Origin of the sequence: Streptococcus infantis, assembly GCF_047465185.1 — a bacterium.
GTDB classification, from domain to species: domain Bacteria; phylum Bacillota; class Bacilli; order Lactobacillales; family Streptococcaceae; genus Streptococcus; species Streptococcus infantis_O.
Map to the genome: position 1 here is coordinate 572,822 of NZ_JASHAJ010000001.1, position 57,671 is coordinate 630,492.

56 protein-coding genes, 1 tRNA gene, 1 riboswitch and 1 other annotated feature (2 of these 59 running past the window's edge) are annotated in these 57,671 nt (G+C 38.2%); of the genes, 11 read left to right on the forward strand and 46 right to left on the reverse strand.

Annotation, left to right across the window (positions count from 1 at the left end):
• From QM382_RS02890 to QM382_RS02915, 6 genes are all read right to left on the reverse strand, one after another.
• Positions 1-524, reverse strand: the 5' end (the start) of a protein-coding gene (locus tag QM382_RS02890) for a DUF2130 domain-containing protein (protein WP_414272375.1). The gene continues 748 nt to the left of window position 1, outside the view; the window shows 524 of its 1,272 coding nt (coding positions 1-524); it begins with the start codon at positions 522-524; its stop codon lies off the left edge, out of view.
• Positions 525-604: 80 nt separating this feature from the next.
• A complete protein-coding gene (locus QM382_RS02895) occupies positions 605-1,402 on the reverse strand; it encodes a formate/nitrite transporter family protein (RefSeq protein WP_414272376.1) in 798 nt (265 codons plus the stop codon).
• 255 nt (positions 1,403-1,657) lie between these two features.
• The gene (locus tag QM382_RS02900; protein ID WP_303405203.1) at positions 1,658-2,455 is read right to left on the reverse strand and encodes a formate/nitrite transporter family protein; all 798 of its coding nucleotides are present in this window, start codon (positions 2,453-2,455) and stop codon (positions 1,658-1,660) included.
• Positions 2,456-2,525: 70 nt separating this feature from the next.
• Positions 2,526-3,164 (reverse strand): hypothetical protein, encoded by a 639-nt coding sequence (locus tag QM382_RS02905; RefSeq protein WP_414272377.1) that lies wholly within the window; start codon positions 3,162-3,164, stop codon positions 2,526-2,528.
• A gap of 66 nt (positions 3,165-3,230) precedes the next feature.
• Positions 3,231-3,647, reverse strand: a complete 417-nt coding sequence (locus QM382_RS02910) for a hypothetical protein (protein ID WP_414272378.1) — start codon at positions 3,645-3,647, stop codon at positions 3,231-3,233.
• Positions 3,648-3,764: 117 nt separating this feature from the next.
• Positions 3,765-4,274, reverse strand: coding sequence for a QueT transporter family protein (locus QM382_RS02915; RefSeq protein ID WP_004252705.1), 510 nt, complete (start codon positions 4,272-4,274; stop codon positions 3,765-3,767).
• Positions 4,272-4,369, reverse strand: a riboswitch (PreQ1 riboswitch). (Overlaps the previous gene by 3 nt.)
• A 28-nt stretch (positions 4,370-4,397) precedes the next feature.
• Here QM382_RS02915 and QM382_RS02920 point away from each other — a divergent pair.
• The 3 genes from QM382_RS02920 to QM382_RS02930 all read left to right on the forward strand — a co-directional run bounded on the left by QM382_RS02920 (position 4,398) and on the right by QM382_RS02930 (position 5,456).
• A complete protein-coding gene (locus tag QM382_RS02920; RefSeq protein ID WP_178895089.1) occupies positions 4,398-4,832 on the forward strand; it encodes a GtrA family protein in 435 nt (144 codons plus the stop codon).
• Positions 4,833-4,902: 70 nt separating this feature from the next.
• On the forward strand, positions 4,903-5,280 hold the full coding sequence (gene mscL / locus QM382_RS02925) for a large conductance mechanosensitive channel protein MscL (protein WP_414272379.1): 378 nt from the start codon (positions 4,903-4,905) through the stop codon (positions 5,278-5,280).
• A gap of 104 nt (positions 5,281-5,384) precedes the next feature.
• Positions 5,385-5,456 (forward strand) — tRNA-Arg (locus tag QM382_RS02930).
• Positions 5,457-5,496: 40 nt separating this feature from the next.
• On the opposite strand, the gene QM382_RS02935 is transcribed toward QM382_RS02930, so the two are convergent.
• Positions 5,497-7,404 carry an ABC-F family ATP-binding cassette domain-containing protein gene (locus tag QM382_RS02935; RefSeq protein ID WP_414272380.1) on the reverse strand — a complete coding sequence of 636 codons (1,908 nt, stop codon included), beginning with the start codon at positions 7,402-7,404 and terminating at the stop codon, positions 5,497-5,499.
• A 79-nt stretch (positions 7,405-7,483) separates the two neighbouring features.
• Complete coding sequence (locus QM382_RS02940) at positions 7,484-8,710, reverse strand: DUF4352 domain-containing protein (RefSeq protein WP_414272381.1); 1,227 nt, start codon at positions 8,708-8,710, stop codon at positions 7,484-7,486.
• Positions 8,711-8,954: 244 nt separating this feature from the next.
• On the opposite strand from QM382_RS02940, the gene QM382_RS02945 reads away from it, so the two are divergent.
• Together QM382_RS02945 and QM382_RS02950 are read left to right on the forward strand one after the other, a co-directional pair.
• Positions 8,955-10,673 (forward strand): phospho-sugar mutase, encoded by a 1,719-nt coding sequence (locus tag QM382_RS02945; protein WP_414272382.1) that lies wholly within the window; start codon positions 8,955-8,957, stop codon positions 10,671-10,673.
• A gap of 110 nt (positions 10,674-10,783) precedes the next feature.
• The gene (locus QM382_RS02950; protein ID WP_414272383.1) at positions 10,784-11,131 is read left to right on the forward strand and encodes a thioredoxin; all 348 of its coding nucleotides are present in this window, start codon (positions 10,784-10,786) and stop codon (positions 11,129-11,131) included.
• A 32-nt stretch (positions 11,132-11,163) separates the two neighbouring features.
• Here QM382_RS02950 and QM382_RS02955 read toward each other — a convergent pair whose 3' ends face one another.
• From QM382_RS02955 to mutY, 4 genes are all read right to left on the reverse strand, one after another.
• Complete coding sequence (locus tag QM382_RS02955) at positions 11,164-11,973, reverse strand: MBL fold metallo-hydrolase (protein ID WP_414272384.1); 810 nt, start codon at positions 11,971-11,973, stop codon at positions 11,164-11,166.
• Complete coding sequence (vicK, locus tag QM382_RS02960) at positions 11,966-13,324, reverse strand: cell wall metabolism sensor histidine kinase VicK (protein ID WP_414272385.1); 1,359 nt, start codon at positions 13,322-13,324, stop codon at positions 11,966-11,968. Before vicK ends, QM382_RS02955 begins: the two co-directional genes overlap by 8 nt.
• Positions 13,317-14,021 carry a response regulator YycF gene (gene yycF, locus QM382_RS02965; RefSeq protein WP_235084093.1) on the reverse strand — a complete coding sequence of 235 codons (705 nt, stop codon included), beginning with the start codon at positions 14,019-14,021 and terminating at the stop codon, positions 13,317-13,319. The genes vicK and yycF overlap by 8 nt, the downstream gene beginning before the upstream one ends.
• A gap of 67 nt (positions 14,022-14,088) precedes the next feature.
• The gene (gene mutY, locus QM382_RS02970; RefSeq protein WP_414272386.1) at positions 14,089-15,246 is read right to left on the reverse strand and encodes an A/G-specific adenine glycosylase; all 1,158 of its coding nucleotides are present in this window, start codon (positions 15,244-15,246) and stop codon (positions 14,089-14,091) included.
• A 170-nt stretch (positions 15,247-15,416) separates the two neighbouring features.
• Here mutY and QM382_RS02975 point away from each other — a divergent pair, with 170 nt between their 5' ends.
• Positions 15,417-17,696 carry a Xaa-Pro dipeptidyl-peptidase gene (locus QM382_RS02975; protein ID WP_414272387.1) on the forward strand — a complete coding sequence of 760 codons (2,280 nt, stop codon included), beginning with the start codon at positions 15,417-15,419 and terminating at the stop codon, positions 17,694-17,696.
• 49 nt (positions 17,697-17,745) lie between these two features.
• On the opposite strand, the gene QM382_RS02980 is transcribed toward QM382_RS02975, so the two are convergent.
• The 30 genes from QM382_RS02980 to ybeY all read right to left on the reverse strand — a co-directional run bounded on the left by QM382_RS02980 (position 17,746) and on the right by ybeY (position 47,168).
• Complete coding sequence (locus QM382_RS02980; protein ID WP_006148428.1) at positions 17,746-17,907, reverse strand: hypothetical protein; 162 nt, start codon at positions 17,905-17,907, stop codon at positions 17,746-17,748.
• Between the two features lie 9 nt (positions 17,908-17,916).
• Positions 17,917-19,227, reverse strand: a complete 1,311-nt coding sequence (gene obgE / locus QM382_RS02985) for a GTPase ObgE (protein ID WP_414272388.1) — start codon at positions 19,225-19,227, stop codon at positions 17,917-17,919.
• Between the two features lie 77 nt (positions 19,228-19,304).
• Positions 19,305-19,439, reverse strand: coding sequence for a DUF4044 domain-containing protein (locus QM382_RS02990; protein ID WP_045615867.1), 135 nt, complete (start codon positions 19,437-19,439; stop codon positions 19,305-19,307).
• A gap of 29 nt (positions 19,440-19,468) precedes the next feature.
• Positions 19,469-19,660 carry a PspC domain-containing protein gene (locus tag QM382_RS02995; protein WP_052689745.1) on the reverse strand — a complete coding sequence of 64 codons (192 nt, stop codon included), beginning with the start codon at positions 19,658-19,660 and terminating at the stop codon, positions 19,469-19,471.
• Between the two features lie 26 nt (positions 19,661-19,686).
• Positions 19,687-21,003 (reverse strand): glycosyltransferase family 4 protein, encoded by a 1,317-nt coding sequence (locus QM382_RS03000; RefSeq protein ID WP_414272389.1) that lies wholly within the window; start codon positions 21,001-21,003, stop codon positions 19,687-19,689.
• Between the two features lie 8 nt (positions 21,004-21,011).
• Positions 21,012-22,055: a glycosyltransferase family 4 protein gene (locus QM382_RS03005; protein ID WP_414272390.1), complete on the reverse strand. Its 1,044-nt coding sequence runs from the start codon at positions 22,053-22,055 to the stop codon at positions 21,012-21,014.
• Positions 22,056-22,163: 108 nt separating this feature from the next.
• Entirely contained in the window at positions 22,164-22,493 is a 330-nt protein-coding gene (locus tag QM382_RS03010; protein ID WP_006145447.1) for a metal-sulfur cluster assembly factor, read from the reverse strand.
• A gap of 17 nt (positions 22,494-22,510) precedes the next feature.
• Complete coding sequence (gene rpoD / locus QM382_RS03015; protein ID WP_414272391.1) at positions 22,511-23,620, reverse strand: RNA polymerase sigma factor RpoD; 1,110 nt, start codon at positions 23,618-23,620, stop codon at positions 22,511-22,513.
• A 2-nt stretch (positions 23,621-23,622) separates the two neighbouring features.
• Positions 23,623-25,383 carry a DNA primase gene (gene dnaG, locus QM382_RS03020; protein ID WP_414272392.1) on the reverse strand — a complete coding sequence of 587 codons (1,761 nt, stop codon included), beginning with the start codon at positions 25,381-25,383 and terminating at the stop codon, positions 23,623-23,625.
• Between the two features lie 180 nt (positions 25,384-25,563).
• The gene (locus tag QM382_RS03025; protein ID WP_303405186.1) at positions 25,564-25,995 is read right to left on the reverse strand and encodes a hypothetical protein; all 432 of its coding nucleotides are present in this window, start codon (positions 25,993-25,995) and stop codon (positions 25,564-25,566) included.
• 161 nt (positions 25,996-26,156) lie between these two features.
• Positions 26,157-26,915 (reverse strand): ABC transporter ATP-binding protein, encoded by a 759-nt coding sequence (locus QM382_RS03030; protein ID WP_006148413.1) that lies wholly within the window; start codon positions 26,913-26,915, stop codon positions 26,157-26,159.
• Entirely contained in the window at positions 26,912-27,778 is an 867-nt protein-coding gene (locus tag QM382_RS03035) for an ABC transporter permease (protein ID WP_414272393.1), read from the reverse strand. The genes QM382_RS03030 and QM382_RS03035 overlap by 4 nt, the downstream gene beginning before the upstream one ends.
• 60 nt (positions 27,779-27,838) lie before the next feature.
• A complete protein-coding gene (gene trpX / locus QM382_RS03040; protein WP_414272394.1) occupies positions 27,839-28,837 on the reverse strand; it encodes a tryptophan ABC transporter substrate-binding protein in 999 nt (332 codons plus the stop codon).
• Between the two features lie 134 nt (positions 28,838-28,971).
• Positions 28,972-29,186: a binding site (T-box leader), on the reverse strand.
• Positions 29,187-29,280: 94 nt separating this feature from the next.
• A complete protein-coding gene (gene ppc, locus QM382_RS03045) occupies positions 29,281-32,106 on the reverse strand; it encodes a phosphoenolpyruvate carboxylase (protein ID WP_414272395.1) in 2,826 nt (941 codons plus the stop codon).
• 23 nt (positions 32,107-32,129) lie between these two features.
• Positions 32,130-33,341, reverse strand: coding sequence for a cell division peptidoglycan polymerase FtsW (ftsW, locus tag QM382_RS03050; protein ID WP_414272396.1), 1,212 nt, complete (start codon positions 33,339-33,341; stop codon positions 32,130-32,132).
• 212 nt (positions 33,342-33,553) lie between these two features.
• Positions 33,554-34,522, reverse strand: a complete 969-nt coding sequence (gene prsA / locus QM382_RS03055) for a peptidylprolyl isomerase PrsA (RefSeq protein WP_414272397.1) — start codon at positions 34,520-34,522, stop codon at positions 33,554-33,556.
• 73 nt (positions 34,523-34,595) lie between these two features.
• On the reverse strand, positions 34,596-35,309 hold the full coding sequence (locus QM382_RS03060) for an O-methyltransferase (protein WP_053092431.1): 714 nt from the start codon (positions 35,307-35,309) through the stop codon (positions 34,596-34,598).
• Between the two features lies 1 nt (position 35,310).
• Positions 35,311-37,113 carry an oligoendopeptidase F gene (gene pepF, locus QM382_RS03065; RefSeq protein WP_414272398.1) on the reverse strand — a complete coding sequence of 601 codons (1,803 nt, stop codon included), beginning with the start codon at positions 37,111-37,113 and terminating at the stop codon, positions 35,311-35,313.
• 18 nt (positions 37,114-37,131) lie between these two features.
• Positions 37,132-38,088: a competence protein CoiA gene (locus QM382_RS03070; protein ID WP_414272399.1), complete on the reverse strand. Its 957-nt coding sequence runs from the start codon at positions 38,086-38,088 to the stop codon at positions 37,132-37,134.
• A gap of 237 nt (positions 38,089-38,325) precedes the next feature.
• Positions 38,326-39,474 (reverse strand): hypothetical protein, encoded by a 1,149-nt coding sequence (locus QM382_RS03075; RefSeq protein ID WP_414272400.1) that lies wholly within the window; start codon positions 39,472-39,474, stop codon positions 38,326-38,328.
• A 189-nt stretch (positions 39,475-39,663) separates the two neighbouring features.
• Positions 39,664-40,524: an SAM-dependent methyltransferase TehB gene (tehB, locus tag QM382_RS03080; protein WP_414272401.1), complete on the reverse strand. Its 861-nt coding sequence runs from the start codon at positions 40,522-40,524 to the stop codon at positions 39,664-39,666.
• A 14-nt stretch (positions 40,525-40,538) separates the two neighbouring features.
• Entirely contained in the window at positions 40,539-41,006 is a 468-nt protein-coding gene (gene smpB, locus QM382_RS03085) for an SsrA-binding protein SmpB (RefSeq protein ID WP_001051741.1), read from the reverse strand.
• Positions 40,969-43,311, reverse strand: a complete 2,343-nt coding sequence (gene rnr, locus QM382_RS03090) for a ribonuclease R (RefSeq protein ID WP_414272402.1) — start codon at positions 43,309-43,311, stop codon at positions 40,969-40,971. Before rnr ends, smpB begins: the two co-directional genes overlap by 38 nt.
• 94 nt (positions 43,312-43,405) lie before the next feature.
• The gene (gene secG, locus QM382_RS03095; RefSeq protein ID WP_000282517.1) at positions 43,406-43,639 is read right to left on the reverse strand and encodes a preprotein translocase subunit SecG; all 234 of its coding nucleotides are present in this window, start codon (positions 43,637-43,639) and stop codon (positions 43,406-43,408) included.
• A 39-nt stretch (positions 43,640-43,678) separates the two neighbouring features.
• Positions 43,679-43,828 (reverse strand): 50S ribosomal protein L33, encoded by a 150-nt coding sequence (gene rpmG / locus QM382_RS03100; RefSeq protein WP_007519517.1) that lies wholly within the window; start codon positions 43,826-43,828, stop codon positions 43,679-43,681.
• Positions 43,829-43,911: 83 nt separating this feature from the next.
• Entirely contained in the window at positions 43,912-44,505 is a 594-nt protein-coding gene (coaE, locus tag QM382_RS03105; protein WP_414272403.1) for a dephospho-CoA kinase, read from the reverse strand.
• Positions 44,505-45,329, reverse strand: coding sequence for a DNA-formamidopyrimidine glycosylase (mutM, locus tag QM382_RS03110; protein ID WP_414272404.1), 825 nt, complete (start codon positions 45,327-45,329; stop codon positions 44,505-44,507). The genes coaE and mutM overlap by 1 nt, the downstream gene beginning before the upstream one ends.
• Before the next feature lie 48 nt (positions 45,330-45,377).
• A complete protein-coding gene (gene era, locus QM382_RS03115; protein ID WP_414272405.1) occupies positions 45,378-46,277 on the reverse strand; it encodes a GTPase Era in 900 nt (299 codons plus the stop codon).
• Between the two features lie 17 nt (positions 46,278-46,294).
• Entirely contained in the window at positions 46,295-46,690 is a 396-nt protein-coding gene (locus QM382_RS03120; RefSeq protein WP_178895118.1) for a diacylglycerol kinase family protein, read from the reverse strand.
• A complete protein-coding gene (gene ybeY, locus QM382_RS03125; protein ID WP_178895119.1) occupies positions 46,671-47,168 on the reverse strand; it encodes an rRNA maturation RNase YbeY in 498 nt (165 codons plus the stop codon). Before ybeY ends, QM382_RS03120 begins: the two co-directional genes overlap by 20 nt.
• 104 nt (positions 47,169-47,272) lie before the next feature.
• Here ybeY and QM382_RS03130 point away from each other — a divergent pair, with 104 nt between their 5' ends.
• Both QM382_RS03130 and QM382_RS03135 read left to right on the forward strand, forming a co-directional pair.
• Positions 47,273-48,925 carry an NFACT family protein gene (locus QM382_RS03130; protein WP_414272406.1) on the forward strand — a complete coding sequence of 551 codons (1,653 nt, stop codon included), beginning with the start codon at positions 47,273-47,275 and terminating at the stop codon, positions 48,923-48,925.
• Between the two features lie 62 nt (positions 48,926-48,987).
• Positions 48,988-49,848, forward strand: coding sequence for a YitT family protein (locus QM382_RS03135; protein WP_036754697.1), 861 nt, complete (start codon positions 48,988-48,990; stop codon positions 49,846-49,848).
• Positions 49,849-49,910: 62 nt separating this feature from the next.
• Here the strand turns inward: QM382_RS03135 and nox are convergent, their stop codons facing one another.
• On the reverse strand, positions 49,911-51,290 hold the full coding sequence (gene nox, locus QM382_RS03140) for a H2O-forming NADH oxidase (RefSeq protein WP_414272407.1): 1,380 nt from the start codon (positions 51,288-51,290) through the stop codon (positions 49,911-49,913).
• A 318-nt stretch (positions 51,291-51,608) separates the two neighbouring features.
• Here nox and QM382_RS03145 point away from each other — a divergent pair, with 318 nt between their 5' ends.
• Genes QM382_RS03145 through QM382_RS03155 form a run of 3 tightly spaced genes read left to right on the forward strand, consistent with a single transcriptional unit; the run spans position 51,609 to position 54,425 of the window.
• Positions 51,609-52,529 (forward strand): FAD:protein FMN transferase, encoded by a 921-nt coding sequence (locus tag QM382_RS03145; RefSeq protein ID WP_303405138.1) that lies wholly within the window; start codon positions 51,609-51,611, stop codon positions 52,527-52,529.
• A gap of 34 nt (positions 52,530-52,563) precedes the next feature.
• Positions 52,564-53,169, forward strand: coding sequence for an NADPH-dependent FMN reductase (locus QM382_RS03150; RefSeq protein WP_049495091.1), 606 nt, complete (start codon positions 52,564-52,566; stop codon positions 53,167-53,169).
• Positions 53,170-53,186: 17 nt separating this feature from the next.
• The gene (locus tag QM382_RS03155; RefSeq protein WP_303405136.1) at positions 53,187-54,425 is read left to right on the forward strand and encodes an NAD(P)H-dependent oxidoreductase; all 1,239 of its coding nucleotides are present in this window, start codon (positions 53,187-53,189) and stop codon (positions 54,423-54,425) included.
• Between the two features lie 82 nt (positions 54,426-54,507).
• Here QM382_RS03155 and QM382_RS03160 read toward each other — a convergent pair whose 3' ends face one another.
• From QM382_RS03160 to glyQ, 3 genes are all read right to left on the reverse strand, one after another.
• Complete coding sequence (locus QM382_RS03160) at positions 54,508-54,765, reverse strand: DUF896 family protein (RefSeq protein WP_000187071.1); 258 nt, start codon at positions 54,763-54,765, stop codon at positions 54,508-54,510.
• Between the two features lie 29 nt (positions 54,766-54,794).
• Positions 54,795-56,831, reverse strand: coding sequence for a glycine--tRNA ligase subunit beta (glyS, locus tag QM382_RS03165; RefSeq protein ID WP_414272408.1), 2,037 nt, complete (start codon positions 56,829-56,831; stop codon positions 54,795-54,797).
• Positions 56,832-57,039: 208 nt separating this feature from the next.
• Positions 57,040-57,671, reverse strand: the 3' portion of a protein-coding gene (gene glyQ / locus QM382_RS03170) for a glycine--tRNA ligase subunit alpha (protein WP_414272409.1). It continues 286 nt past the right edge of the window; only the last 632 of its 918 coding nucleotides appear in the window; its start codon lies off the right edge, out of view; the stop codon is at positions 57,040-57,042.

Below are 57,671 nucleotides of genomic sequence, written 5' to 3' on the forward strand. Positions count from 1 at the left end.
GCCTTGAAATTCTTGTAAAACTCAACTTGCTCATTTGCTGCCTTAAGTTGGGCTTCATAGTTTTGTTTAACCGAAGTCAGAGAAAGCTCGTTTTCTTTTTCTTGTAAAAGAAGCTGGTTTTTAACCTGATCTCTTTCTTTCTCTAGATCAGACAGTGTCTTTTGCAGTTGATTCTCATGCTCTAAACGTAAGGTAGCTAGTTGATTTTCAAGTGCTTGAACTTCTTTTTCTTTCTCTAGCAGACTTTGGCCAGCAGTTTGCTCCACTTCCTTTTTAGCCAATTCCTTTTCGGTATCAAAGTTCTGAATTTGACTTTGAAGCTGGGCAATTTTTTGGTCTTTTTGCGCTAGTTTTGTCTGCTGTTCATTCATGGCTTTTTGCTCAGCCAAGGCCAGCTCTTGCTTCATGCGTTCATGCAATTCCTTATCAAACTCTACAGTTCGAACTTGAGAAATCAGCTCTGCATATTGGCTTTCATTAACTGTAAAAACTTCCCCACAATTTGGACATTTAATTTCGTTCATGATTTTCCTCTGTATCAAACTATTCTCCATTCATTATAGCATGGAAAAACAAAAAGAAAAAGTTGGAATCAATCCAACTTTTAGTCTACGTATGTATCTTCGTTCTTGTTTAAGAAGGCATAAGGCAATCCAATCAGTAGACCACCTCCTATAAAGTTACCAATAAAGGTTACCCCCCAGTGACGAAGAATATTTCCAATACCGAAGTTTGCGATTGAATCAGCAGCAACACTGAACTTCACAATTGCAAATGAAGCAAAGTTTGCGGCGATGTGCTCATTTGTTAAGAATACAAACATGTAAATGGCTGATAGAACCAACCAAAGTTTTGCTCCACCATCCTTAACTAAAACAAATGAAAGAATGGCAATGTTTACAAAAATATTTGCTAAGATACCTTCAAGCAATACTAACTCATTTGAACGTGCTAATTTCATTTCAACAACTCCAGAAATAAAGCTATCATGTGTTAAATTAGCGTAAGCTGCTGAATGAGCAAATCCCCAACCAGCGATAAGCGCACCAATTAAGTTAAAGAAAGTACAATATAGAAGAATTTCAGCAGTTTTTCTCCAGCTAATTTTTTTCAAAAAGCTACCAGCTGTCAAGAACATCATGTTAGATGTTACCAATTCAGCATTCAAGAAGACAATATAAGCTAGTCCCCAAGCGAAAACAAACGGGAAAAGGAAGCGTCCACTACCTGGTGCAATCTTATTAATCAAATCTGCACCAACAGCTCCTGCTGCTGTACTGAAAGTTAAAAAAGCACCTGCAAACATTGAACGAATTGCATATTTAAATTTACTTTGACTGTAAAGACTTTCCTTTTTCTTACATGCAAATTCGATTTTTGAAATAAATTCTGATGAGACCATATAAACTCCTAAAACTTTTATTTGTGAATATTATAACATAAAATCGATATAATGGGAAGGCTTTCCTAAATCAATCACTAATAATTTTTAAAAATATCGGAATCGTTTACACTCTTTTAGTTTTAAGGTTTTACACTTCAAATATCTCTGAAAACAATTCCTGAACTTCTAGAGCTATTTATTATAATTAATATAATTTTTACTAAAATAAAAAGAGAGAAACCTAGCATTTCTCCCCACTTCAATTGATAATTTTTAGTCTACATAAGTCTCTTCATTTTTATTTAAAAAGGCATATGGTAATCCAATCAAGAAACCACCACCTATTAAGTTAGCAACTAAAGTGACACCCCAATGACGGAGAATATTTGCGATTTCGAAATGCTGAACTTCATTAGCAACAATGCTAAATTTAACAATACTAAATGATGCAAAATTTGCAGCAATATGCTCGTTTGATAAAAATACAAACATAGAAATTGCTGACAATATAATCCAAAGTTTTGCAGACGCATCCTTGACTAAGATTGAAGACAAAATAGCGATATTAACAAACACATTGGCAAGAATACCTTCAAGTAAAACCAATTCGCTCGGACGAGCCAACTTCTTAGCTACAAGTTTTGGTAAAAAACTATCATGAGTCAGATGTGAAAATGCTGAAGAATTCGCAAAGAACCATCCAGAAATCAAAGCTCCAATAAGATTAAATAGCGTACAGTAAAGCAGAATCAGCATCGTTTTTTTCCAGGAAATTTTCTTTAAAAAACTTCCGGCAGTTAAATACATCATATTAGATGTTACTAATTCGGCATTCAAAAAAACGATATAGACAAGACCCCAGGCAAATACGAATGGAAATAGAAAATATCCTGAACTTGGTACAATGGTGTTCATTAAATCTGCACCAATCGCACCTGCAGCGGTGCTAAAGGTTAAAAAGGCACCTGCAAACATTGAACGTATAGCATATTTAAACTTACTCTGATCAAAAAGACTTTCTTTCTTATGACAATAATAATCTATCTTCGAAATAAACTCTGAAGAACTCATAAAAACTCCTTAAAATATCTCTGTTAACATTATAACATAAAATACTTTAAGTGGAATAAATTCTTGTTCTTTACATTTGAATGTTAGCAAAAGCTTCAATTTCTTCTGCAGTCAATCCTACCAGCTCTGAAAGCCACAAGCCGACAATATCTGATAAAACAGAATCGCAGATATATTCATTCTCACCATGACCATATTTACAAGTGAATAGTGGAGTTCTTATCGCTGATTGATAAAAATTGAAGGCTAACTCTTGCAGTTTCTCTGGCTGAAATTCAAGTCCCAACTCTTGTGCGAGTCCGGCTCTCACTTTATCCCACAATTCACCTTTTGACTGGTAGTTTTCTCGTGCTTTGTAAATAAATCCCTGACAGAATTTTGACAACAAATCCTTGTTTTGATAGAGCAAACAACAGGAAAAGTCTGAGATAGAACCAGCATGAAGTAAGAAAGTAAGCAATTCATCAAGGCTTTCTGCTACCCGACCAACTTGGCCTTCACTCCCTATAAAACCTATACTCTGATCCTCAAGAATTACATATTCTCCCCCACTACCGTCTTTAGCAAAGGCTATGGGCGAAAGAGAATAAACTTCATTGTTCTGAGAAAATTCAACCTCTTTCAACTGGTCATAAAAGAGAATATCGCATTCTTGCATCAATAAAATTCTTAGTTGTTTATCTTCTCTTATTACTTGTAGTTGATTCATATTAGCTACTCTCCTGGCTTTGACAATTGTCACAAGTGACAACAATTCAATTTTAGCAATCGACTCTTAATAATAATAATAGATTTTAATATGGCACTTCTTGGCCACACTGGCAAGATTTTTCAATAACTCCTCGTTTCTTTTGCTTTTTCCAAAATGAAAAGTAAAAGATTTTCCATCTTTCCTTGTAAAGTACAGATGATACCTGTCCCCATTCATTCTTCTCCCTCGAACGTAATCAATATCAATCTGTCTAATTTCAGCTAGAGGAACAATCCTTTTTCTAAAAAGAATAATCGTGTGAATGTATAATCTTCCCTTTGCAATATGAAAAGGATCCAACATACTCCCACCACTTTTTAAAGATGTCTTAACTCTTTGGAAAAAAAGATAGAAATAAAATAGTGCTAAAAAAATTAACAAAAATCTAATGACCTGATTTTTCCAAAGGACTTCAAAAACTGAAATACGATAACCATACATATTAAAATAATCCCTTTTTTCTTTATTATACCACTTTTGTTGAGCTTCTAGGTTCATGGACAAAGAAAAAAACTGAACAAAGTTCAGCCCTTTTCAATAATATTTCATGTGATATCTTTATCTAGTCAAATCAATACGTTGACCAATTTTACCAATGATAATGGCACCGACAATTAGTGAAGCGAATTCTCCGATACCAGTAGTGAACCAGGTAAAGAAGAAAGGTGCTTCTGCTACGATGTTTAATTCAGCAGCAATGGTGATCATTGAAATTGAAAATAGAATTGAAAAGAAGAAATGATCTTTACGAATCAATCCATTAAAAAGATAGTCTTTACTATATTTACTGAACAACCAAACTCCTAAGCTAAGGAAGACAAGAGTTGAGCCTCCACCTACAGCGACATCAATGAGTCCAAAACTGAAGAAATTAGCAATCATACATCCAAGAGTAACCCCGATAATGTACTTAGGATTGTAAAAAGCTAAGAAGTTCATCATTTCAGATATACGGAACTGATAGGCGCCATAACTGATGGCATTCAGTGGTGGAGTGATTGTCAACACCACATAAATAGCTGCGACAATGGCAATATCTGCCAAATCACGGACAGTAAGTTTTTTCATATTTTCTCCTTTAGCGGATCTCCCGCGTCTAATATGCTTGGTGAAAGAAGCTAAGCACCAAGGGTTGAGCAAGTCAACTTTATTAGTATAGCACATTTAAATGCTTTATGCTATACTAATCTTATGAAAAGATACATTAAAAAATTTTTCGATAATGAAATTTTGTCTTATTTATTTTTCGGCGTTGCTACTACTATTGTTTCTGTAGGAACTCGCATGATTATTTTTTACTTGACACAGCAAGAATTAACCGCTACTGCTTTAGGAAATATAACAGGTATTCTATTTGCTTTCTTCACGAATGACACCATTGTTTTTAAACAAAAACGAGCAAATTGGTTTAGACGACTTATCAAATTCTCAGGAGCTAGACTTTTTACCTTCTTACTTGATATGGCATTAACCTTTATTTTTGTTACCAAGTTTCCTCATATAATTGGTCAATTTGTAGGTGATGATATTAATATAATTAATACGATTGAAATAGGGTTTGCTCAAGTTACAATTGTCGTTTTAAATTACCTATTTAGCAAGCTTTTTGTTTTTAAAAATAAATGAGCACTTTTCTTGCATTCAATATAAATTTACGATATAATCTAGACTGAAAAATTTCGAAAGGAAAAAGAAAATGTTAAAAGATCTTAAAGCATTTTTACTCCGTGGTAACGTCGTAGACCTTGCTGTCGGTGTGATCATCGCCACTGCATTTGGTGCTATCGTAACTTCATTCGTTAACGATATCATCACTCCACTACTATTGAACCCAGCTTTGAAAGCTGCGAAAGTTGACCGCATTGCTGAACTTTCATGGAACGGTGTTGCTTACGGTAACTTCTTGAGCGCTATCATCAACTTCGTAGTAGTTGGTACTGTTCTTTTCTTTGTAGTTAAAGGAATTGAGAAAGCTCAAAACCTTCGTAAGAAAGAAGAAGTTGAAGCAACTCCAGCTGGTCCAACTGAATTGGAAGTTCTTCAAGAAATCAAAGCACTTCTTGAAAAAAACTAAAAATATAAAAGGGTTTAGATATTGCTAAATCCTTTTTCTTATTCTTTTTATATTTATATTAGTCTTGAGTAAAAGTCCTATTTTTGATATAATGATGAAAGTTTCCACCCTTAGTGTAATGGATATCACGTAAGATTCCGGTTCTTGAGATGGGGGTTCGATTCCCTCAGGGTGGATATATGTAAACAAAAAAAGCAACAAACTTGTTGCTTTTTTCTATTTTAAAACTTTCTCCGACAACTCTTCCCACTCCAGCATAGCTTCCTCCTGTCGCTGGCTAATTTTATCCAGTTCTGCTTGTAATTGCATGAGTTCATCCGCATCATTGGTGGTATGCATTTGTTCAGAGATTGATTGGGCTTGAGTTTCCAGTTCTTCGATTTCTATCTCAAGACTTTCGATTTGTCTCATTAACTTACGAAGTTCTTTTTGACTCTCTTTTTGAGCTTGATAATCATTAACTGGAGAAGTTTCCTTCTCTTTATTTTCAGTTAAATCCTCTTCTGCTTGGCTAGCTTCTAGTTCTGCTTTCTTTTCGACATAATAGTCATAATCACCCAGATAAAGGGTCGATCCGCTTTCGGATAATTCCAAAACATGAGTGGCTACTCGGTTGATAAAATAACGGTCATGGCTGACAAAAAGTAAAGTCCCATCAAAGTCAATCAAAGCATTTTCCAAGACTTCCTTGCTATCGATGTCCAAGTGGTTTGTCGGCTCGTCGAGAATCAGGAAGTTATTGTTTTCCATAGAAAGTTTAGCTAAGAGCAAGCGAGCTTTCTCTCCACCTGAAAGCATACCAACTGATTTCTTAACATCGTCCCCTGAGAAAAGAAATGCACCTAAACGATTACGGATTTCAACTTCTGGCGTCAATCTAAAATCATTCCAAAGTTCATCTAAAACTGTATTGCTTGGTGTAAGCTTGCTTTGTGTTTGATCATAGTAGCCAACTTCAACATTTGCACCGAAACGCTTCTCACCCTTTATAAAAGGAATCTGATCAACAATAGACTTGATAAAGGTCGTCTTACCAATACCATTAGGACCTACAATCGCTACTGCATTCATCTTACGAAGGTCGAGGTTGATAGGCTCTGATAAGATTTCTCCATCATAGCCAATAGCAGCATTCTCAACTGTCAGAACAATATTTCCAGATGTTTTATCAGAATGAAAAGTCATATTAGCTGATTTAGTTCCAACTTCAGGCTTGTCTAATCGCTCCATCTTTTCTAGTTGTTTCCGTCGAGATTGCGCCCGCTTTGTTGTTGAGGCTCGAACGAGATTCCGATTGACGAAGTCTTCCAAAGCAGCAATTTCCTTCTGTTGCTTTTCGTAGTTTTTTGCCTCCGTTGCAAGTTTCTGCTCCTTCTGTTCCACAAAGCTTGAGTAGTTTCCTACGTATCTATCTAAAGAATGTTTGGTTAAGTCGAGCGTTATGGTTGCTACCTTATCGAGGAAATAACGGTCGTGACTAACAATTAACAAGGCACCACTGTAATTAACCAGATAGTTTTCTAACCAGGCGATGGTTTCAATATCCAAGTGGTTAGTCGGCTCGTCCAAAACCAAAAGATTTGGTTTTTCAAGGAGCATTTTTGCAAGTGCTAATCTAGTATTTTGACCTCCAGAGAGCTCTGCAATCTTCATCTGCCACATAGACTCATCGAACTTGAAGCCGTTGAGGATAGCCCTAATATCCGCTTCGTAAGTAAAGCCTCCTGCCTGACGGAATTCTTCTGATAGACGATCATAATCCTGCATGAGTTTTTCTAAGTCAGCCCCAGTTTTTTCCCCCATCGCAAGCTCCATCTGCCGCAAAGTTTTCTCGGTCTTTCTGAGATCGTCAAAGACATGGAGCATCTCATCGTAGATAGTATTGGACGACTCAAATCGACTATCCTGTGCTAAGTAAGAAAGGGAAATATCTTTTTTCTTATTAATCTCACCCGAAGTTGGTTCTTCTTCCCCGACTAATATCTTTAATAGTGTCGACTTACCTGCTCCATTTTTCCCAACGAGAGCAATACGGTCTCTTTCATCTACTTGTAGATTAATATTTTCAAATAGAACATCGCCTGCAAAAGAACGTTCGATTTTATTAGCTTGTAAAATAATCATGTAACTATTTTACTATCTTTTTCTATTTTTAACAATTCAAATAAAAAAAGTTCGAGCTTTAAACTCGAACTTTTAGATATTAATAACCGATACCACCACGGAATGTACGTGCCATATCTTTTAAGTTATAGTTCTTAGAAGATGTGTCAATTGTCCATTTACCGTCTTTCTTGGTCATCTTGATTTCGTAACCTTCTTTTTGCATATTGTCGCTAGTATCGAGAGGTGTTGAATCAAATTGACTTGGTGCATTTTCTAGAATATACTTCTCACCAGCTTTCATAGCTTCTGAGTAGTTACTGTATTTACCTTTGTTTTCTTCATAGAATTTACGGCTCAATTCATGGACATTCAAGTTATCCAAGTCGATTGTTTCTGGTCTTACGTAGATAACAGCATAGTCTGGTAAATAAGTTTTTACTTTATAATCAACTTTTGCTCGTTTTGCATTTGCTTTGATATATGCTTCTGCGAATGTACGAAGTTCAGAATCAGATGGTTTGTAGTTGTAGAATCCTTTACCGAATGACTCGATGAATTTCTTGATAAATTCTTCTCTGTCAACCTTCACGTCGTTTGTAATAAGATCAGAAGAGCTTGAAGATTTTTTATCATCTGACTTCTTATCGTCTGATTTCTTATCATCAGATTTCTTATCGTCTGATTTCTTATCGGCTGATTTCTTATCTTCAAGTGCAACGATTTGAGTTTTATCATTAGTGAAGCTTACATTTGATGCACCACCAGTGTTTTCACCATCTAGGTAAACAGCATCAACATAATTTTTCATAGCTTCCTTAGCTTCATCAATAGTGTCTTCGTATTGACTTGGGTCAACCTTGATAGCTACATCATTTTTACCTTTTTGATTTTCTTTTACATCGTCGTAAAAGCTTGGCGCAAAGTGAAGTTCATATTTAGAATCTTTATTAACTTCATAAACTACATAACCAGCAACACTCTTGCCTTTAGAGAGGCTATCTCCGTATGACATAAATTTTGTTTTACTGTCTGACTCATAAATTTGAATCGGTTCAACTTTTTCATCTTTTTCGTTATAAAGCGCGATATCTTGGCTAGTAAAACTAAACTGTTTATCACGATTATTTTTAATTTCTACTTGAAGAGCAAGATAGTGTGATGATGAATCTTCATCTTTAGGAAGGACATACATACCGTCTTTAACAGAAACTTCAAAGTTTGAGTTAGATACAGTACCATTATCACTTGCTTTCTTACTATTTCCACAAGCTACCAATGCTAAAGCAGTCAAAACTAAAGCAGAATGCTTAAGAACTTTTTTCATAATAGAAAATCTCCTTTTTTTATTTATTAAATTGCACCATACAGTCAAAAATTTTCAAAACAGAAACAAGAAATCGCTTTAAAAATATTGTAAATTATTATAAAAATGACAATTTCAATCTGTTTCTTATATTTGATTAAATTTTTAAAATTCATATATTTTGGTCATGCTAACGTTTTACTAAAACTTTAAAAAATGCTATAATGTAAACGGTTAATACTAATAACAAAAAAGGAGAATTTCAATGACTTATCAAGAAAACTTCCAAAAATGGGCTGATTTTGCTGACCTACCAGATTACCTTCGTCGTGATTTGGAAAGCATGGATGAAAAAACAAAAGAAGACGCCTTCTACACAAACCTTGAATTCGGTACTGCCGGTATGCGCGGATTGATTGGTGCAGGTACAAACCGTATTAACATCTATGTAGTTCGTCAAGCAACTGAAGGTTTAGCTCGTTTGATCGAATCTAAAGGTGGAAATGAAAAAGAACGTGGTGTAGCCATCGCGTACGATAGCCGTCACTTCTCTCCAGAATTTGCCTTTGAATCAGCATCCGTTCTTGCCAAACACGGTATTAAATCATATGTCTTTGAAAGTCTCCGTCCAACTCCAGAACTTTCATTTGCTGTTCGTCACCTCAACTGCTTCGCAGGTATCATGATTACGGCCAGCCACAACCCTGCTCCATTTAATGGTTACAAGGTTTACGGAGAAGATGGTGGCCAAATGCCTCCACATGATGCGGACGCTTTGACTAGCTACATCCGTGCTATCGAAAATCCATTTGCTGTTGAAGTTGCTGATGTAGAAGCAGAAAAAGCATCTGGTTTGATTGAAGTTATTGGCGAAGCAGTCGATACCGAATACCTCAAAGAAGTTAAAGATGTAAATATCAACCCTGCCTTGATTGAAGAATTTGGTAAGGACATGAAAATTGTTTACACTCCACTTCATGGTACTGGTGAAATGTTGGCTCGTCGTGCTCTTGCTCAAGCAGGATTTGACTCTGTACAAGTCGTGGAAGCTCAAGCAACACCAGATCCAGACTTCTCTACTGTGAAATCTCCAAACCCAGAAAATCAAGCAGCCTTTGCTCTTGCTGAAGAACTTGGTCGCCAAGTAGGTGCTGATGTTCTTGTCGCAACTGACCCTGACGCTGACCGCGTTGGTGTCGAAGTTCTTCAAAAAGACGGTAGCTACCTTAACCTTTCAGGGAACCAAATCGGTGCTATCATGGCTAAATACATCTTGGAAGCTCACAAAAATGCTGGAACTCTTCCAGAAAACGCTGCTCTCTGCAAATCTATCGTTTCAACTGACTTGGTTACTAAGATTGCTGAAAGTTACGGCGCAACCATGTTCAACGTTTTGACTGGTTTCAAATTTATCGCTGAAAAAATCCAAGAATTCGAAGAAAAACACAATCACACTTACATGATGGGATTTGAAGAAAGCTTCGGTTACTTGATTAAACCATTCGTACGTGATAAAGATGCTATCCAAGCCGTTCTTGTAGTTGCTGAGCTTGCTGCCTACTACCGTTCACGTGGGTTGACTCTTGCTGACGGTATCGAAGAAATCTACAAAGAATACGGCTACTATGCTGAAAAGACTATTTCTGTTACCCTTTCAGGTGTTGATGGAGCTGAGCAAATTAAGGCTATCATGGCTAAATTCCGAAATAATGCTCCTAAAGACTGGAATGGAACAGCTATCTCAGTTGTTGAAGATTTCAAAGCGCAAACTTCTACTGCTGCAGATGGAACTGTTACAGCTTTGACGACTCCTCCAAGTGATGTATTGAAATACACTCTAGCAGATGGTTCATGGATTGCAGTTCGTCCTTCTGGTACAGAACCAAAAATCAAATTCTACATTGCTGTTGTAGGTGAAAGCAACGAAGATTCACAAGCTAAGATTGCTAACATCGAAGCTGAAATAAATGCCTTTGTTAAATAAGCAACTATAAAAAGATGAGATAAACCTATCTCATCTTTTTTTCGTATCAAATCTAAGCATTTTTAAAGACTTTATGGCATACTAGATTTAAAAGAAAGCGAGGAAAACTCATGGAACAATTTTTAGAAAATATTAAAGATCTTGAAGTTACCACTGTTACGCGTGCCCAAGAAGCTCTTGATAAAAAAGAAACTGCTACATTCTTTATCGGCCGCAAAACTTGCCCTTACTGCCGTAAATTTGCTGGCACATTGGCTGGTGTGCTTTCTGAAACTAAAGCACATATCTACTTCATTAACAGCGAAGAACCAAGTCAACTAGATGCCTTGCAAGACTTCCGCTCACGTTACGAAATCCCAACTGTACCAGGTTTTGTTCATGTTGAAAATGGAGAGATTAAGGTTCGTTGCGACTCTTCAATGTCAGCTCAAGAAATCAAAGAATTTGCTGGATTGTAAACATATAAAAAAGAAGGCTTCTGCCTTCTTTTTTATATGTCTGTGAGTGGAGTTGCAGTGTCTGGAGATGTATCGTAAACTTGAAAATCCACTCCTACTCCTAAATCTGCTTGAGCTAACTGATTGACCATGGTCATGTGGGCTAGCTCCTTGATATTATTCTCTTTAGATAGATGTCCTAGGTAAATCTTCTTGGTACGATTACCTAGTGTACGAATCATGGCATCTGCACCATCTTCATTCGAAAGGTGACCAAGGTCAGACAGGATGCGTTGTTTGAGTCGCCAAGCATAAGATCCAGCTCTCAGGATTTCCACATCGTGATTAGACTCAATCAGGTAACCATCTGCATTCTCGACAATGCCAGCCATACGATCACTAACATAGCCTGTATCCGTCAGCATAACAAAGCTCTTGTCATCCTTCATAAAACGATAGAATTGGGGAGCAACTGCATCATGGCTAACTCCAAAACTCTCAATGTCGATATCTCCAAATATTTTAGTTTTTCCCATTTCAAAGATATGTTTTTGAGAAGAATCAACATTGCCTAGATACTTACTATTTTCCATGGCTTGCCAGGTCTTTTCATTTGCGTAAAGATCCATGCCATACTTACGGGCCAAAACACCAACACCGTGGATATGGTCAGCATGTTCATGCGTTATCAAGATAGCATCCAAATCCTCTGGTTTACGATTGATTTCACCCAACAAACTTGTAATCTTTTTACCGGATAAGCCTGCATCTACTAAAATCTTTTTCTTAGGGGTTTCTAGATAGAAGGAATTTCCACTAGAACCCGATGCTAAAATACTATATTTAAAGCCTTTTTCACTCATTCTTGTCTTCTACTTCATCCTCCCATACTTCTTCTTTCACAGCATCATTATCATAAGGAAGAACAATGGTAAAGGTTGAACCCTTGCCATATTCACTCTTGGCCCAGATAAATCCATTGTGTTGCTTGATGATTTCTTTTGCTATAGCAAGACCTAAACCAGTCCCACCTTGGGCACGACTTCTAGCCTTATCAACCCTGTAGAAACGGTCAAAAATCTTCGGTAAATCTTCTTTAGGAATTCCAAGTCCTTGATCAGAAATGGATAAAATCATCTGGTCATCAGTGGTTTTCATGCTAACCGTAATTTTCCCACCATCAGGGGAATACTTGATGGCATTGTTAAGAATATTATCGATTACCTGAGTCATCTTGTCTGTATCAATTTCAATCCAGACCGATGTAATGGGATAATCACGAACCAACTCGTATTTCTTTTCTTGATCCTGGGCTCGTATCTTATCGAAACGGTTTAGGATAAACGTAATGAAAGCTGTAAAGTTAATCAATTCAACATCTAAATGGCTAGTTGCATTATCAATACGCGAAAGATGCAAGAGGTCCGTCACCATTCGCATCATACGGTTGGTCTCATCTAAAGATACTTTGATAAAATCAGGAGCAACAGGTTCATATAATGCACCCTCATCCAAGGCCTCAAGATAAGATTTTACACTGGTCAATGGAGTTCGCAATTCATGACTAACGTTTGAAACGAAAAGTCTTCTCTCGCGCTCTTCCTTCTCTTGTTCAGTCGTATCATGTAGAACTGCTACCAAACCGGAGATAAAGCCAGACTCTCTACGAATCAAGGCAAAACGCACACGCAAACTAATATACTCCCCATTTACATTTTGGGAATAAATCATCAATTCAGGACTTTGAGTAATTAAGTCTCTAAGCTCGTACTCATCTTCAATCTTAAGCAACTCAAGAATATTCTGATTTAATGCTTCATCACTTACGACCCCAAGTTGCCTCTTAGCCATATCGTTAATCATCGTGATTTGACCACGACGATTTGTTGCAAGAACCCCATCTGTCATATATGACAAAATACTATGCAATCTTTTACTTTCCTGCTCAAGGTTTTCCTGAGTTAGACGAATAACTTCAGACAAATCATTTAAGTTATTCGTAATGTTAGTGATTTCAGTATTCCCCTGCATATCCAGTACTTGAGAATAATCACCAGCAATTAAATCTTTAATCTTTTGATTTAACTGTTTGAGTCGGATATTATCTCTACGGCCTTCAAGCAAGAGAAAGCTAACAAGCATGATAAAACCAATTAAAATGAGTACAAAGACGAAATCTCTGGTTAAAATTGTTTGTCTAATTACTTCAATCATTATTTCTCATGTAATAACCAACACCACGACGAGTTAAGATATATTCAGGTCTACTTGGTGTGTCTTCAATCTTCTCACGTAGACGTCTAATAGTGACATCGACAGTACGAACATCACCAAAATAATCATAACCCCAAACAGTCTCAAGGAGATGTTCACGGGTAATAACTTGACCAAGATGAGAAGCTAAGTGATGCAACAACTCAAACTCTCTGTGAGTTAAGTCCAATTCTTCTCCATATTTTTTGGCTACATAAGCATCTGGAAGAATCTCTAAATCCCCAATTTGAAGACTTTGTAACTTTGTATCTTCTTCTTGGTTCTCCACTGCTATTAAATCAGTACGACGAAGAAGAGCCTTAACACGCGCTTGTAGCTCACGGTTTGAAAATGGCTTGGTCACATAATCATCCGCGCCAAGTTCAAGACCAATAACCTTATCAAACTCACTGTCTTTTGCTGAAAGCATGATAATCGGAACACTGCTTGTCTTGCGAATTGTTTTAGCCACTTCAAGACCATCAATTTCTGGAAGCATCAAGTCCAAAATAATAATATCAGGTTTTTCAGCTTCAAACAGTTCAATCGCTTCACGTCCATTAAAGGCTGTAACAACTTCATAGCCTTCCTTGGTCATATTAAACTTAATAATATCTGAGATTGGTTTTTCATCATCTACAATCAATATTTTTTTCATATAGTCACCTTTTTCCTTATATCAATTATACCAAAAAAATGCAAAGAAGACACGAAAGACTGGTGTGTCAGCATCTTTTTGAATACTCTTGCCAAATTTTTTGTTGAGGTTTTGCTAGTGGATAGAGGTCAAACTCATCTGGAGTTAACCAAACAACTTCTTTGTCGCTATACTCTTTACTATCAACTACTTGTCCCGCTAGGATTCGTACATGCCACTTTCGATGGCTAAAGATATGCTTCACTTCTTTGAAATCACTATCCTGCCAGTCAACTTCTAAATCATAATCCTGCTCAAAACTTTCTTGAGGTGATGGACCAAGTTGCATGGATGGTTCAGCAACCTGATTAAAGAGATTTAGTTCTTCATCTTTTGAAAATTCATCTACCTCAATCAAGGGGAAATGCCAAAATCCAGCAAGTAGCTTCTCACTTTCATTCTTTTCTAGTAAAAACTGTCCTCTGCCATTTTGCACAACTAAAGCATTTAGAAATATAGGAACTGGTTTTTTCTTTGGCGCTTTAATAGGATAGCGATCCATTGTTCCATTTTGATAGGCAGCACTAAAATCTTTAACTGGACTATCTTCTGGCCTCGGGTTAACGGGTGCCTCAATATCTGAACCCAAATCCATCAAAGCCTGATTGAAATCCCCTGGACGATTTGGGTCAATCAAGATTTCCATCATAGCTTGAAATATCTTGCGATTGCTTGGATTTCCAATATCATAATTGACTTCAAATAGACGAGCCAAAACACGCATGACATTCCCATCAACTGCTGGTTGTGGTAGATTAAAGGCAATACTTGCAATAGCCCCAGCTGTATAGGGGCCTATCCCTTTCAAGCTTGAAATACCTTCGTAAGTTGAAGGAAATTTTCCATTAAACTCATTCATAATCTGCTGGGCTGCTATTTGCATATTACGAACACGAGAATAATAACCCAGTCCTTCCCATGCTTTTAATAAACGTTCTTCAGGTGCGATTGCTAAACTCTCTACAGTCGGAAACCATTCTAGAAACCGTTTATAATAAGGAATGACTGTATCAACTCTTGTTTGCTGCAACATGATTTCAGACACCCAGATATGATAGGGATTCTTGTTCCTTCTCCAAGGTAAATCTCGCTTATTTTCGTCATACCAAGCCAATAACTTTTTCCTAAAAGAGAGAATCCTCTCCTCTTCCCACATGGACACGCCATATTTCTCCAAATCTAACATATATCTAGTATAGCATATCCTTATAGGATACTCAAAAAATGAAAATTATCCTTGTTTTAGTATCGACTCTCTTATCATACCTGACTATCAGACATATCTCTACTCTTTCTGTTGTTTTCTATCTTTTTTTGATATAATGACTTTTGAAAGAATCTTTAAAGGAGATATCAATGCGTTTTAATCAATTTAGTTATTATCCCGTTACAAACCAACAAGCTTTACAAGAATTATCTGAGCTTGGATTCAAGCTTGATCTTTCAGTTTCACATAAAGAACAGTTTGAAGCCTTTGTTAGAACTTGTTTCTTCAATTACAAAAATACCGATTATCCACTTTCCGCTCTAGCAGTTGATAAAGAAACTGATCTGGTCGCTTTCTTCAATTCAGAACGTGAATTGACAGCAGAAATTTTCTATACTGTAGTCTTTCAGTTACTAGGATTCAGTTACTTAGTAGACTTTGAAGATAGTCTTGCTTTTCATAAAGAAACAGCATGTCCTATTGTTTACGGAGATTTGATTGACAATCTCTACCAACTTCTTAATACGCGCACTAAAAAGGGAAATACCTTGATTGATCAGCTAGTTAGTGATGGTTTTATTCCTGAGGACAACTCTTACCATTACTTCAATGGTAAGAGTTTGGCAACTTTCTCAACTGCCAATGTCATTCGTGAGGTTGTTTATGTAGAGACTCGTGTTGATTCTGATAAGGATGGACTTCCTGATCTTATTAAGGTAAGTATAATCCGACCAAAATACAATGGGAAGATTCCAGCTGTAATGACAGCGAGCCCATACCATCAAGGAACTAATGATAAAGCAAGCGACAAAGCTCTTTACAAAATGGAAGCTGAACTAGAAGTCAAGGAACCACACGAAATTACGTTAGAAAATCCAACCCTGGACTTGGTTGAACCTGTTGGGGATGCTGAACTTGTTTCAGACGCTGAAGAAAAGCTCACTCATATCAATAGCAGTTACACACTTAACGACTACTTCCTTCCAAGAGGTTTCGCCAATATCTATGTGTCAGGTCTTGGTACCAAGGATTCTCAAGGTCAAATGACCAATGGCGACTACCGACAAGTTGAAGCCTATAAAAATGTCATTGATTGGCTAAATGGTCGTTGTCGTGCCTTTACAGATTATAGTCGTAAACGTCAAGTCAAAGCTGATTGGTCTAATGGCAAAGTAGCAACTACAGGTCTTTCTTACTTAGGAACAATGTCTAACGGCCTTGCAACTACAGGAGTTGATGGCTTAGAAGTCATTATTGCCGAAGCAGGGATCTCATCATGGTACAACTATTACCGTGAAAATGGTCTTGTGACAAGCCCAGGCGGTTATCCTGGAGAGGACTTCGATTCATTAGATGAATTAACTTATTCTCGTAATCTCTTAGCTGGTGACTTTATTCGTGGAAACGAGGCTCATAAAACTTCCATTGAAGAACTCAAGAAAAATCTAGACCGTAAAACTGGAGATTATAACCAATTTTGGCATGACAGAAACTACCTACTCAATACCCAAAAGGTTAAGGCTGAAGTTGTCTTTACCCACGGTTCACAAGACTGGAATGTAAAACCACTTCACGTCTATCAAATGTTCAATGCTCTTCCAAGTCATATTAATAAACACCTCTTTTATCATAACGGAGCCCATGTTTATATGAACAACTGGCAGTCAATTGATTTCCGTGAATCCATGAATGCACTTTTGACACAGAAATTATTGGGTCAAGAAACTGACTACCAGCTTCCAAGAGTCGTTTGGCAAGACAATACTGCTCCTCAAACATGGCATAAACTTGATGACTTTGGAAATCAAGCTGAACATAGAACTTTCTCTTTAGGTACTGAAGAAGCTGTCATTCAAAATCATTACCAGGATTCTGACTTCGAACGTTTTGGAAAAACCTACCAAACCTTTAATAATGAATTGTATCAAGGTAAGGTCAATCAGGTTACCATTGACCTTCCAGTGACGGAAGATCTTCATCTCAATGGGCGTGTTAAACTAAACCTTCGTCTCAAGTCAAGTACAAACAAAGGCTTACTTTCTGCTCAACTTCTCGAACTTGGTCAAAAGAAATACCTACAACCATATCCAGGAGTTCTGGCTGCTCGTACTATTGATAATGGTCGTTACCATATGCTGGAAAACCTTTGTGAACTACCATTTAGCCCAAATGCACAGCGTGTTATCACCAAAGGCTACCTCAATCTCCAAAATCGTCATGATTTATTGAAAATTGAAGAAGTTAAGCCAGATGAATGGATGGAATTCCAATTTGAACTCCAACCAACAATTTACAAACTAAGAAAAGGCGATACAATCCGACTTGTTCTTTATACTACTGACTTTGAGATTACTATCCGTGACAATACAAATTATCGATTAACTGTAGACCTTGCGCAATCTAGTCTTGAAATCCCATATCAAAAATAGTTAGTAAACCAGAAAACCCGTGATACGAATATCACGGGTTCTTTTATTCTTATTTTTTTTCTTCGGCTTGTTTCTTCATTCTCGCAAGTCTCAATGAACGATTGGGATTGAGGCGATTAAAAAGTTCCTCTAATTTCTTTTCATTCCAGACGTCTGCTGCAGAAACAAAATTTCCATCAGCATCTCGGAAAGATATTGGTTTATCACCCATAGCTATCTCCTAGTCTACAAATTCAAACTCAAATTTTCCAATACGGACAAGGTCGCCGTCCTTAGCACCACGAGCACGAAGAGCTTCATCAACTCCCATACCACGCAACTGACGCGCAAATTTCATGACAGACTCATCACGGTCAAAGTTAGTCATATTAAAGAGTCTCATGAGTTTTTCACCTGACAGAACCCAAGTTGCATCGTCATCACGACCAATCTCAAATGGTTTTTCTTCTTCATCAAAGCCATAATATGCTTCTTCTTCCATTTCTGATTCGTCATAAAGAAGGAATTCTGGCGTTTTATCAAGAAGCTCAGCCGTTGCATCTAATAGAGGTGCAAGACCTTGCTTAGTCAAACCTGAAATTGGGAAGATTGGCGGTAATTCTTCAAATTCATCATAATTAGCAGCTAATTTTTTCTTGAACTCTTCGAGATTTTCCTGACTCTCAGGCATATCCATCTTATTGGCAACAATAATCTGTGGACGCTCCATCAGACGAAGGTTATAAGATTCAAGCTCCTTATTGATTGCTAGATAGTCCTCGTAAGGATCACGTCCTTCACTAGCTGACATATCAATAATATGCAAGATAACACGAGTACGCTCGATATGGCGCAAGAACTGAGTTCCTAGGCCGACACCTTGGCTAGCACCTTCAATCAATCCAGGAAGGTCTGCCACTGCAAATGAATCCCCTGACTGGGTACGAACCATACCAAGATTTGGAACAATTGTTGTAAAGTGGTAGGCACCGATTTTTGGCTTAGCAGATGTAATCACGCTAAGGAGTGTTGATTTACCGACAGATGGGAAGCCAACTAAGCCAACATCCGCAAGAATTTTAAGTTCTAACTGTAATTCACGTTCCTGACCTGGTTCTCCATTTTCTGAGATTTCTGGTGCAGGATTTTTTGGTGTTGCAAAACGTATATTTCCACGTCCACCACGTCCACCATGAGCCACGATGAACTCTTGACCATTCTCAATCAAATCGGTGATGACTTTTCCAGTCTCGGCATCACGCACAGTTGTCCCTTGAGGTACACGGACAATTAAGTCTTCTGCCCCTCTACCGTGCATCCCTTTGGTCATTCCCTTCTCTCCAGATTGGGCTTTGAAATGACGATTGTAACGGAAGTCCATAAGGGTACGTAAGCCTTCGTCTACAACGAAAACAACGTTACCACCACGTCCTCCATCACCGCCCCATGGTCCACCATTAGGGACGTATTTTTCACGGCGAAAGGCAACCATGCCATCGCCACCATTACCAGCCTTGACCTTGATCTTGGCTGTGTCTAAAAACATACTCATATTCTCTTCTCGCTTCAAAAAGGGCTGGGAAATCCCAGTCACCCAACTTATTGCCAAACAATAAAATGATTAACTTTTTAGAATCTGCTAAATACACCAATGGCAGTAGCAAAGATACCTGCCAATGTTACAAATAACATTACTAATACGACAAACATTGTAAGTTTTTCAAAGAATGTTTTTTTACGTTTACCATTATCACCGAATGCCATTTTTTCTCCTTTACTATAATACTCTGTTCTTAATATTCATCTGATACAGGAGCGATTGCCCACAAGATTAAATAAGCAATAAGTCCAGCACCATAACAGAAAGCTAAAACTCCCCAAATAACACGTACGATTGTAGGGTCGATATCAAAATAATTAGCTAAACCAGCGCATACACCACCGATTTTTTGATCTCTACCACTTCTCATAAATTTCTTTTTCATATTTTTATTTCCTTTCTTTGATTCGATTAATCATTTATATATTTTCTTAAATTTCTTAATTGTTTTCTAGATGCCTTAAGCATACGCTTCGAACCTTTAACTGGCATAGTAACAGCCTGTTGTGGGATATAGAAGACTGTCTTTAAAATACGTTTTGTAACAGGTTCGTCAGCCCCTATTTCTTTGGCAAAATTATTTGAAATAATAACGTCTAGATAAAATTCATGGACTTTTCTAGCAAAATTCTCAGCAGAAATTTCATATAATTTTTCAGCCAAGTGTTTTTCATCCATTGACGGTGTAGCAAGTAAGGCTTCAAGAATCGCTCCTGCTAAGTCCCTTTCCTCATAATAAAGGGTTCCGAACATTTTATCACTGATGAGATTATCCAGATAAGGATTACCATGGGCAATAACAGGTGTCTTACTAGCTAAACTTTCCAGATAAGTTAATCCCTGAGTTTCACTTGTAGAAGCCGATATGAAGAAATCAGCTGCCTTATAATAGAGTGCCGTTTCATTTGGCGGAATCATACCTGTAAAGATAACAGAATCTTGAATTTTTAAATCTTCTGCTTGCTCCTTAAGGTTGTCTAAATAAGGACCATCACCAGCTACAACCAATTTAACATTTTGTTCTTCTTTTAGAACATCTGGTAGAGCTGCCAGAACTGCTTGAATATTCTTCTCATAAGAAACTCGAGAAAGACTTAGAAGCATCTTTTCGTTTTTCTTGATGCCTAGTTTATCTCGGAGGTCACTAATATGCTCAGGACCAATCTCAGGTCGTTCAAACTTGGCAAGTTCAATGCCAGTTGGAATGACACGCTTTTCAACCTTTACCTTATAATCGTATAAAAGATCACGGACAATCTCACTAGGACAAATAACTCCGTCGACATCATGTAGAAAACCTCTCACAAGGTACTTAACCATACCTGGACGAATCAACATCCCCTTAGCGATATAATGAACATAATCTTCATATTGAGTATGATAGGTGTGAATGACTGGGATTTTCAGTTCTCGTGCAATCCATATTCCCAATAAACCAAGAGAAAACTCTGTTTGCGTATGAATAATATCCAGTTTGTATTGCTTAGCAATTTCTAGAGCTTTGGTAAAACCGCGGTATGCAAAACGACGATCTTTAAAGGCAAAGAATGGAACACTAGGAATACGGATAATCTGCCAGTCTTCGTAGCGATTAACATCCTTATCAGTTGTCGTAAAGATAAAGACTGCATGCCCTTGCTTCTCAAGCTCAGTTTTTAAGGTTCGAATACTGGTCGCAACACCCGAGACCTGTGGGAAATAAGTATCTGTAAATAATCCAATTCGCATATACTACCTCATTTTTTTCCTAAAGCTGCTTGCTCCCGATAGAATTTAAGCCAGATTTCCAAGAGATGCTCTTCTGAATATTCTCTAGAAATAGCCTTAGCTTTCTCTTTTAATTCTTTTAGTGCTTCTGGATGCGCTCGATATTCCAAAATGGCTTCTTTCATTTCTTCCACATCAGTGGTAGGTCGATAATTTCCTTCTAGAATGACCTTATAAAGATCTAAATCTCGAAGCATAATGGGTGCTTCACAACTTGCAGCTTCTAGAATGGTCATTGGAAAGAGCTCGTTATAACTAGGAAGTAAGAACAAATCTGCCAAAGCATACAGCTCTCTCATCCGTTCTGGCTCAACAATTCCAGGGAAAATCAGATTTTCCGGAGGATTATCCATAATTTTTTTATAGCGTTCATAACCATCTGTAATCCCACCAAAAGAGAAGCCTCCAGCCCAAATAAAGGTGATATCCGGTAACTCTTCAGCAAGTGTAATGAAATCATCAATCCCTTTTCGCTTTTGAACCTGCCCTGCTCCTACTACTACAAACTGTTCCTCACTTATTCCCATATCTTGACGCAGTTGAGAAACTTGATCTAATGGTAATGGATGCCATTTTTCTTTGTTAACAAAGTTAGGGATATAGGTCACCTTTTCACGAGGAATACCAGCTGCAACCAAATCTTCGATAAAAGTAGGATTGACCACAACCAAGTGTTCCATACGGTCATAAAAAGAAAACACATAGCGCTTAACAATCCCTTTTAGGAAGAATGGAATCTTCAAACTACCTTCTAAGGTGTCAGGCAAGAAGTGGACATAACCAATCCTACGACCTGATCGCTTCTTTTGAAAAGTTGACAGATAATAAGGAAGGTCGATTGTATGAAAATGAGTAACATCAGCTTCTACAGGAAGATTCTCCGTTACAATTAGTTGGTCTTTCGCATCACGTTTCAAAAGTTGCACAAGTTCACGGTAAGCTCCAGAAACACCTTGTCCTGCTACCTTTTCACTCGAACTTAGCATATTGATGCGTAATTTCTCTTTTTCCATACTATCTATTATATCATTTTATTGAAAGAAAATCAGCAAATTAAAAGAGAGATAGCATAAAAGCTAGGGAATTTCCTAACACTTATACTATTTCTCTTTTTTTTCATTCTATTTAATACCTAAAGCGATACGTGCATAGCGACTCATTTTTTCAACCGTCCAAGCTGGATACCAAACTAATTTTACTTCAACGTTAGTAACCTCTGGCACATCTGTCATCGCATCATAGATTTGATCAGTCAAGAGGTCGGCCAATGGACAACCCATAGTCGTTAAGGTCATATCAATCTCAGTATCACCGGTATCACCATCAAATCGAATCTCATAAATCAGACCTAGGTTGACTATATCAATTCCTAATTCTGGGTCGATAACCTCTTCTAAAGCCGTCAAAATGCGAGTTTTGATGTTTTCAATTTGCTCTTCTGTGTAAGCCATATTCAGTCTCCTCTATCTTAATCCTCGATAAAGTCACGAAGCGGTTTGCTTCTACTTGGTTGGCGAAGTTTTCTCAACGCTTTTGCCTCAATCTGACGGATACGCTCACGAGTTACGTTAAAGACTTTACCCACATCTTCTAGAGTACGCATTTTACCATCATCAAGACCGAAACGAAGACGCAAGACATTTTCTTCTCTATCAGTCAAGGTATCTAGAACTTCATCCAACTGCTCACGCAAGACGATACGAGTTGTGTAATCAACTGGATTTTCAATCACTTCATCTTCGATAAAATCACCAAGATGGCTATCATCTTCTTCACCAATTGGTGTTTCAAGAGAAACTGGTTCTTGCGCAATCTTTAAAATTTCACGAACCTTATCAGGTGTCATATCCATACGTTCAGCAATTTGCTCAGGTGTAGGATCTTGTCCCAACTCTTGAAGAAGGTTACGCTGCTCACGAACAAGCTTGTTGATAGTTTCTACCATGTGAACTGGGATACGGATGGTACGAGCTTGGTCAGCAATGGCACGGGTAATAGCCTGACGGATCCACCAAGTTGCATAAGTTGAGAATTTGAACCCTTTAGAGTAGTCAAATTTATCAACGGCTTTCATAAGCCCCATGTTACCTTCTTGGATTAAGTCAAGGAATTGCATTCCACGTCCAACATAGCGTTTCGCGATAGACACAACCAAACGAAGGTTAGCCTCAGCTAGACGTTGTTTCGCTTCTACATCTCCAGCCTCAACAGCAAGTGCCAACTCTTTTTCTTCTTCATTAGTAAGAAGAGGTACAACCCCAATTTCTTTCAAATACATGCGGACAGGATCGTTAACCTTGGCAGATGTAGAACCAATTAAATCCTCATCACTAAGTTCTGGTTCTTCCTCTGTACTTAAGACACGTTCACTTGGATTTCCTTCGTTATCCGTGATTGCAATACCAGCATCTTGAATACGTTGCAAAAGATTTTCAATCCCCTCAGCATCAAGAGCAAAAGGAATTACAAGGACATTGTTAATTTCATCATCTGTCGCAGTACCAGTTTTCTTATGGTTACGAATAAATTCTGCAACTTGGACATCAAAAGTTGTTACTTCATTTTGTTTTTTTGCCATTCTTACTCCATTCTTCTTTTTTGGGCAATTAAGCGTTCAAGCTCTTCTAAAGCAGTATCAGTATCACCTACATGACTAGCTTCCTGAACCTTTTTTTTAATTTGCAAGTTTTGTTGATGCAAAAGAGCACGATTTCTCGACTCTTCCACTTCTTTTAACTCTTCCGGAGACATTTCAGAGGGTAAATCCAAGGCTAACACTTGGTACCAGGCATTTGCAACTTCTCTAGTCTGGTTAGCCAAATCTTCCGAAGTGATTGAACCATTATCAATCAAGAGTCCATACAAGGTCTGAAACTCTGGAGTTTCAAATACAAAATCATCTCTCAAACGATAATCATTCAACACAAGGGGGTGCTCCATCATACGATAAAGAATATGTGCTTCAGCTCTCATGACTGCCGTCAATTGTTTAGAAACCGACATAGTAATTGGTGTCGGATTAACAACTTGCTTCACTTTTTCTTGTCTTTGTCTGACACGACTTTCGTTGATAATGTGCTCAACTTGTTGATAATCAAAAGATGGTAAATGATCCGTCAACAAATGAATATAGGTGTTCTGGGCTGTGATAGAAGGTTCTTTGACGATAAGAGGTGCAATTTTCTCAATGAACTCAATCTGTGCTTGGAGATTTTCACTATTACTAGGTTTGTAATGATGAATATAAAACTCAATTGGACTGATTCGAGTATTGGATAAAAGATAAGCCAAATCCTCTGGAGAATTCTTTTGTAAATACTCATCAGGGTCCATTGCATCAGGAATCTGGACAATTTGAACAGGCAAATCTCCCAATTCCTCTAGTGCTTTAGCAGTTGCAGCTTGTCCTGCCTTATCACCGTCATAAGTGATAATCACTTTTTTTGTAAAACGTTTTAGATGTTCGACGTGTTCAGCGGTCAAGGCCGTTCCCATGGAAGCTACTGCATTTTCAATACCAGCACGGTAGGCTGCAATAACATCCATAAAGCCTTCCATCAGATAAATTTCAGGAGCTTTCCCTGAGCCTTTTTTTACCCTATCCAAATGATATAATTCGTAACTCTTGTTAAAAATCGCCGTCGCTCGACTATTTTTATACTTGGCAGTTTGAGAATCTGTCTCTTGCCAAATCCGTCCAGAGAAAGCAATTACCTTTCCTTGGTCGTTTGAGAGTGGAAATATAATCCGGTTATGGAAAGTATCAAAAAATTGGTTGCTCTCAGATAGATAAAATAGACCTGAATCCAGCAAGTCCTTCTCACTATAATCGTCTGCTAAACGCTGATAAAGATAAGAGCGTTCTGCTGGAGCTAGACCAATCATAAAGTGTTTAATGACATCATCAGTCAAGCCACGTTTATAGAGATAGTTTCTCGCCTCCTCACCCATTTTAGTCGTCATGAGGATTGCATGATAAAAGCGTGCAGCCTTGTCATGCATATCGTAGAGATTTTGATGGGGTGACGTGTGTGAGACAGGGTTATGTACAGGAGCTTCAAGGTGCATTCCGAGACGTTCGCCCAACATCCTTACCGCATCCGCAAAAGTTACTTGTTGATACTCTTCTATAAACTTAAAGACGTCTCCAGAACGACCACAACCAAAACAGTGGTAAAATTGCTTATCTTCGACCACGTTAAAGGAAGGGGTCTTTTCACCATGAAAAGGACAGAGCCCCAAAAAGTTCCGTCCAGATTTTTGTAAAGAAATCACTTCTCCTATGATTTCGACAATATTGGTATTGCTTTTGATTTCTTCGATGACTCTCTTGTCAACCATAGACAATACCTCCATTTTATCACAGTTTACTTTATATAGTATAGCTTATTTCTGAAAAAAAGTAAACCATTTCATACACTTTACATGCTTCTATTTCATAAGTTTCCAGCTATCATGAAAAAGAGAATCTTCTGAGCAAACCAATCTAATATTTGAAAGAAAAATAGAAAAAATTAAAGACTATTTCACTTGATCTTCGAGATTATTTTTTAATATCCTGCTAATATACTGACCATCTTTTCTACTAATACAAGCTGTTGCAAAAGTCATTGGTGCTATATAAACTTCTCCTCTATATGATGGATCGGTTAAGACAGGCATCGAATAATAGGCGTTCTTTTTATTTTTAAGGTCAATAAACCATTTTCCTCCTAGGTGTTTGCGAAAGGTTTCGCCGATATAAACTGTCAAATAATCCAACATCTTCCGGTCTGCTATCAAAGCATGGTGGTCTTCGTAGTGAGCCAAGATCCAAGCCTCCAAATCATCCAAAGACTGCATACTATAGTCTAAATTTAGCCCTTCTTTCTCCGCAAACTCCCTTGTGAAATAGTCCATCTTAAATCCAATCTGAAAAATCCATTCCTGAAAATCTTCTTGTGTGTATGCCATGTTTTTATCTCCTACTTCTATCAAAGTTTAAGATTCTTAGATTGATTCTATTATAAAGTAAAACTGGCAATAAAGGAAATATAAATATAGTTTAAATTCCACTAAAAAACTTAGAAGTAAAAATTCTACTTCCAAGTTTTTAATCAATTATTTAAAATCATCTACTCAAATAGTTGATAGTAATCTGAAATCTTCATCTTGGCTTTTTCATCCTTGTTTAAATCTTGGATGATTCGTCCTTCCTTCATAACAATGAGACGATTTCCATACTTGAGAGCATCTTCCATATGGTGGGTAATCATCAGAGCAGTCAGATGGTCCTTACTGACAAAGTCATCTGTCAATTCCATCAAGGCTACACTTGTTTTAGGGTCAAGCGCTGCCGTATGTTCATCCAACAAAAGAAGTTCAGGACGTTTCAAGGTCGCCATCAAGAGGCTCAAGGCCTGTCTTTGTCCACCTGACAAGAATTCAATCGGTGTATCCAAGTGTTTTTCTAGACCATTTCCGACTTTCTCAATGGTTGCTTGAAATTCTTCCTTGTAAGCTGAGAGTCTTCTCGGAAAAAGTCCACGTTTTTCACCACGAAACTTAGCAATTAAGAGATTTTCTGCAACCGTCATACGAGGGGCAGTTCCCATCTTTGGATCCTGAAAGACACGAGAAAGGTACTTGGCACGTTTTTCAGGGCTAAAATGAGTCACATCCTCACCCATAATACGGATAGTCCCACTAGTCAGGGGCAAAGTTCCTGCAATGCTATTAAAGAGTGTTGATTTTCCTGCACCATTTCCACCCAAGATTGTGATGAAGTCGTGTTCATAAATATCAAGAGAAACATCGTTTAGGATAATTTTTTCCTCGTCAAAGCCATTTTTAACAATTTTTGTGGCATTTTTTAATTCTACAATCGCTGTCATTTGCTTAACTTGACTCCTTTCAAGTATTTATCCTTAAGTGTTGGAATGACTAGACAAGTTGCTAGGATAAGAGCACTATATAGTCGAAGGTAGCTTGTGTTAAAGCCGAGAGCAATGACTCCCCATACCAAGAATTGGTAGCTAATAGAACCAACAACAATAGTAACCAGGCGTTCTGCTAATGTAAGGCTCTTAAAGATTACTTCACCGATAATTAAGCTTGCAAGACCAACTACGATAACCCCGATACCACGAGAAACATCTGCATATCCTTCTTGTTGAGCGATAAGAGCACCAGCAAGTGCAATCACGCCATTTGACAAGACCAAGCCCATAAGTTCCATACGTCCAGTATTGATACCAAAACTACGAGCCATATCTGGATTATCTCCTGTTGCGATATAAGCTTGTCCCAATTTAGTATCTAGGAAGAAAAGCATCAGAAGGATAACTAAAGTCACAAAAATCAAACCTGTAAATAATTGATTAACCTCAGATGAGAAAGGAAGAACGTCCTGGATTTGTTTAGTTCCTAAGAGCCCAAGGTTTGCCCGTCCCATAATCATGAGCATGATAGAATGGCAAGAAGTCATCACCAAAATACCAGACAAGAGTGTTGGAATCTTTCCTTTCGTGTAAAGAAGACCAGTCGCTAAACCTGCAAGACAGCCTGCTCCAACAGCTACTAAGGTAGCAAGAAATGGATTGACACCTTGTGTAATTAGAGTTACTGCTACCGCTCCTCCAAGCGGGAAGGAACCCTCGGTTGTCATATCTGGGAAGTTCAGGATTCGAAAGGTCATAAAGATTCCCAAACCTAGAATAGCCCAGACAAATCCTTGTGAAATAATCGATACTATCATGTTACATTCATTTCCTTCTTTTAAAAATTGGAGGAGATGTCTCCAACTCCTCCTTCATTCTTATTCGATTACTTGACCAGCTTCTTTAAGAACTGATTCTGGAATCGTGATTCCAAGTTCTTGAGCTAGTTTTTTGTTGATAACTGATTTACCAGTTGAGAAGACATTAACTGGTGTATCTGCAGGTTTTTCCCCCTTCAAGACTTTAGCGATCATCTTACCAGTAGCCACACCAAGATCGTGTTGATCCACAACGACTGATGCCAAACCACCCGCTTCTACCATGGCAGTCGCACTTGGGTAGATTGGTTTTTTAGCTGTTTGGTTGCTTGATACTACAGTTGAGAATGCTGATGCGATTGTGTTGTCAATTGGAACCCAGATTGCATCTACTTTACCAGTCATAACGTTTACTGTAGAAGCAATTTCGTTAGTTGAAGGAACTGCAAAAGTCTCTACTTTCAAACCAGCTTTTTCAGCGTAAGCTTTGAACTCTTCAACTTGTGATTTAGAGTTATCTTCACTACTTGAGTAAAGAGCTCCAACTGTCTTGACATCAGGAGTCAATGTTTTAATCAATTCAACCTGTTGTTCAGCAGGGTTATGGTCAGATACCCCTGTGATGTTTCCACCTGGTTTTTCCAAGTTTTGTACAAGGTTAGCTCCAACTGGGTCTGTAATAGCTGCCATGATAACAGGAAGGTCTTTTGTTGCACTTGCTAGACCCTGAGCTGCAGGTGTCGCAATTCCGACAACAACATCATTTCCATTTGACACCAATTGTTTACTCATTGTGGCAACCTTACTTTGGTCACCTTCTGAATTCATAAAGTCGATTTTAACTTGATCGCCTTTATAGCCTTCTTCAGCAAGTCCATCTTGGATACCTTGGTAAATCAAGTCAAGCGATGGGTGACTGACGAACTGTAGAACACCAACCTTAGCAGTTTTGTTAGCTGTCTCGGTTTTAGTATCTTGTTTCGTTAAGTTAGAGTAGACCAAGCTTCCTCCAACTACAAGCGCTAGTGCTGCAATAATACCAATTAAACGTTTATTCATATCTATTTCTCCTTATTTCACTTAAACTTAGTAATGTTCATGTCACTTTCAATATAACTTTACCAAGCGTCGCCATCGTTTGATTTCCATCATTTTTTCCTCCCCATAGAAAAAGTCCTCACACAAAAAACTTGTGTGAGGACGTCGATGCGCGGTGCCACCTCAATTATAGGAATTATTCCTATCGCTCTTACTCGCTTCACGAGTTGCACTATAAGGTGTGCTCACCGAATTCTTATGATTTCAAATTCTTAATAACATCCAGCCCAATTTCATCATCTTCTTCTATCTGTTTCCACCAACCACAGACTCGCTAAAAAAATTCGATGATTACTTTCTGAATGCTTAAATTATATCATTTTACTAAAACTTGTCAAGGATTTTCATGAATTATTTTAAAAAATTATGAAAATTCCTACGGTTTTTGGAAAATCTTACCTGAATTAACCTGAATTACGTAATCCTGTAGCAATTCCGTTAATAGTTGTATGAATCAATCTTTCTTCATCTGAAGAAAGCTCGCCACGACGTTGACGCTTAATCAACTCTAACTGAATATAGTTAAGAACATTGAAATAAGGCATGCGGTAGTTCAAACTGTCTTTCAAGTAAGTATTTTCTGCCAAAAGTTCATCATAGCCTTCGATGGCCAAGATAACGTTCTTAGTCAATTGCCATTCATCCAAAATAGTATAGTAGATTGCTTGCACTTCTTCACTTTCACAAAGTTTAGCATATTCAAAAGCAATATTCATATTTGATTTTGATAGAACCATATCAACGTTTGATAGGAGTGACTGGAAGAAGGGCCAATTTTGATACATGTCACGAAGGTATTCAATATTTTTTGGATCTTGATCAATAAATTCCTTGAAGCTTGAACCAACACCATACCAACCTGGGAACATGACACGACTTTGTGACCATGAGAATACCCAAGGAATGGCACGTAGACCACCAATTTCAGTGATTGTTTTACGTGCTGCTGGACGAGAACCAATATTAAAGCTTGAGATATTCTTAATTGGACTAGATTCAAAGAAATAATCATAGAAATGGTCATTTCCAAATACTAGTTCACGATAGATATCATAGCTACGACTGACTACTTGGTCCATGATTGCCTCATAGCGATTTGATGTATTAGTATCGCTCTTCTTCTGTGTAATCATACGGTTGATAGCCGCTGATACCAACATTTCCAAGTTATAGTAGGCTGCATCCTTGTTTCCGTATTTATTTCCGATGACTTCACCTTGTTCAGTTAATCGAATACGGTCCTTGATTGATTTGAGTGGTTGAGAAGCAATGGCGTCATAAGTAGGGCCACCACCACGACCAACAGTACCACCACGACCGTGGAAGAAGGTTACTTTGACTCCAAATTCATCACCGATAGCGGTTAATTGTTGTTGAGCTTTGTATAGAGTCCAACAAGATGATAGATAACCGCCATCCTTGTTACTATCTGAGTAACCTAGCATGATTTCTTGATAATTATCTTTTGAAGCAATCCACTTCTTAGCAAGCGGTAAAGAGAAATACTTTCTCATAGTCTCTTCGGAATGATCCAAATCTTCAATCGTCTCAAAGAGAGGCACGATTTGTACACGTGCTTTTTCAGCATCCACAAGACCGACTTCTTTCAGCATAATCGCCAATTCTAACATATCAGACACGCTGGTTGCATGAGAAATAATCGTTTGACGAATGACATCTTCACCCAAACGGTCTTTTAATTCACGGGCAGTTTGGAAAATAGCTAACTCTTTTTCGAGTAGTTCAGACTTCTCAGCATAAGTCGCTGACAAGATTCGAGGGTCTTCTAATAGTTCATGTAAAAGCAACTCGCACTTCTCATCTTCTGAAAGATCGCTATAATGGTCATTAATTCCAGCAGATGCTAACAATTCAGCAACACAGGCTTCATGAACACTTGAGTCTTGGCGCATATCGATAGATGCCAAGAAGAAACCAAAGACTTCAACAGCCTCCAAAAGCTCGGCAAACTCTCCTGTAAGCAAAGCTTCTGCCTTATTTTCAAGCAATGAATCTTTAATGATAGCTAAGTCTTGTTTAAATTCTTCAATTGTTTCGTAGTAAGGAGGACGCTCATCTGCCAAATCTTGGATAGCTCCTGAGATTCGATTACTGATATAGTCAGTTACCTCTCCTTGTTGATGTCCTTGAGCACCAAAAAGTCGCTCAATATGATGACGTTCATCTGCTGATGAGCCGACAAGAGCCCACTCTTTCAAATTTAAGAGAGTTTGAATTAATTTTGATTGAATAAAGTGAAAAGCCCGACGATAAGGTTCTTTCTCGCGGAAAACAGATGTATCACTAGATTGAGCAGCCATTTCTTCAACAGTCTTGCTTGTCTTAGATAAATTAGTAGAAAGAGAGAAAGTACGGTAAAGACTAGAAATCTTGCTGATGTAGTAGTTGAAGATGACTTCACTTTGAATGGTTGCAGAACGCATGAGTGTCTCAGCAGTTACAAATGGATTGCCGTCACGGTCTCCACCAATCCACATTCCCATGGTGATAGGTTTTGCTTGTTTTAGGTCAATTCCCTGCTCTTTTGCAAGACGCTTATACTCTAACATTAGATTTGGTACAGCTTGTAGGAAAGAACTATTGTAATATTCCATCACGTTTGTGATTTCATTCGTTACTTTTAGTTTCTTCTCACGAATCATATCCGTCTGCATGATAATCTCAATGTAGCGACGAAGATCATTGTGCCATTTTTCTTTGTTAATAAGCCCCATTTTCACGTCACGGTATTTACGCAAGAGAGTATGGATATGATTAGTCAAGTCCAGCATACTCTTACGTTGAACCTGAGTTGGATGGGCTGTTAATACTGGCACCACGTTCAGATGTTCAAGAATTTCAGCCGCATTTTCTTTTTCAGCAACCATTTCAATGGTTGTTGACAATTTACCAAGATAATCTTGATCAATATTGTTTAGATGGTTAATCTCATAAGCTAAGTCTACGTCTTCGGAGATGTTAATCAAAAGTGGTAAAATAGAGAAATATCTAGAGATGTAGACCATTTCATCATTTGAAAGGCTTCTCACTACCTTATCTAGTCCTTGATAGTCTAGATTTGATGATAGCTTCTTCAACTGCATAATCTTATCAAAAGTCTCAGCAGGAAGCATATTTTTCGTGATATCTTCAAGTAAATCTGTCAAGATTTGAACTTCTTCTTGGACTACAGTTTTGTTTCTGTTATTTTCTAGTTTTTGAAGAGACATATTTTTCTCCTTGTCACATTTTCTTAGAGCTGTGCTTCATATTCGCGGTAGAGTTTTGCACGCTTTTCACTGGCATCGATATTTAACACAAAGGCGATAGCTACTGATAGAACCAGGAGACTATTCCCCCCTTGTGAAAGGAATGGGAAGGTTACACCCGTTGAAGGGATCAATCCTGAAATCCCTCCAATATTAACGAATACCTGAATTAAAATCATTCCACCAATACCGATTGCTACCATAGAGTTGAACGGATTTTTTGCTCGTACTCCCACTAAAATAATACGAAGAATTAGGAAGAATAATAGAGCTAAAATAAGACTGGCACCAACAAATCCAAACTCTTCAATTACAATAGAGAAAACAAAGTCCGTGTGTGCCTCAGGTAGATAGCCTCGTTTTTCGATAGAGTTTCCTAATCCTAGCCCAAACCATCCTCCATTTACCATAGCATAGTATGAATTTGCCAACTGGTGTCCTGCACCAGCGACATCATCAAATGGATTAAAGAAAGCACTGAATCGTTTAGCTACGTATCCAAATACTGGAATCTTAGAAAACTTATCAACACCAATAAACTTAATGGTTGTTAGAGAAACAAAGGATAAACTGGTCAATACTCCAAGAATAGTTGCAAACCATCGGTGAGCTATCCCACTAATTGAGTACATCAACAATGCTACCAAAAAGAGAATTGTAGCATTTCCAAGGTCAGGGAAAATAGCCAAACTACCAATCATGACTAGAAGTACAAAGCGCCAATCGTTAAACGCTCTAGGAAACCATTGGTTTTGAGTTAAAACTTGGAAATCATAAACGGCAATTTCTTCTTGTTGTTTTGAAAAACGTTGAGCCAAGTACCAAATGATGATAATTTTCAAGTATTCCGCAGGCTGAACAGTAATAGGTCCTACTTTGATCCAACCGTAAGCACCATTGATGGGAATCCCAATCAAACGAGCTAAAGCTAGTAACACTAACTCAGAAAACATAACGATAAATAACAAACGTTCGTTTCGAAGAAAACCAAGTTTCAGCTTATAGATTACTGCAATAAGCAACAAACTAACGATCCAAAACAAGCCCTGATTTCGAACTAATTGAAAGGCGCTCTTACCCTCCTGAATCAAGGATGCACTCGTTGTCGAATATACCACTATCAATCCCAGAACGGATAAGAGAATATAGGGCACCAAAATGGAATAATTCAACAGGTGCCTTTTACTAATTTTCATATTTCACCATCTACTAAATTTTTAATTTTCTATTCATTCTAGTTTTACAAGCTATTATACCATTTTTTAAACTAGAAAAAAACTCTTATCCGTTAAAGCCTAGAATTTGTACTTGGAGAATTCACAAATCATTTATCTACATTTTCAACTTTTAGTTAAGAAAGCTTCAAAAAACTCTACCTTTCAAGAGTAGAAAGATAGAGTTTTCATCTTTAGTTTGAAGATGTTGTTGTCGTTTCAGTTGCTGCTGATGTAGTTGTCGTTTCAGTTGTTGTATCACTTTGGATGTACTGAGTAAAGACATTTTGGAAGGCCTGATCTTTAACCTTGATATTTGCCGCCTGCAACTCTTTACTAATTACACCTTGAACAAAAGTAGCATCATTTTGTTTTTGAGTCAGGATAACTGTCTTCAATTTTTCTTTATAATCTTCCCAGTTAGAAGATTTTTCTGTTTTCTTAGTCAATTTAACAATATAGAAGCTGTTTGAATACGCTTGTGTACCTGGAGCTGTAATCACATCTGAGATTCCATCAACGTTAAGGGCAAAGGCTGCTTTTTTAACAACGTCTGGCAATTCTGTTGATGCAGAGTCGAAGGTGATTTCACCACCATTTGCTTTTGTCTTTTCGTCAGTTGAATTATCTTTAGCCAATTGTGCGAAGTCGGCTCCAGATTCTTTAGCTTTAGCAAGAACTTCTTTAGCCTTATCTTCACTGTCAAGTTTAATAATTTGCGCAGTTACTTCTGGTGTGTACTCATCGTAAGCTTTTTTGTAGTTCTCATCTGTCAATTCAGCTTCTGCAGCTTTCTTAACAGCATACTCAACCAATTTACTTGTACGAATTTGAGCCTTACGACTTTCAGCTGTCATACCAGCACGAGAAAGAACGATTTGATAGCTATCACCATATTTCTTCTGTTCTTCTGCTACAGCTTCTTCAACTTCTTTATCACTTACTTCAGATCCATATTGTTTTTCAAAAACTTTTTGAATAGTCATGTTAAGTAATACCTGTTGAGCAGTTGGGTTGTTTTTCACTTCTTCATAAAATTGGTGCTCAGTGATGACATCACCCTTCATACTGATGAGGTCAGCTCCTTGAGAACTATTTGAACAAGCAGCCAAAGTAGCTACTGATAACAAAGTGATGGCACCAGCCAATAATTTTTTCTTCATGTTTACTCCTTTTTATCACTAGATAAATGTTTACCTTATCTATTTTACTAAATTGTCTTAAAAATATCTGAAACTAATCAACATCAGGCAGTTCTACTTCTGCTTGATTCTTTCTTAGCATCAATATTCCATCTCCAAGAGGAACCAAAGTAGCGGTTAATCCTGGATTGTCCAAAGTCGCATCAAAGAGTCGTTGCAAGCCCCGATAAATCGTCCGTTGTCCACGTCGGACTTCCATAATATCCTTAGCAATATCTCCACCTTGGAAAATATCATCCAAGACAACTACTCCACCAACCTCAAGGTGTTTGAGTATTTCTGGTAGAAAGATGATGTATTTGGACTTAGCAGAATCCATAAAAACAAAATCATAGGTCTCTGTCAATATTGACAAAACGTCTACCGCATCGCCTTCCAAAAGAGTGATTTGTTGGCGATTATCAAACTTGGCGAAATTTTCCTTGGCAAAACCAATCATTTCAGGATTTCTGTCAATGGTTGTTATTTTTGCATTTGGAGCATGATTTGCCATTAAAAGAGCTGAAAATCCAATTGCCGTTCCAATTTCTAAAATATTCTTTGGTTGAATTGTTTCCATTAGGAAACGGAAATAAGCGACTGTTTCATGAGGAATGATAGGAATATTCTCCTTGCGAGCAAAGTTTTCTAGTTCTTTTAAAGAACCAGTCACCTGCTCTTGTCTGTGGCGCATAAATTCCACAATCTCATCCTTAACAACAGGCCGTCGCATGTTATGGTTAGCATTTTTACTGTATGACTCAACCATTTTATGCTAATCCTAATTTTTCAACAAGGGCTTCGAACTCATCCAAACGGCGTTCAAAGACTGCAAAGGCATCATTAAGATAGTCTTCTTTTTCCATATCAACACCAGCTTTTCGCATGATATTTAGAGGATAGTCTGACTTCCCAGCCTTGAGGTAATCAATATAACGGTTACGATCATCTTGACTACCGTGAACAATCTTTTCAGCCAAGGCTGAAGCTGCTGCAAAGCCTGTTGAATATTGATATACATAGTAATTATAGTAGAAATGAGGGATACGAGCCCACTCGTACTGAATTTGAGGATTGTCTTCCTTGCTTAAGCCATAATATTCTTGGTTCAAGTCAGCATAGAGATTGTTTAAGAACTCGCTTGTCAAGACTTCACCATTTTGATCGGCTTGGTGAATAGCATGTTCAAATTCAGCAAATTGAGTTTGGCGGAACACTGTTCCACGGAAACCATCCAAGAAGTTGTTTAGAATAGCGAAGCGTGTTGCGTCATCTTGAACTTCTTGCAATAATTTTTCAGTTAGGATATTTTCATTGGTTGTTGAAGCAATTTCTGCCAAGAAGATTGAGTAATCTCCGTATACATAAGGTTGAGTTTCACGCGTGTAGCTTGAATGCATACTATGACCTGTCTCATGTACAAGAGTAAAGAGATTATCTAGGTTATCTTGCCAGTTAAGGAGCATAAAGGCGTTAGTATCGTAGGAACCACCTGAATATGCACCTGAACGTTTGCCTTGGTTTTCATACACATCAATCCAACGTTCGCTAAAAGCGCGTTTAACACGACTCAAGTAATCCTCGCCAAGAACAGCCAAAGCTTCCTCTGCCTTCTTCAAGGCTTTCTCATACGTAAAGCTATATTCTACTGAAGACAGTGGTGTATAGACATCGTACATTTTAAGGTCTTGAATACCCAAGATTTTTGAACGAAGTGAGAGATAACGATGCAATAATGGCAAATGCTTACGAACAGCAGACACTAAGTTGTCATAGACACTTTCTGGAACAAAGTTGGCCGCAAGAGCTGCTTCACGCGCACTCTTGTAGTTCCGAACTTTTGCACGGTAGTTTTGTACTTTTACATTTGTCTGCAATGTTTTAGCGTAGGTATGTTGATATTGCTCATAGGTAGAGTATAGTGCTTCATATGCACCATGACGAACTTCACGATTCTTAGATTCTACTAAGCGCATATAGACACCATGTGACAACTGTACCTCGTTACCATCTTCATCTTTAACAAATGGAAAGACGATATCTGCATTATCTAAGATAGCAAAGGTTTCACTAGCTGCACCAAAGATTTCACCAGCACCTGCTAACAACTCTTCTTCACGTTGTGAAAGGACATGTTCCTTATTTTGCAATAGTTTATCAAAGAAGTGTTTATAAGTCTGGAGTTTTGGTTCTTCTGCTAGAAAGTTTCGATACTGGTCTTCTGTGATTGCCATAAATTCAGGCTCATAGAAAGAGAAGACTTGATCAAGTTGACTATAAAGAGTCATGGCTTTTGCATAGTATTCTTGATATTTAGCAACTCGTGTATCTTGGTCGTTTTTCATATGTGCATAGACATAGAGTTTTTCAAGACGACGACTCAAGTCCAGATAACGCTCTGTAATATCAAGAAGACTTTCTGCACTATCCAAGAGATGTCCTTCAAGACTAGCTGCTTGTTTTGTATCTTCCGTTAAAAGGGCGAGTTCTTCTTCCCATTTTTGGTCTTTTTCAAAGATCGTTGATAGATCCCATGTATCTTTTTCATTGATTTCATTTCGTTGTAATACCATAAGTTTCCTCCATCCTTTCTATTTTACCATATTTTTCGAGAAATACTGCTGATAAAAGGCAGGTGGATAGAGCTTTTGTTGCTGATTTTGTGGATTCAGTTCATAATAAGCCTGAAAGTTGCGGTAATAATCATATAGATTTTGACTTATCTGACAAAAATGACCAGATTCTATCGGCCTTACTTGGGGATACCAGTCCTGAGTCTTCAAATTTAATAGGTTCTCTCCTCTCAAGTAAGCTTGGGCTTGTTGCTTCATCCAATAGGGGTTTTGATAATAGAGTTGTTTTTGAATGTAACGACAAATATTCTTGTCCTGTTCGACAGAAAAAGCAGTTAGCTCTTGCTGCTGGTAGGGACTACGTAAAATTTCTAGGAGATTTCCTTTGCCGTAAGAAAATTCCTTGAGCTGATAATGGAGTTTCCCTTTCAAATCTTGGTGAAGGAGGTACTTGAGCCTCAAAACTTGTCTTTTATGGTCTAACTCCCAAAGATAAAATCCCATATTATTACTAAAATAAAGAAAATTTCTTTGAAGTTTAGTTAGTCGCTCTTTTAGCCAGAGCTTTTCTCCCAGTAGCCAAAGAACTTGAATTCCCAGACTTCGATAACCATTACTTCTCTCCCGTAAAAGTTCACAAGAAATAGGACTACACTGAACTTCCAGTGCTAATTGCTTATTGATAAAGATATCTGCGATTTGCTTAAGTTCAGGAATCGGATATTCCATTTCTACTTCAGCATCTTTCTTAGCCCAATTTAAAAGTGCCACCTTATTTTCCAAATGTTCTGGTCCTTCATTCTCATGATAAAAATCACAACTTTTTAAACTTTCATGCGCAAAATGAGTTCTTACATTTTTTCCTTTTTTCAAGCGAACACTCGTTCCGCAAGCTGGACAATAATAAGCTTGTTTCTTTACTTCATTCTCTAACGCGTTGATTAAATGACCTTTTTTATCTCTAGCTAAAAACATATATCCCCCTTTTCTACTTTATTCGAAAAGGATAAGAAAAGAGAGTGGGACAGAAATCGGTAATTTGCTAGAATTCGATTTCGTCGTCCCACCTCCGCACAGTTGAGTAGGGCTGTAAAAGCTGATGAAAGCAGCGTAGTAGAGCCCACTCAACCACTGCGTCTTGCTCGACAATCCAAAGACAATTGAGAGTCTAGAACTATTATCCCAGACTCTTCTTCACAATAACATCTAGTATCATTTACGTTTGTTCTTCATATATTTCCGTAACATGGGAATAAGATTCTGTATTTGATCCTGCTTTATCACCATTACACCATATTCCTGACAACGATGACTGTAAACGGGGTTAATCTTGCCTGAGCAAACAATTATTTTCAAACAATTATCACCTGCAAAATGATTGGCATAAACTTCAAGTTCGTTAATAGCTTCAACTGCTAGATCCGTCATTTTACAAGAAATGAAAACTACAGAGTGACCTTTACGAAGAATAACATCAATCTCATTTTGAACATTGTCAGCCTCAGGAAAAATCCCATTCCAGTCAATTTCAGTACCAATCATACATTCATCAAAATACTCCGACTCGAGGGCTAGTAAATAGATATACAATTCTAAAATATGCCCTTTAGTTCGACATAGCAGATGTGCTTCTGGTGTTGGGAATGTATAAGTGACAGTATCTGTTGTTTCCTCTTCTACTTTCAATAAATTAGCTTTTGTGAACAAAGGAATCAAGCTACTGGGGTAAGAATAAATCTTTCCATTACTCTCCAAAACTTTTGCTGTTTCAGCATGAAAATCAGTTGTTTTTGCCAGTGCAAAGAATTGGGTAATCTGATACCATTTTTCAGGATTTTCAATAGCATTTTTTGCCAATTTTTTAATAGCTAGCACTTGCTTATTAGAATACTGAGGTCTTCTTGATTTAAGAACTTTTCCACCACGTAAAGCTATCAATTGTTCAATGGATAAACTAGGAATATCTAACTTTTTATCATAAATCTTGCCCCTTTTCCAGGTATACTGCTTTCCTTGTTCAACATCCATAGCAATAATCGAAATACCTTTCTCCAAACCAAACTGATATAGAACTATTGCTAATAGGTTATCTCCGCCAAAAACATCGATGGTAACTGTCTCAAAATCATTGATAAATACGTCTAATTCCTGGCAGGTTTTTTCTAGGTTAAATTGTCGAAAATGTACTTGTTTTAAGTGAGGAACCTGTTCCATTAGAAAATGCTTCAAGGATAGCTTTTCTTCCTCAGCAATTTTTCTTGTAGAAAGGTATAAAATCTCATCACAATCACTGACAAAAGCCTGGTAGACATTTTTCTCAATGGTATGACGGTCGTACAGTTCAATTAAAAGACTAGTCATCCTAAGACCTCCTCTACAAAAAAGTCTGAAAGAATAGTGGTCGATTAGAATCGTTTTAAAACTATCACAATTCTGTTTCATTTCATCGACTTCTCCTACTTCTAGTATAGCATAAATTGAGAATTCCCTTTCTTATTAGGGTAATAAATAAGGAATAGAAAACGACTGCTCTCTATTCCTTTTTTTCATTTATTTTACTTTTTTAGCCAACATAGTCGCAAAGCGTAGTTGAATACGATTGCCATTCTCATCACGACGATGGAGATGGCCGGGATTTTCATTGTACTTGATCAATTCCCAGTCCTTGTAATAATTTGCCAACTCACCCTCTTTGAAGGTAAATGGGAAATTAACTGAACATGGATAATCTTCTGTATCCATGGCACACACAATCAAATTGTAACCCCCAATTGAGGTTTGCTCCTGCATGTTTTGGATAATAGCCGGAATACGATCTGCTTGTAAAAACATGAGCACAACTGTCGATACGATAAAATCGTAAGTTTGTCCGATGCTTGCTGAATTGATATCATAGATACCGACAGGCATTTCTAAATCTTCTTGCTCCACAATGCTTTGCAAGATTTCAAGAGATAGCTCATTTTGATCTACAGCTGTGACATCAAATCCATGTTGAGCTAGAAAGAGTGCATTTCTTCCTTGACCACATCCTAGGTCTAGTGCCTTACATGGTTTTACTGTATCCATAGCTTCTAAAACTTCCGAATGAACTGGATTAGTATTGTATTTCTTGGGGAAATAATCCTCTGCTTTACAATAAAATTCCAAGTACCATTCCACATCGTCTGTTGCGGCCTCTACTCGGTGCCAGGCTTGAGGTTGTGCCATAGGATTATCAGCACCTGCTTCAAAAAAGTGCTCGGCTAAAACTTCCCCGTCTTCAGTCAACTCAATAAACTTTAGAGTCCCTTTTAATACGGTAATCTTGCCCCAGGTTCCGACCTTAGTATTGTGTTTCCTTTGAACAGCCTCTGGCATGGTGTCTTTATTCCAGACAGGCATACGTTTGTAGGCAACTAGTTTTTCCATATTCTTCACTCTTTCTATCGGTGGTTAACAGCTTTCATCACACGCGCAATATCACGATCTTGCTCACGGCGTTTAATGGACTCCCGTTTATCATAATCGTGTTTCCCTTTTGCAAGTCCTAAAAGTAACTTGGCATAACCATCTTTTATATAGACTTTAAGGGGAACCAGCGTCATCCCTGTCCCTTTAGTTTCTTGCTCTAATTTCTGGATTTGTTTTTTATGAAGGAGGAGTTTACGACGACGTTCTGGTTCTTGATTCCAGATATTGCCCTCTTCATAAGGAGCGATATGAACATTGCTCAGCCAAACTTCCCCATTTTTCACTTGAGCAAAACCATCTTTCAGATTGATACGAGCTGCTCGAACACTCTTAATTTCAGTTCCTGTCAGGACCATTCCAGCTTCTAGCGTATCTACGATTGTATAATCGTGATGCGCCTTTTTATTTTGCGCGACGACCTTTCCCTCGCCCTTTGCCATGCTTAGCTCCTTTCTTTGCTACTTCCTTATAAAAAGGTTTCTTGCTCTTTTTCTTCTTATCTTTTGGAGAGTGCTTGCGATTATCACCTAAACGACCAGCTTTTCTCTTGTCTTCTTTCTTATCGGAACGACGGCTTCTATCCTTACGGCCGGACTGTTTTAATCCTTTCTCAATGACATCAAATTCGCTTGGAATAAAGGAGAAATCGATCTCGCCAGTCATCTTATCGGCTCTTTCGACACGAATACGGATCTGCTGTCCAACTCGGAAAGTAATTCCTGATTTCTCCCCACGGAGGGTTAAATCGCGTTCATTAAAATGATAAAATTCAGGGAGATTTGTAATGTGAATCAAGCCTTCGACTGTATTTGGCAATTCAACAAAAAGACCAAATTTAACGATACTTGAAACAACTGCATCATACTCTTCGCCAACGTACTCTTCCATGTATTCAGCTTTTTTCATGGCTTCGACTTCACGTTCTGCCTCGATGGCACGGCGCTCACGGTTTGAAGACTGGGTAGCAATCTCTGGAATGACCTGTTCAAAATGATCTGCTACATCCATAGAACGTCCATAGTCACGAATCATCCGGTGAACAAGAAGGTCAGGATAACGACGAATTGGGCTTGTAAAGTGAGTGTAGTAGTCTGCAGCTAATCCATAGTGACCGTGATTATGCTCAGAATATCGAGCCTGCTGCATCGAACGCAAAAGCATCATGGACAATACATCCGCATATGGCTCGCCTTCAACAGCACTCATGATGTCTTGAAGGGCTTCCTGGCTTATCTCACTGGCAGTCCCATAGATTCGTAATCCAAAACTTGAAGCGTAATCAATAAACTTCTGAACTTTCTCAGCTTTAGGCTCCTCATGGATACGATAGATAAAAGGTAGGTCCAGCTTGCTGAAGTGCTCGGCAACTGTTTCGTTAGCAATCAACATAAAGGACTCAATCATACGTTCAGCGACACCACGATGACGAAGAACAATATCAACTGGCTTGCCTTTTTTATCAACTAAAATCTTAGCTTCATTGGTATCAAAATTTAAAGCACCACGCTTAATTCGCATACTTTCCAAAGTTTCATGGAGCTTAGCCATTAACTCGATACTAGGAACGATTTTCTTATAGTCTCGTCTCTTCTCCTCATCACCTGCTAGGATATCATTGACATCACTATAAGTCATACGAAAACTTGTCTTGATAACAGTCTGTGTAATCGTATAGTTACGAACACGACCATTTTTGTCAATTTCCATAATAGCAGATTGAGTCAAGCGGTCCACTTGAGGGTTAAGAGAACAGATTCCGTTTGAGAGGCGCTCTGGCAACATTGGAACTACACGGTCTGTCACATATACAGAGGTCGCACGATTGAGAGCTTCCTTGTCAAGAGCAGAACCCTCTGTCACATAGTAGGAGACATCGGCAATGTGAACACCTAGTTCGATATTTCCATTTTTCAATGGTTTGATATGAACAGCGTCATCCAAGTCCTTAGCGTCAGCTCCATCAATGGTAAAGGTAATTTCATCTCTTAAGTCCAGACGACCTTCCAGATCCTTCTCTGATGGTGCATCCGGAACACTCTCCGCTTCTTTGAGAACAGCCTCTGGAAACTCAGATACAATGTCCATTGACTCCAAGATCTCGAGGACATCAATCCCTGCATCTGTAGAATGTCCAACCACATCTAGGACACTAGCGACAAAGAAATCGTGTTTCTTACTTGGGTATTTATCGATAAAGACCTTGAGAACTTCTGTACCGTCTAATTGAATAGCTGGCTTCTTAACGTAGATTGGTTGACTTATCTTTTGATTTTTTGAACGGATGTAACCTGCATACTTGGGTTTTTCCTCATCAAGAACGATTTGACCAACAACCGTCGTCAAACTGTGTTCTAAAGTATCGATAATCTTCGCTTCAGCTGCAGTTCCTTTTTGGCGATCCGCAACCTTCTTGATTACAATTTCAACTGTATCGCCATCAATGGCATAGTTCACATCATTTTTCCCAACAAAAAGATCGTCTTCCTCGCCTTCGAGACTAACAAATCCGAAGCCATTTTTATGGGCATGAAAAGTTCCTTTAAGAGTAATCTCGTGTTTCTTCTTTTGGTCCAAGGTGAGACTACCATCTTCTTCAAAGCGAATTTGGTGTTTTCTCTCCATCAGGGACAAGGTTTTAATGAGCTCTCGAAAGTCCTTGGAACCATCCTTTCCAAGAGCTTGAGCCAAGTCATTGACAGTGACTCGTCCCTTTTCTTTTAAATATTCTTTTATTCTATCTTTCATGTTTTCTTTCTAGATTGTTAAATTTTTTTGGTGTAAATCCTTATTTCTTTAAAAAATAAAAATAGGCAAAGACCTAGTCTCGCCCATTATTTTCTTATCTACTTGATAATACCGTCAATGCTAAGGCAATGGCTAGCCAGAAAAAGACTAAGATTCCTGTCAAACGTTGCATTACGGCTTCAAAACCACGCGCTTTGCTACGTTCAAACAAATCACCTGAGCTGGCATCAAATACATTGCTAGATTGATTTTTAGTTGGTTGCATAAAAATTGCAATCACAATCACAACAGATAATACTAATAAAATGGTTAATAATAGGTTATACATATCAAACTCCTTAAAATCCCTATTATTCTACCATAATTTCTACTTAGATTCAAGATGTAGAGTCACTTTTCTTTCTTTGGGACAATACTTTAAGACTTCAATCTTATCTGGATGTGTTTTGGAGTTCTTACTGGTTAGATAATTCATGCTGCCACAAGAGGAGCATTTTAGATTAATTTTTACACGCACTAGATTTTTTGTATTTGATACTATTTCAATCTAAGATGATTTGAACAAACAATACCAAAATTCTCCTTCCTAACAATGTTGATTTATAGACACATTTCTTCAAACAACTGAACTACTTGAGCTATCAACTGTTCCTGATTCCCATTATTGTCTAGACTGTGACTAGCCAGACTAATTTTTCTTTCTAAAGGCCATTGAGAGTTTAAACGGGATTCAGCTGCTTCTTTTGAAATTTGGTCCCGTTTCATTAATCGCTCCAATTGAACATCACGATTTACATAGACTAGCCAAGTTTCGTCAAACCATGAAGCATAGTTCTGCTCAAAAAGTAGGGGGATATCCATGAAAAAGAGAGCTTCTGTCTGAGCAAACTGATTTCGTAATGCAGCTAACTCCTCACGAATAATCTCACCTTGGGTTCTCTTAGACCATTCCTGCTCTTCTGGATTTGAAAAAATAAGGCTAGCAAGTAAGGGGCGATTCAGTTCACCATTTTCAAGAAGGATTTTCTCCCCAAAATACTCCACTAAAACCTGATAGAGTTGTCCACCAGGTTTTTGTAGTTGGTGGACGACTGCATCCGCATCTACAACTTGAAACCCTTTTTGTCTTAATAATTCTGTGACAGTGGACTTACCTGACGCAATACCACCAGTGATTCCGATTATTTTTCCCATCACTTCCTCCTTTGACACTTAGGACAAAAGTGGGTTCCACGACCACCTAATTGAATTTTTTCGATGATGGTTTCACAACGCGAACAAGCTTGACCCGCCTTGTCGTATACTTGATGAAATTCCTGCATGGTGCCATCTTCTCCAAATGCATTGGTATAAGTGCGAATTGTTGAACCACCCTTTTCAACCGCCTGACCTAAAACATTGATTGTTTCATCATGTACTTTTCTAGCCTCTTGTGCTGTTAAACTATTAGAGGTTCTAGAAGGATGGACTTTCGCTCTCCAAAGAACTTCATCAACATAGATATTTCCCAATCCTGCAACCAAAGTCTGGTCGAGAAGATACGATTTGATTGGTTTTTTAGATTTTTTCAAGGCTAGTTTAAAACTCCCTAAATCAAAATCCTGCTCAGTCGGTTCCGGACCAAGTTTTTTTGAAATAAAGTAAGCTTCTAAAAGCTCAGGAGCAAGCAACTCCATAGTCCCAAACTTACGGACATCCTCATAGACTAAAGTCCCGCCATCCTTAAAATGAATCAACACATGAGCATGTTTGCGTTCTGGCACTTGGTCTGGATAATAAAAATACTTGCCTTCCATTCTCAAGTGAGAGATTAAAACTTTGTCGTCTAAATAGAAAAGTAAATACTTGCCACGACGTCCCATTGATTGAATGACTTGACCGGGCATTTCCTTCTGAAATTCATCCAAATCAGTTTTAATCATCTTGGGGTAACGAATGTCAATGTTTGAAATCTTCTTCCCCAGAATCAATTTATCCAGACCTCGCCGAACTGTTTCTACCTCAGGTAACTCAGGCATAGCTCCTCCTTCTCTAAAAACAAGAAGCAGGCTACTGCCCACCTCTTCTTAATATTCTTTTTCGTTGTAACCAAAATCGGCAAGATCTAATTTCTTATCGCGCCAATTTTTCTTAACCTTGACCCATGTTTCTAGGAAGACCTTGTCTCCTAGCATGAGTTCGATATCTTTACGAGCCATGGTTCCAATTTTCTTGAGCATGGCACCGCCTTTACCGATGACAATCCCTTTTTGGCTGTCACGCTCGACCATAATGGTTGCTCGGATATGAACCTTGTCAGTCTCTTCATCTCGTTTCATAGAATCAACCACTACTGCAACTGAGTGTGGAATTTCCTCACGCGTTAAGTGTAACACTTTTTCACGAATCATCTCTGATACTAGGAAACGTTCTGGGTGATCGGTGATTTGATCTGACGGGAAATATTGGAAACCTTCTTCTAAGTTTTCGCTCAAAATATCAATCAAACGCGAAACATTATTTCCTTGTAGAGCTGAAATCGGTACAATTTCCTTGAAGTCCATCTGATTACGGAAATCATCGATTTGAGCCAAAAGTTGGTCTGGGTGCACCTTGTCAATCTTGTTTACCACGAGAATGACTGGTACGTTAGCAGCCTTAAGACGTTCGATGATCATATCGTCACCCTTCCCTCGTGGCTCGTCTGCTGGGACCATGAATAGAACCGTATCGACTTCACGAAGAGTGCTATAGGCTGACTCTACCATGAAATCTCCAAGAGCTGTCTTAGGTTTGTGAATTCCCGGCGTATCGATAAAGACAATCTGTTCCTTATCGGTCGTGTAGATTCCCATAATCTTGTTGCGCGTTGTCTGCGCCTTGTCACTCATGATGGCAATTTTTTGCCCCATGACATGATTCAAAAAAGTTGACTTCCCAACATTGGGACGTCCTAAAATGGCTACAAAGCCTGATTTAAATGTCATAGTTACCTCTATAATGTTTAAAATAGCAAATCCCAAATCCTAGGGATGAAAATGATAAGTCCAGTCACTGCAGCAAATAAAGACACAACAAGAACTGCACCTGCAGCCATGTCTTTAGCCTTCTTTGCAAGCATATCGAAGTGATAATGGCTAGCCAAATCCACTACATTTTCAATAGCAGAATTTAAAATCTCAAAAGCAATTACTAAAAAAATGCTTAATAGGAGAAATAGCCATTCAATTCTGGAAACTTGAAAAACAATGCCTGCAAGTAGAACTAAGAGAGAAGTCACCGTATGCTTTCTCATATTACGCTCTTCTTTTATGGCAGTAAAAATACCTGTCAGGGCAAAATCTAAACTTGAAAGCAAGTCGCGATTCTTCCATTTTCGTTTATTGTCTTGTGAGTCCATAGGCTGTTAAAATTTCTTCTTGTAAACCGAACATCTCCGCTTCTTCTTCCGGAGTGTAGTGATCATAACCGTTTATGTGTAAAAAACCGTGCACAGCTAAAAAGCCCATTTCACGTTCAAAACTATGACCGTACTCTTCAGCTTGCTCATGCGCTTTATCAATTGAAATGAATAACTCGCCGATATAAGAATCAAATTCTGACATCATTTCTGCTAAGTCAGGATCTTCTGCCAAATCCTCTTCGTCAAAGGTAATCTCTAATTCAGGTTTGTATTCAAGACTAATAACGTCTGTTGGACGGTCAGTATCACGAAACTCTAAATTGAGTTCATGACTGCGTTCATTGGTCACAAAAGTGACTGCCATCTCCTTGTCTTCTTTTCCAATTTTTTTAGCAGCAAATTCCAAAATTTCTTGTGTTTGCTTTAAAATTTCTTCAGAAACCTGACCAGTTTCATCTACCATTTCAATATACATGTGCTTCTCGATTCTCTTTACTTGGCTTTATTATACCATATTTCTATGATTTTATTCTACCTTTTTGATATAATACTATGGAATACATTCATAAGGAGAGAACCATGTCATTTGATGGATTTTTTTTACACCACATGGTTGAGGAATTGCGAGCTGAATTACTAAACGGTCGCATTCAAAAAATTAATCAACCCTTTGACCAAGAATTGGTCTTACAAATCCGTAGCAATCGCCAAAGTCATCGTCTGCTCCTTTCTGCTCACCCTGTTTTCGGACGCATCCAGTTAACAGAAACGACCTTTGAAAACCCTGCTCAACCTTCTACCTTTATCATGGTTTTGAGGAAATATTTACAGGGTGCTGTTATCGAGTCTATCGAGCAGATTGAAAACGATCGAATCGTTGAAATCACTGTTTCTAACAAGAATGAGATTGGAGACAATATCCAAGCCACCCTCATCATTGAGATTATGGGTAAACATAGTAATATTCTCCTTGTAGATAAGTCTAGCAATAAAGTTCTTGAGGTTATCAAACACATTGGTTTCTCTCAAAATAGTTACCGTACACTCCTACCTGGTGCAACGTACTTAGCACCACCAAGTACGGAGGCTCTCAATCCTTTTACCATCAAGGATGAAAAACTTTTTGAAATCCTACAAACACAGGAATTGACAGCTAAAAATCTTCAAGTTCTCTTTCAAGGTTTAGGCCGTGATACGGCATTTGAATTAGAAAATTTATTAACTATTGAAAGACTTTCCAATTTCCGTAACTTTTTTAATCAAGAAACAAATCCATGCTTAACTGATAAGTCTTTTTCTTGTGTCCCTTTTTCAACTAAAATTGAAGGACATTTTTCAAGCTTATCTCAACTTCTTGATGTTTTTTACAAAGATAAGGCAGAACGTGATCGTGTCAAACAACAGGCTAGTGAACTCATTCGTCGTGTTGAAAATGAACTACAAAAAAATCGTCAAAAGCTTAAGAAGCAAGAAAAAGAACTTCAGGCTACTGAAAACGCTGAGGAATTCCGACAAAAAGGTGAATTACTAACGACTTTCCTTCATCAAGTTCCAAATGACCAAGACCAAGTCGTCTTAGATAACTACTACACCAATCAGCCAATTATAATCGCACTTGATAAGGCTTTAACACCAAATCAAAATGCTCAAAAATACTTCAAACGTTATCAAAAGTTAAAAGAGGCTGTTAAATATCTGACTGAATTAATCGAAGAAACAAAATCTACTATTCTTTATCTGGAAAGTGTAGAGACCGTTCTTAGCCAAGCTGGTTTAGATGAAATTGCTGAAATTCGTGAAGAATTAATTCAAACTGGTTTTATTAGAAGACGCCAACGCGAAAAAATTCAAAAGCGTAAAAAGCCAGAGAAATATCTGGCTAGTGATGGTAAAACCATTATTCTCGTTGGACGAAACAATCTTCAAAACGAGGAATTAACCTTTAAAATTGCACGCAAAGAGGAACTTTGGTTCCATGCTAAGGATATCCCAGGAAGCCACGTGGTCATCTCAGGAAACCTCAATCCTTCTGACGAAGTCAAGACGGATGCTGCAGAACTCGCAGCCTACTTTTCGAAAGGACGTCTTTCTAATCTCGTTCAAGTGGATATGATTGAGGTTAAAAAACTCAATAAACCGACTGGTGGAAAACCTGGTTTTGTTACCTATACCGGTCAAAAAACACTTCGTGTTACACCTGATTCCGAGAAAATTGAATCCATGAAGTTGTAATATCAGTCTTATTTTAAAAATATTATTACTTCACTTTTACACAAAAATAGGAGGGGAGCTCAATGCTACGGCATATTAAATCAACTATAACTATTATATTCGGAGCTGCTATCTTCGCCTTCGGACTTACTTATTTTGTTGTTCCACATCACTTATTCGAGGGCGGAGCAACAGGGATAACCTTGATTACCTATTACCTCTTTAATATCCCTATTTCGCTGATGAATATCTTGATTAATATCCCTCTCTTCCTACTAGCTTGGAAAATATTTGGACTAAGATCACTATATTCCAGTCTACTTGGAACCATTGCCGTCTCCGTCTGGTTAGCTATCTTTGAAAAAATTCCTCTTCAGTTTAACCTTGAAGGTGATTTGGTTGTGGTTGCTCTAGTAGCTGGTGTCCTCCTAGGTGTTGGACTCGGAGTTATTTTCAACGCGGGTGGAACAACTGGTGGCACTGATATCGTCGCTCGTATCCTTAATAAATACACCAATATCTCTGTTGGAAAATTGCTTTTTGGACTTGATTTTCTGATTCTAATGTTGATTTTAATCATCTTCCAAGACCTACGTCTTGTAACCTATACTCTCTTATTTGACTTCATCGTTTCAAGAGTTATTGACCTAATCGGTGAGGGTGGATATGCTGGAAAAGGATTTATGATTATCACTCAAAAACCGATGGAATTAGCCGATAAAATTAACAAAGAACTCGGTCGTGGTGTTACCTTTATCTCAGGGCAAGGTTACTATAGCCAAAAGGACTTAAAGATTATTTACTGTATTGTCGCAAGAAATGAAATTGTCAAGATGAAAGAAATGATTCATACAGTTGATCCGATGGCCTTTATCACTATCACGGAAGCTCACGAAATCCTTGGAGAAGGGTTTACTTTCCCAGCAAGAGACGAGGTTTCTTAACCTTAAAATAAAAAAAGTAACTTCAATAGTTGAAGTTACTTTTTTTATTGACATATCATCAATTATTTTTCTGCTGTAAGTGCAGCCATTGTGATGTAGTTGTATGGTTTATTGAAGTGTGGCAAGAAGAATAGGTCTGTCAATGCTAATTTATCAATTGTAACGTGTTCTTGAATTGCAAGTGAGAACATGTGAATTCCCATGCTAATTGCTGAATCACGAGATACCATTTGAGCACCAAGGATTTCACGGCTGTCTTTATCAAAGACAATCTTGATAGCTACTTCATAGTTGTCATGCTTCATAAATTCTGGTTTTTGAAGGTCGTTAAATCCAGTTTCAGTTGCGTTGTAACCAGCAGCTTTTGCTTTTTCAAGTGTCAAACCAGTTGAAACCATGTGAAGACCATAGATTGAGATACCGTTTGATCCTTGAACACCGATTCCTTCAAGCTCATGTCCGCAAGCGTTATAAGCACCTACGATACCAGTACGTACCGCGTTTGATGCAAGAGCAATGTAGCTAGTGTCTTTACGAGCATTGTCATAAACAGTCGCACAGTCACCAACAGCATATACACCTGGGATAGATGTTTCTTGTTTCTTGTCTACAAGGAAAGCACCGTTACGGAAGAGTTCAATCTTACCATCAGCAAGTGCAGTGTTTGGACGGAAACCAACTGCAAGAATAACCATATCCACATCAAATGTTTCTTTGTCAGTGATCAAGCGTTCAACTTTTCCTTCACCTTCGATAGCTTTAACAGTTTGACCAAGTGCCAAACGGATGTTGTGGTCTTCCAAGTTTTTAGCCATCATTTGTGTGAAGTCTTTGTCATAGTATCCGTTCAATACAGTGTCAACGATATCAACAAGTACAACTTCTTTTCCAAGACGTTCGAAAGCTTCAGCAAGCTCAACACCGATGTAACCACCACCTACAACAGCGATACGCTCAAGGTGTTTGCTCTTGTCAGCAAGTTTTTCGATAACTTCTTCTGCATTTTGGTACAACTTAACAAATTGTACGTTTTCAAGAGTTGCTTTGAACTCACGGTTACCTTTAACGATTTCAACGCCTTCGATTGGTGGCAAGATTGGAGTTGAACCAGTAGCAAAAATCAATTTATCATAAGATTCTTTGTGTTCTTTACCTTCTACTTCTGCAGTTACAACTTTGTTGTCGTAGTCAATTGAAAGAACTGGTGAGTTCATGTAAACTTTAGCACCTTTCGCTTCCAATTTTTCTTTGTCAGAGTAGAACAAACCTTCAGGTCCGTCAATTTGTTCACCAATCCAAAGTGCCATTCCGCATCCAAGGAATGAAATGTTTGAGTTTTGGTCAAATACAACGATTTCGTTTTCGTTTCCAAAGTTGTCCAACATAGTGTTGATACATGCAGTTCCAGCGTGGTTAGCACCCACGACTACGATTTTACTCATAAGATAAATCCTACCTTTATTTTTTTATTTACCTCTCAAGTATACCATTATCTGTGAACGTTTTCAAGACTTTTAACCCGTTTGATGTTATTTAAGAAAGTTTTTGAAAGATATATCAATTTGTTTTCAAAGAGTCCTCATTGATTTGGAGCTGTTTTTATTTTTTTAAGCATATTTCTTGACTTTTTGTAAAAAATGATTTGTGAAAACGCTGACTTTATGATATTCTATTTATATGGAAATAGATTATAAATTTTAAATTTCTTATTAATTTAAGATTTGTAGCTATTTCCGAGTGATTCGAAGGGAGTTGATTCTTTGCCTCTTAGTTCATCATCTGAGCGATTAATGGGAACTACGATTACTATTTCCTTAGTACATGAACAAGCCGATAATCTTCTCCGTCAAGCTTTTGATTTGCTCAAGGAACTTGAATTCCGCTTCAATGCTAACAGTACTGAATCTGAATTAATGGAAATTAACTATCAGGCAGGTATTGCCCCAGTTAAAGTCCACCCTGATTTGTTTGAGCTGATTTCATTAGGTCTAGAACACAGTCTAGCTCCTAAAAGTCATCTCAATATTAGTATAGGGCCTTTGGTACAAACCTGGCGTATCGGTTTTTCCGATGCAAAGGTTGCAAGCCCTGAAGAAATTGCTTCAGCCTTACCACTAATAGACCCTCATTTTATTAAACTCGATTCAGTCAATTCTACAGTTTTCCTAGAAAAAAAGGGAATGAAAATTGACTTAGGGTGTTTAGCAAAGGGGTACAGTGCAGATAAGGTTGCAGCTTTCTTAAAAGAAAACGGCGTCACTTCTGCTCTTATCAATCTTGGAGGAAACATCCTCACAATTGGGAACAATCAATCAAAAGATGGACGTCCGTGGCAAATCGGCATTCAAGATCCAAATAATCCACGCGGTAATCACCTGATAACCTTGTCTATTACTGGAAAATCAGTGGTTACATCTGGGATTTATGAACGGCATCTTGCAATCAATGGCAAGGATTATCATCACATTTTCGATAGTGAAACAGGCTATCCTATTGAAACGGATTTAGCTAGTTTAACCATAATATCTGACCGCTCTGTTGACGGCGAGATATGGACCACACGATTATTTGGAGAACGCAGCGCCTCTATTATGTGGCAAGTCGAAAATATTGATGGTATCGAAGCTATCCTCATTGACAAAGATGGACGCTTAGCTTGTTCATCTGGTATCCAACGATAAATCATTAATAATGCAAAAAGAGAAAGGAAAGCCCATGCTTAAACTTATTGCTATTGTAGGAACTAACTCAAAACGTTCCACAAACCGCCAACTGCTTCAATACATGCAGAAACACTTTGCTGATAAAGCAGAAATCGAATTGGTAGAAATTAAAGATCTACCTGTATTTAACAAACCAGCTGACAAACAAATCCCAGCTGAAGCTACGGAAATCGCTGCTAAAATCGAAGCTGCTGATGGAGTTATTATCGGTACTCCAGAATACGACCACTCAATCCCGGCTGTTCTTATGAGCGCTCTTGCTTGGATTTCATATGGTGTATTCCCGCTTTTGAACAAACCTGTCATGATTACAGGTGCTTCATATGGTACACTCGGTTCATCACGTGCTCAATTGCAACTTCGTCAAATTCTTAATGCTCCTGAAATCAAAGCAAATGTTCTCCCAGATGAATTCTTGCTTTCACATTCTCTTCAAGCATTTGATCAAAATGGTGACTTGGTAGATCTTGATGTCATCAAGAAATTGGATGCCATCTTTGATGACTTCCGTGTCTTTGTTAAAGTTACTGAGAAATTGCGTAACGCACAAGAGCTTCTTCGCAAAGATGCTGAAGACTTTGACTGGGAAAATTTGTAAGATAGGAGATCGAAAGAATGAAATTTGTTGGACTTGTTGGATCAAACTACGATCAATCATATAACCGCAAACTCTTGGAGTTCATCCGCCGTCAGTTTAAATTTAAATTTGAACTAGAAGTTTTGGAAATCGATGAAGTTCCAATGTTTAACCAAGACGAAAAATGGGATGACAGTTTCCAGTTGCGCCTTCTTTACAACAAAATTACTCGCGCTGATGGTGTGATTATTGCTACTCCTGAGCACAACCACACTATTTCTGCTTCACTTAAGTCTGTACTTGAGTGGCTTTCATTCGAAGTTCATCCATTTGAAAACAAACCAGTCATGATTGTGGGTGCTTCATACTATGACCAAGGAACTTCACGTGCTCAAGTTCACCTTCGTAAGATTCTTGACGCACCAGGTGTTAATGCCTACACATTGCCAGGTAATGAGTTCCTTCTTGGAAAAGCTAAAGAAGCTTTTGACGCAAATGGAAACATTATTAACGAAGGAACTGTTAAATTCCTTGAGTCTTGCTTAGATAACTTTGTCAAATACGTAGGAGTCGTTTCTAAATTGAAAAAACCAAAACCAATTGAACCAGAAGATTTGGATTGTGGAAAACCAATTGCCACAACTATTACAGAGGTCGACCCTGATGATCCAGAATGGGTTGAAAAAGTAGCAGAAATTACAGGTGCTGTTTCAGGTGATACATATGTTAAACTTGACCATGGTATCTTGACAGTTAACCAGATTGATATGTTCTTGAAAGCTATGCCTTTTGAACTAACATACGCTGACGATAACAACCAATTCCTTTACTACAACAATGCTCACCAGGATCCTGACACAATGTTTGCAAAACGTGTCCCATCTCAATCTGGTAGCCGTATGTCAACAGTTCACGGATCACTTCCACCAGCACGTATGAAAAACGTTGAGTGGGTAATCGGAACTCTTCGTAACGGAAACCAAGAATACGTACGTACAATTGTTCCTGGTTCACCTGCAGGTGTTATCAATACTCACAACTACCAAGCTATGTACTATCCTGATGGATCATATGCTGGTATCAATGAAATTGTCTTTAACTTCCAACCATGGCTTGACTGGTACTTGAAAGAAACTGGTCAACATTTGGTAGGCGGTAGCGGACCTTTTGCTCCTGCTGCTGGAGGTCACGGAGATGCCGATGCTACTTCTGGCGCTTCTGACTCAGCCGATGGTGGCCACGGAGCTGCTGATGCTACTTCTGGTGCAAGTAACTAATAACTAACAAAAAGGAACCATTTTGGGTTCCTTTTTTATAATAGAAATCTCGGTTCGCACTCACAAACCGAGATTTTTTTATTTATGAATTCGGATCATCAAGACTACGGCCATGTAAACCTTTTTCGCGTTGTACTTGACGAAGTTTTTCAGGAGTCACATCATTACCATCTTCATCGACGATTTTGATTCCTTCAATGTGATGACGAACTGAACGACGATAGCCTTCGATGTATTCTTCACGAAGTTTGGCTTGTTCTACTTTTTCTTCCGCAGTCAAGCCTTCTGTTTTTTTCTTTTTAGCAAGTTCATTAATACGAGCGATTTTTTCTGGTGTCATATTTGGACCTCCAATCTACTTTTCAATTACTATTTTGTATTAAGAAGGTTAAAAGCAGCCACTGTTTTTGCTTTATTGACAAGTTCAGCTAGAATAGCCAAACGATTATTCTTAACATCAATATCCTCTGCCATAACCATGGTATTGTCAAAGAATGCATCAATCACTGGACTAAGAGCAAATAGTTGTGTTAATTTATCGCTTGCTGAACCTTTCAATTCAAGACTTTCGACAGCTTGAGCTAGTTCTTTTTCCTGTTCATTTTCAAAGAGGCTAGTATCAACTTTGACTGAGCCTTCTGCTTTTTCCGCTAGGTTAAAGGCACGAGATAATGACTCAACTGATGATTTGTAATCTTCAGTTTTCGCAGCTTCTGAAAGAGCTTCTGCTGCTTCAATCATATCAGAGACAACAAAGTTTGAACTTGCGAGAACAGCTTCTTTAATATCTTTTGCAGTAGAACCCATCATCTTATCAACACGAGCTTTGATGAAGTTAAGCACTTCTTCTTGGTTATCGTAAGTTAAACTATCAAACGATAAAGCATAAAGACTAGCAATCAACTCGTCCATTGGAATATTCCATCCAAAGTCTTCTAAGATTCGAACAATCCCTTGTGTTGCACGACGAAGGGCATAAGGGTCGTTTGAACCAGATGGAATCAAACCAACAGAGAAGAAAGATAAGAGAGTATCCAATTTATCGGCTAGTGCAAGTATTGCTCCAACTTTAGATTCAGGAAGAGCTCCGTCTGCTGAGTCTGGAAGGTAGTGTTCTCGAATAGCTTGCGCCACTGTAGCATTTTCACCTGCAAGAAGCGCATACTTCTCACCCATGATCCCTTGAAGCTCATCAAATTCACCAACCATACCGGTTAAGAGGTCAAATTTATAAATGGCTGCAGCACGAGCAAGATCAATAGATTCATCAACTGATAGACCAGCTTTTTCTGCCAGCAGGATAGCAATTTGCCCTGTACGAATCATGTGTTCACGAAGTGATCCAATCTTTTCATGGAAGGTAACGTGTGAAAGTTTAGCAACTAAATCTTCAATCTTGAGTTTTTGGTCTTCACGCCAGAAGAATTCTCCATCTTCCAAGCGGGCAACCAAAACTTTCTCATTTCCTCGAATGACATTTTCCAAGTGTTCAGCATTTCCGTTACGAACTGAAATGAAGTTTGGTTTTAGATTTCCTTCAAGATCACGGACAACAAAATAACGTTGATGAGTTTCCATTGAAGTTACTAAAACTTCTTCTGGAACTTCTAGGTATTTAGGATCAAAATTACCCATAAAAGCGGTTGGATATTCGACCAAGTTTAAGACTTCGTTTAAAAGTCCTTCATCAATCTGTACTTGAACGCCTTGTTCTGCTTCAATTTCCTTAATTTGTTCGCGAATCATATTTTCACGTTCAATGCTATCAGCAATGACATAGACTTTGCGTAAGTCTTCTTCGTAACTATCAGCATGACGAATTTCTACTTCATGACCAAGGAAACGATGTCCTCGACTCACTCTGCCTGAATGAATATCTAAGAAATCTAGTTCAAGAGCTTCATCATCCAAAAGTACTGTCAAAGTGTGGACTGGACGGATATATTCAAAAGTATTGTTTGCCCAATGCATGCTAACAGGGAAACTTAAGCTAGCCAAGACTTCTGGAATTCCTGTCAATACTTCCTCAGCTGGTTTTCCAGCTTCATGCTTGGTTACGTAGACATATTCTTCACCTTTGATTTCACGGAATTCAATGTCATCTACAGTCAAGCCTTTTCCACGGACAAAACCTTGTGCTGCTTTAGAAAAGTTTCCTTCTGCATCTAAAGCAATTTTCTTAGAAGGTCCTTTAAAATCTTCAGTCAAATCTGTTTGTTGGTCTGCTAAACCAAGTACACGAACAGCCAAACGACGTGGAGTTGAGAAAGTTTGAATTCCTTCGTATGAAAGGCGATTTTCATCCAAGAAGGCTGCCATTTTTTCACCTAGTTGTTTTTCACTTGGTGTGACAACGTAGGCTGGTAACTCTTCGAGTCCTAGTTCTACTAATAAGTTTTTTGTCATGTTTTTTCTCCGAAAAATATCTTTTTTGCCAGTTTGCCTTATGTGATTGGCACGCAAGCAACCGACTGCGTCGTTTCATTGCTAAAATTGGAGCCTAAGGTCTCCAATTTTGCCTGGTATCGTTAGTTTCTTTAATGATACCTCTATCACTGCGGCAACTGGTTCTGTAGGATTGCTCTATAACCAAATCCTATTTAATATACTCTCTTTATTCTTCCTCTTCTGCTAGGAGTTTTGCACGGGTTGCTTCGTCTAGCAGTGGGTAACCGAGTTTCTTACGTTCTGCTACGAAGGTCTTAGCTACTACACGGGCCAAGTTACGGATTCGAGCGATATACCCAGCACGTTCTGTAACGGATACCGCTCCACGAGCGTCGAGTAAGTTAAAGGTATGTGAACATTTCAAAACATAGTCGTAGGCTGGGTGAACAAGCCCCAACTCCAAAGCACGTCCTGCTTCTTTTTCAAACCTCTCGAAGTTTTCAAGAAGCATGTCTTGGTCTGAAACTTCAAAGCTGTATTTTGAGTGCTCATATTCAGGTTGAAGGAAGATTTCTCCGTATTTAACTCCTGGAGCCCACTCAATATCGTAAACAGAATCTACTTCTTGGATATAAGAAGCTAAGCGTTCCAATCCATAAGTCACCTCAGCAGTTACAGGACCAGTTGCCAAGCCACCGACCTGTTGGAAATAAGTAAACTGTGTGATTTCCATACCGTCAAGCCAAACTTCCCAACCAAGACCTGCAGATCCAGTTGATGGGTTTTCCCAGTTATCTTCAACGAAACGAATATCGTGTTCCAATGGGTTGATGCCCAATTTTTCCAAAGACTCAAGGT

What these genes read in the sequence shown, in the direction of transcription:
- QM382_RS03070 (WP_414272399.1), bottom strand. Translation starts at nt 38,088, where the DNA reads ATGTTTTTAGCTAGAGATAAAAAAGGTCATTTAATCAACGCGTTAGAG.
- vicK (WP_414272385.1), bottom strand. Translation starts at nt 13,324, where the DNA reads ATGATTGAAGTAATTAGACAAACAATTTTAACCAGAGATTTCGTCTTT.
- QM382_RS03075 (WP_414272400.1), bottom strand. Translation starts at nt 39,474, where the DNA reads ATGACTAGTCTTTTAATTGAACTGTACGACCGTCATACCATTGAGAAA.
- QM382_RS02980 (WP_006148428.1), bottom strand. Translation starts at nt 17,907, where the DNA reads ATGGGTGATAAACCAATATCTTTCCGAGATGCTGATGGAAATTTTGTT.
- QM382_RS03155 (WP_303405136.1), top strand. Translation starts at nt 53,187, where the DNA reads ATGAAATTTGTTGGACTTGTTGGATCAAACTACGATCAATCATATAAC.
- QM382_RS03030 (WP_006148413.1), bottom strand. Translation starts at nt 26,915, where the DNA reads ATGACAGCGATTGTAGAATTAAAAAATGCCACAAAAATTGTTAAAAAT.
- QM382_RS02905 (WP_414272377.1), bottom strand. Translation starts at nt 3,164, where the DNA reads ATGAATCAACTACAAGTAATAAGAGAAGATAAACAACTAAGAATTTTA.
- QM382_RS02915 (WP_004252705.1), bottom strand. Translation starts at nt 4,274, where the DNA reads ATGAAAAAACTTACTGTCCGTGATTTGGCAGATATTGCCATTGTCGCA.
- rnr (WP_414272402.1), bottom strand. Translation starts at nt 43,311, where the DNA reads ATGAAAGATAGAATAAAAGAATATTTAAAAGAAAAGGGACGAGTCACT.
- yycF (WP_235084093.1), bottom strand. Translation starts at nt 14,021, where the DNA reads ATGAAAAAAATATTGATTGTAGATGATGAAAAACCAATCTCAGATATT.
- mutY (WP_414272386.1), bottom strand. Translation starts at nt 15,246, where the DNA reads ATGTTAGATTTGGAGAAATATGGCGTGTCCATGTGGGAAGAGGAGAGG.
- QM382_RS03005 (WP_414272390.1), bottom strand. Translation starts at nt 22,055, where the DNA reads ATGGAAAAAGAGAAATTACGCATCAATATGCTAAGTTCGAGTGAAAAG.
- ftsW (WP_414272396.1), bottom strand. Translation starts at nt 33,341, where the DNA reads ATGAAAATTAGTAAAAGGCACCTGTTGAATTATTCCATTTTGGTGCCC.
- era (WP_414272405.1), bottom strand. Translation starts at nt 46,277, where the DNA reads ATGACATTTAAATCAGGCTTTGTAGCCATTTTAGGACGTCCCAATGTT.
- QM382_RS02975 (WP_414272387.1), top strand. Translation starts at nt 15,417, where the DNA reads ATGCGTTTTAATCAATTTAGTTATTATCCCGTTACAAACCAACAAGCT.
- rpoD (WP_414272391.1), bottom strand. Translation starts at nt 23,620, where the DNA reads ATGGCAAAAAAACAAAATGAAGTAACAACTTTTGATGTCCAAGTTGCA.
- QM382_RS03130 (WP_414272406.1), top strand. Translation starts at nt 47,273, where the DNA reads ATGTCATTTGATGGATTTTTTTTACACCACATGGTTGAGGAATTGCGA.
- dnaG (WP_414272392.1), bottom strand. Translation starts at nt 25,383, where the DNA reads ATGGTTGACAAGAGAGTCATCGAAGAAATCAAAAGCAATACCAATATT.
- QM382_RS02910 (WP_414272378.1), bottom strand. Translation starts at nt 3,647, where the DNA reads ATGTATGGTTATCGTATTTCAGTTTTTGAAGTCCTTTGGAAAAATCAG.
- ppc (WP_414272395.1), bottom strand. Translation starts at nt 32,106, where the DNA reads ATGTCTCTTCAAAAACTAGAAAATAACAGAAACAAAACTGTAGTCCAA.
- QM382_RS03010 (WP_006145447.1), bottom strand. Translation starts at nt 22,493, where the DNA reads ATGGCTTACACAGAAGAGCAAATTGAAAACATCAAAACTCGCATTTTG.
- prsA (WP_414272397.1), bottom strand. Translation starts at nt 34,522, where the DNA reads ATGAAGAAAAAATTATTGGCTGGTGCCATCACTTTGTTATCAGTAGCT.
- mscL (WP_414272379.1), top strand. Translation starts at nt 4,903, where the DNA reads ATGTTAAAAGATCTTAAAGCATTTTTACTCCGTGGTAACGTCGTAGAC.
- pepF (WP_414272398.1), bottom strand. Translation starts at nt 37,113, where the DNA reads ATGGTATTACAACGAAATGAAATCAATGAAAAAGATACATGGGATCTA.
- QM382_RS03060 (WP_053092431.1), bottom strand. Translation starts at nt 35,309, where the DNA reads ATGGTTGAGTCATACAGTAAAAATGCTAACCATAACATGCGACGGCCT.
- QM382_RS02995 (WP_052689745.1), bottom strand. Translation starts at nt 19,660, where the DNA reads ATGAAAAAGAAATTTATGAGAAGTGGTAGAGATCAAAAAATCGGTGGT.
- QM382_RS03135 (WP_036754697.1), top strand. Translation starts at nt 48,988, where the DNA reads ATGCTACGGCATATTAAATCAACTATAACTATTATATTCGGAGCTGCT.
- secG (WP_000282517.1), bottom strand. Translation starts at nt 43,639, where the DNA reads ATGTATAACCTATTATTAACCATTTTATTAGTATTATCTGTTGTGATT.
- QM382_RS03035 (WP_414272393.1), bottom strand. Translation starts at nt 27,778, where the DNA reads ATGATAGTATCGATTATTTCACAAGGATTTGTCTGGGCTATTCTAGGT.
- QM382_RS02955 (WP_414272384.1), bottom strand. Translation starts at nt 11,973, where the DNA reads ATGAGTGAAAAAGGCTTTAAATATAGTATTTTAGCATCGGGTTCTAGT.
- QM382_RS02990 (WP_045615867.1), bottom strand. Translation starts at nt 19,439, where the DNA reads ATGGCATTCGGTGATAATGGTAAACGTAAAAAAACATTCTTTGAAAAA.
- QM382_RS02935 (WP_414272380.1), bottom strand. Translation starts at nt 7,404, where the DNA reads ATGATTATTTTACAAGCTAATAAAATCGAACGTTCTTTTGCAGGCGAT.
- QM382_RS03160 (WP_000187071.1), bottom strand. Translation starts at nt 54,765, where the DNA reads ATGACACCAGAAAAAATCGCTCGTATTAATGAACTTGCTAAAAAGAAA.
- QM382_RS02950 (WP_414272383.1), top strand. Translation starts at nt 10,784, where the DNA reads ATGGAACAATTTTTAGAAAATATTAAAGATCTTGAAGTTACCACTGTT.
- QM382_RS03150 (WP_049495091.1), top strand. Translation starts at nt 52,564, where the DNA reads ATGCTTAAACTTATTGCTATTGTAGGAACTAACTCAAAACGTTCCACA.
- coaE (WP_414272403.1), bottom strand. Translation starts at nt 44,505, where the DNA reads ATGGGAAAAATAATCGGAATCACTGGTGGTATTGCGTCAGGTAAGTCC.
- obgE (WP_414272388.1), bottom strand. Translation starts at nt 19,227, where the DNA reads ATGAGTATGTTTTTAGACACAGCCAAGATCAAGGTCAAGGCTGGTAAT.
- QM382_RS02945 (WP_414272382.1), top strand. Translation starts at nt 8,955, where the DNA reads ATGACTTATCAAGAAAACTTCCAAAAATGGGCTGATTTTGCTGACCTA.
- QM382_RS02895 (WP_414272376.1), bottom strand. Translation starts at nt 1,402, where the DNA reads ATGGTCTCATCAGAATTTATTTCAAAAATCGAATTTGCATGTAAGAAA.
- glyS (WP_414272408.1), bottom strand. Translation starts at nt 56,831, where the DNA reads ATGACAAAAAACTTATTAGTAGAACTAGGACTCGAAGAGTTACCAGCC.
- tehB (WP_414272401.1), bottom strand. Translation starts at nt 40,524, where the DNA reads ATGGAAAAACTAGTTGCCTACAAACGTATGCCTGTCTGGAATAAAGAC.
- QM382_RS03000 (WP_414272389.1), bottom strand. Translation starts at nt 21,003, where the DNA reads ATGCGAATTGGATTATTTACAGATACTTATTTCCCACAGGTCTCGGGT.
- QM382_RS02900 (WP_303405203.1), bottom strand. Translation starts at nt 2,455, where the DNA reads ATGAGTTCTTCAGAGTTTATTTCGAAGATAGATTATTATTGTCATAAG.
- mutM (WP_414272404.1), bottom strand. Translation starts at nt 45,329, where the DNA reads ATGCCTGAGTTACCTGAGGTAGAAACAGTTCGGCGAGGTCTGGATAAA.
- smpB (WP_001051741.1), bottom strand. Translation starts at nt 41,006, where the DNA reads ATGGCAAAGGGCGAGGGAAAGGTCGTCGCGCAAAATAAAAAGGCGCAT.
- trpX (WP_414272394.1), bottom strand. Translation starts at nt 28,837, where the DNA reads ATGAATAAACGTTTAATTGGTATTATTGCAGCACTAGCGCTTGTAGTT.
- QM382_RS03120 (WP_178895118.1), bottom strand. Translation starts at nt 46,690, where the DNA reads ATGGACTCACAAGACAATAAACGAAAATGGAAGAATCGCGACTTGCTT.
- QM382_RS02920 (WP_178895089.1), top strand. Translation starts at nt 4,398, where the DNA reads ATGAAAAGATACATTAAAAAATTTTTCGATAATGAAATTTTGTCTTAT.
- QM382_RS03025 (WP_303405186.1), bottom strand. Translation starts at nt 25,995, where the DNA reads ATGGCATACACACAAGAAGATTTTCAGGAATGGATTTTTCAGATTGGA.
- QM382_RS02940 (WP_414272381.1), bottom strand. Translation starts at nt 8,710, where the DNA reads ATGAAAAAAGTTCTTAAGCATTCTGCTTTAGTTTTGACTGCTTTAGCA.
- ybeY (WP_178895119.1), bottom strand. Translation starts at nt 47,168, where the DNA reads ATGTATATTGAAATGGTAGATGAAACTGGTCAGGTTTCTGAAGAAATT.
- nox (WP_414272407.1), bottom strand. Translation starts at nt 51,290, where the DNA reads ATGAGTAAAATCGTAGTCGTGGGTGCTAACCACGCTGGAACTGCATGT.